General features: G+C 50.1%; 49 protein-coding genes and 4 tRNA genes. 30 read left to right on the top strand and 23 right to left on the bottom strand.

Annotated features, from left to right (window positions below):
- Positions 1 to 47 precede the first annotated feature (47 nt).
- Both bcp and M979_RS11825 read right to left on the bottom strand, forming a co-directional pair.
- A complete protein-coding gene (gene bcp, locus M979_RS11830; RefSeq protein ID WP_064512983.1) occupies positions 48 to 518 on the bottom strand; it encodes a thioredoxin-dependent thiol peroxidase in 471 nt (156 codons plus the stop codon).
- Positions 519 to 532: 14 nt separating this feature from the next.
- Positions 533 to 1,090, bottom strand: coding sequence for a glycine cleavage system transcriptional repressor (locus tag M979_RS11825; RefSeq protein ID WP_064555044.1), 558 nt, complete (start codon positions 1,088 to 1,090; stop codon positions 533 to 535).
- Between the two features lie 145 nt (positions 1,091 to 1,235).
- On the opposite strand from M979_RS11825, the gene dapA reads away from it, so the two are divergent.
- The 6 genes from dapA (at position 1,236) to ypfH (ending at position 7,934) form a co-directional block, all read left to right on the top strand.
- The gene (gene dapA, locus M979_RS11820; protein ID WP_034459109.1) at positions 1,236 to 2,114 is read left to right on the top strand and encodes a 4-hydroxy-tetrahydrodipicolinate synthase; all 879 of its coding nucleotides are present in this window, start codon (positions 1,236 to 1,238) and stop codon (positions 2,112 to 2,114) included.
- A 16-nt stretch (positions 2,115 to 2,130) separates the two neighbouring features.
- The gene (gene bamC, locus M979_RS11815; RefSeq protein WP_034459106.1) at positions 2,131 to 3,165 is read left to right on the top strand and encodes an outer membrane protein assembly factor BamC; all 1,035 of its coding nucleotides are present in this window, start codon (positions 2,131 to 2,133) and stop codon (positions 3,163 to 3,165) included.
- 107 nt (positions 3,166 to 3,272) lie between these two features.
- A complete protein-coding gene (purC, locus tag M979_RS11810; protein ID WP_034459103.1) occupies positions 3,273 to 3,986 on the top strand; it encodes a phosphoribosylaminoimidazolesuccinocarboxamide synthase in 714 nt (237 codons plus the stop codon).
- Positions 3,987 to 4,245: 259 nt separating this feature from the next.
- Positions 4,246 to 5,121, top strand: coding sequence for a KPN_02809 family neutral zinc metallopeptidase (ypfJ, locus tag M979_RS11805; protein WP_034459100.1), 876 nt, complete (start codon positions 4,246 to 4,248; stop codon positions 5,119 to 5,121).
- Positions 5,122 to 5,136: 15 nt separating this feature from the next.
- Positions 5,137 to 7,161, top strand: coding sequence for a tRNA(Met) cytidine acetyltransferase TmcA (locus M979_RS11800; RefSeq protein ID WP_064555043.1), 2,025 nt, complete (start codon positions 5,137 to 5,139; stop codon positions 7,159 to 7,161).
- A 74-nt stretch (positions 7,162 to 7,235) separates the two neighbouring features.
- Positions 7,236 to 7,934: an esterase gene (gene ypfH, locus M979_RS11795; RefSeq protein WP_064555042.1), complete on the top strand. Its 699-nt coding sequence runs from the start codon at positions 7,236 to 7,238 to the stop codon at positions 7,932 to 7,934.
- A 37-nt stretch (positions 7,935 to 7,971) separates the two neighbouring features.
- On the opposite strand, the gene M979_RS11790 is transcribed toward ypfH, so the two are convergent.
- Genes M979_RS11790 through M979_RS11780 form a run of 3 tightly spaced genes read right to left on the bottom strand, consistent with a single transcriptional unit; the run spans position 7,972 to position 9,682 of the window.
- The gene (locus M979_RS11790) at positions 7,972 to 8,163 is read right to left on the bottom strand and encodes a YpfN family protein (protein WP_034459091.1); all 192 of its coding nucleotides are present in this window, start codon (positions 8,161 to 8,163) and stop codon (positions 7,972 to 7,974) included.
- A 30-nt stretch (positions 8,164 to 8,193) separates the two neighbouring features.
- The gene (gene dapE / locus M979_RS11785; protein ID WP_034459089.1) at positions 8,194 to 9,321 is read right to left on the bottom strand and encodes a succinyl-diaminopimelate desuccinylase; all 1,128 of its coding nucleotides are present in this window, start codon (positions 9,319 to 9,321) and stop codon (positions 8,194 to 8,196) included.
- A 4-nt stretch (positions 9,322 to 9,325) separates the two neighbouring features.
- The gene (locus M979_RS11780) at positions 9,326 to 9,682 is read right to left on the bottom strand and encodes an ArsC family reductase (RefSeq protein ID WP_064555041.1); all 357 of its coding nucleotides are present in this window, start codon (positions 9,680 to 9,682) and stop codon (positions 9,326 to 9,328) included.
- A 413-nt stretch (positions 9,683 to 10,095) separates the two neighbouring features.
- Between M979_RS11780 and ypfM the strand changes: the two genes are divergently transcribed.
- On the top strand, positions 10,096 to 10,155 hold the full coding sequence (gene ypfM, locus M979_RS23325; RefSeq protein WP_087867655.1) for a protein YpfM: 60 nt from the start codon (positions 10,096 to 10,098) through the stop codon (positions 10,153 to 10,155).
- A gap of 98 nt (positions 10,156 to 10,253) precedes the next feature.
- On the opposite strand, the gene acrD is transcribed toward ypfM, so the two are convergent.
- From acrD to narQ, 3 genes are all read right to left on the bottom strand, one after another.
- Complete coding sequence (acrD, locus tag M979_RS11775) at positions 10,254 to 13,370, bottom strand: multidrug efflux RND transporter permease AcrD (RefSeq protein ID WP_064555040.1); 3,117 nt, start codon at positions 13,368 to 13,370, stop codon at positions 10,254 to 10,256.
- A 149-nt stretch (positions 13,371 to 13,519) separates the two neighbouring features.
- The gene (gene narP / locus M979_RS11770) at positions 13,520 to 14,164 is read right to left on the bottom strand and encodes a nitrate/nitrite response regulator protein NarP (RefSeq protein ID WP_034459083.1); all 645 of its coding nucleotides are present in this window, start codon (positions 14,162 to 14,164) and stop codon (positions 13,520 to 13,522) included.
- 32 nt (positions 14,165 to 14,196) lie between these two features.
- The gene (narQ, locus tag M979_RS11765) at positions 14,197 to 15,912 is read right to left on the bottom strand and encodes a nitrate/nitrite two-component system sensor histidine kinase NarQ (protein WP_034459080.1); all 1,716 of its coding nucleotides are present in this window, start codon (positions 15,910 to 15,912) and stop codon (positions 14,197 to 14,199) included.
- A 324-nt stretch (positions 15,913 to 16,236) separates the two neighbouring features.
- On the opposite strand from narQ, the gene aegA reads away from it, so the two are divergent.
- The 8 genes from aegA (at position 16,237) to M979_RS11725 (ending at position 24,849) form a co-directional block, all read left to right on the top strand.
- On the top strand, positions 16,237 to 18,234 hold the full coding sequence (aegA, locus tag M979_RS11760) for a formate-dependent uric acid utilization protein AegA (RefSeq protein WP_064555039.1): 1,998 nt from the start codon (positions 16,237 to 16,239) through the stop codon (positions 18,232 to 18,234).
- Positions 18,235 to 18,463: 229 nt separating this feature from the next.
- The gene (gene napF, locus M979_RS11755; RefSeq protein WP_064555038.1) at positions 18,464 to 18,955 is read left to right on the top strand and encodes a ferredoxin-type protein NapF; all 492 of its coding nucleotides are present in this window, start codon (positions 18,464 to 18,466) and stop codon (positions 18,953 to 18,955) included.
- Positions 18,945 to 19,208 carry a chaperone NapD gene (gene napD, locus M979_RS11750; protein ID WP_064555037.1) on the top strand — a complete coding sequence of 88 codons (264 nt, stop codon included), beginning with the start codon at positions 18,945 to 18,947 and terminating at the stop codon, positions 19,206 to 19,208. Before napF ends, napD begins: the two co-directional genes overlap by 11 nt.
- Entirely contained in the window at positions 19,205 to 21,691 is a 2,487-nt protein-coding gene (gene napA, locus M979_RS11745; RefSeq protein WP_064555036.1) for a nitrate reductase catalytic subunit NapA, read from the top strand. Before napD ends, napA begins: the two co-directional genes overlap by 4 nt.
- 12 nt (positions 21,692 to 21,703) lie before the next feature.
- Positions 21,704 to 22,153: a nitrate reductase cytochrome c-type subunit gene (gene napB / locus M979_RS11740; RefSeq protein WP_034459067.1), complete on the top strand. Its 450-nt coding sequence runs from the start codon at positions 21,704 to 21,706 to the stop codon at positions 22,151 to 22,153.
- Between the two features lie 8 nt (positions 22,154 to 22,161).
- Positions 22,162 to 22,764, top strand: coding sequence for a cytochrome c-type protein NapC (napC, locus tag M979_RS11735; RefSeq protein ID WP_034459065.1), 603 nt, complete (start codon positions 22,162 to 22,164; stop codon positions 22,762 to 22,764).
- 193 nt (positions 22,765 to 22,957) lie between these two features.
- Positions 22,958 to 23,533 (top strand): GDP-mannose pyrophosphatase NudK, encoded by a 576-nt coding sequence (gene nudK / locus M979_RS11730; protein WP_034459063.1) that lies wholly within the window; start codon positions 22,958 to 22,960, stop codon positions 23,531 to 23,533.
- A 272-nt stretch (positions 23,534 to 23,805) separates the two neighbouring features.
- Positions 23,806 to 24,849: a DUF1176 domain-containing protein gene (locus tag M979_RS11725; protein ID WP_064555035.1), complete on the top strand. Its 1,044-nt coding sequence runs from the start codon at positions 23,806 to 23,808 to the stop codon at positions 24,847 to 24,849.
- A 54-nt stretch (positions 24,850 to 24,903) separates the two neighbouring features.
- Here M979_RS11725 and tkt read toward each other — a convergent pair whose 3' ends face one another.
- Both tkt and tal read right to left on the bottom strand, forming a co-directional pair.
- A complete protein-coding gene (gene tkt, locus M979_RS11720) occupies positions 24,904 to 26,901 on the bottom strand; it encodes a transketolase (RefSeq protein ID WP_064555034.1) in 1,998 nt (665 codons plus the stop codon).
- A 21-nt stretch (positions 26,902 to 26,922) separates the two neighbouring features.
- Positions 26,923 to 27,873 carry a transaldolase gene (gene tal, locus M979_RS11715; protein ID WP_064555033.1) on the bottom strand — a complete coding sequence of 317 codons (951 nt, stop codon included), beginning with the start codon at positions 27,871 to 27,873 and terminating at the stop codon, positions 26,923 to 26,925.
- 280 nt (positions 27,874 to 28,153) lie between these two features.
- Here tal and maeB point away from each other — a divergent pair, with 280 nt between their 5' ends.
- Positions 28,154 to 30,433 (top strand): NADP-dependent oxaloacetate-decarboxylating malate dehydrogenase, encoded by a 2,280-nt coding sequence (gene maeB, locus M979_RS11710; protein ID WP_034459057.1) that lies wholly within the window; start codon positions 28,154 to 28,156, stop codon positions 30,431 to 30,433.
- A 1-nt stretch (position 30,434) separates the two neighbouring features.
- On the opposite strand, the gene hemF is transcribed toward maeB, so the two are convergent.
- Both hemF and amiA read right to left on the bottom strand, forming a co-directional pair.
- Complete coding sequence (gene hemF / locus M979_RS11705) at positions 30,435 to 31,340, bottom strand: oxygen-dependent coproporphyrinogen oxidase (protein ID WP_064555032.1); 906 nt, start codon at positions 31,338 to 31,340, stop codon at positions 30,435 to 30,437.
- Positions 31,341 to 31,345: 5 nt separating this feature from the next.
- Complete coding sequence (amiA, locus tag M979_RS11700) at positions 31,346 to 32,218, bottom strand: N-acetylmuramoyl-L-alanine amidase AmiA (RefSeq protein ID WP_034459052.1); 873 nt, start codon at positions 32,216 to 32,218, stop codon at positions 31,346 to 31,348.
- A gap of 206 nt (positions 32,219 to 32,424) precedes the next feature.
- Between amiA and M979_RS11695 the strand changes: the two genes are divergently transcribed.
- From M979_RS11695 to cysM, 9 genes are all read left to right on the top strand, one after another.
- A complete protein-coding gene (locus M979_RS11695) occupies positions 32,425 to 32,850 on the top strand; it encodes a GNAT family acetyltransferase (RefSeq protein WP_034459050.1) in 426 nt (141 codons plus the stop codon).
- Complete coding sequence (locus M979_RS11690) at positions 32,850 to 33,296, top strand: DUF2919 domain-containing protein (protein ID WP_034459048.1); 447 nt, start codon at positions 32,850 to 32,852, stop codon at positions 33,294 to 33,296. Before M979_RS11695 ends, M979_RS11690 begins: the two co-directional genes overlap by 1 nt.
- A 63-nt stretch (positions 33,297 to 33,359) precedes the next feature.
- A complete protein-coding gene (locus tag M979_RS11685; protein WP_034459046.1) occupies positions 33,360 to 33,935 on the top strand; it encodes an RpoE-regulated lipoprotein in 576 nt (191 codons plus the stop codon).
- A gap of 103 nt (positions 33,936 to 34,038) precedes the next feature.
- Positions 34,039 to 34,938, top strand: a complete 900-nt coding sequence (locus M979_RS11680) for a Dyp-type peroxidase (RefSeq protein WP_064555031.1) — start codon at positions 34,039 to 34,041, stop codon at positions 34,936 to 34,938.
- Positions 34,939 to 35,183: 245 nt separating this feature from the next.
- Positions 35,184 to 36,200, top strand: a complete 1,017-nt coding sequence (locus tag M979_RS11675) for a sulfate ABC transporter substrate-binding protein (protein WP_064555030.1) — start codon at positions 35,184 to 35,186, stop codon at positions 36,198 to 36,200.
- Positions 36,201 to 37,034, top strand: coding sequence for a sulfate/thiosulfate ABC transporter permease CysT (cysT, locus tag M979_RS11670; RefSeq protein ID WP_064555029.1), 834 nt, complete (start codon positions 36,201 to 36,203; stop codon positions 37,032 to 37,034).
- Positions 37,034 to 37,909, top strand: a complete 876-nt coding sequence (cysW, locus tag M979_RS11665) for a sulfate/thiosulfate ABC transporter permease CysW (protein ID WP_064555028.1) — start codon at positions 37,034 to 37,036, stop codon at positions 37,907 to 37,909. The genes cysT and cysW overlap by 1 nt, the downstream gene beginning before the upstream one ends.
- Complete coding sequence (gene cysA, locus M979_RS11660) at positions 37,899 to 38,999, top strand: sulfate/thiosulfate ABC transporter ATP-binding protein CysA (protein WP_064555027.1); 1,101 nt, start codon at positions 37,899 to 37,901, stop codon at positions 38,997 to 38,999. Before cysW ends, cysA begins: the two co-directional genes overlap by 11 nt.
- A 70-nt stretch (positions 39,000 to 39,069) precedes the next feature.
- The gene (gene cysM / locus M979_RS11655; protein ID WP_034459032.1) at positions 39,070 to 39,981 is read left to right on the top strand and encodes a cysteine synthase CysM; all 912 of its coding nucleotides are present in this window, start codon (positions 39,070 to 39,072) and stop codon (positions 39,979 to 39,981) included.
- 65 nt (positions 39,982 to 40,046) lie between these two features.
- Here the strand turns inward: cysM and crr are convergent, their stop codons facing one another.
- The 5 genes from crr to cysZ all read right to left on the bottom strand — a co-directional run bounded on the left by crr (position 40,047) and on the right by cysZ (position 45,022).
- On the bottom strand, positions 40,047 to 40,556 hold the full coding sequence (crr, locus tag M979_RS11650) for a PTS glucose transporter subunit IIA (RefSeq protein ID WP_034459029.1): 510 nt from the start codon (positions 40,554 to 40,556) through the stop codon (positions 40,047 to 40,049).
- 40 nt (positions 40,557 to 40,596) lie between these two features.
- Positions 40,597 to 42,324, bottom strand: a complete 1,728-nt coding sequence (ptsI, locus tag M979_RS11645) for a phosphoenolpyruvate-protein phosphotransferase PtsI (protein WP_034459027.1) — start codon at positions 42,322 to 42,324, stop codon at positions 40,597 to 40,599.
- Positions 42,325 to 42,368: 44 nt separating this feature from the next.
- Positions 42,369 to 42,626, bottom strand: a complete 258-nt coding sequence (gene ptsH, locus M979_RS11640; protein ID WP_034459025.1) for a phosphocarrier protein Hpr — start codon at positions 42,624 to 42,626, stop codon at positions 42,369 to 42,371.
- A 395-nt stretch (positions 42,627 to 43,021) separates the two neighbouring features.
- Positions 43,022 to 43,993 (bottom strand): cysteine synthase A, encoded by a 972-nt coding sequence (cysK, locus tag M979_RS11635; protein WP_034459022.1) that lies wholly within the window; start codon positions 43,991 to 43,993, stop codon positions 43,022 to 43,024.
- A gap of 267 nt (positions 43,994 to 44,260) precedes the next feature.
- Positions 44,261 to 45,022: a sulfate transporter CysZ gene (gene cysZ / locus M979_RS11630; protein ID WP_064555026.1), complete on the bottom strand. Its 762-nt coding sequence runs from the start codon at positions 45,020 to 45,022 to the stop codon at positions 44,261 to 44,263.
- A 230-nt stretch (positions 45,023 to 45,252) separates the two neighbouring features.
- Here cysZ and zipA point away from each other — a divergent pair, with 230 nt between their 5' ends.
- The 3 genes from zipA to M979_RS11615 all read left to right on the top strand — a co-directional run bounded on the left by zipA (position 45,253) and on the right by M979_RS11615 (position 48,543).
- Positions 45,253 to 46,239 carry a cell division protein ZipA gene (gene zipA / locus M979_RS11625; protein WP_064555025.1) on the top strand — a complete coding sequence of 329 codons (987 nt, stop codon included), beginning with the start codon at positions 45,253 to 45,255 and terminating at the stop codon, positions 46,237 to 46,239.
- Positions 46,240 to 46,307: 68 nt separating this feature from the next.
- The gene (gene ligA / locus M979_RS11620) at positions 46,308 to 48,326 is read left to right on the top strand and encodes an NAD-dependent DNA ligase LigA (protein WP_064555024.1); all 2,019 of its coding nucleotides are present in this window, start codon (positions 46,308 to 46,310) and stop codon (positions 48,324 to 48,326) included.
- Position 48,327: 1 nt separating this feature from the next.
- Positions 48,328 to 48,543 carry a DUF3820 family protein gene (locus M979_RS11615; protein WP_034459012.1) on the top strand — a complete coding sequence of 72 codons (216 nt, stop codon included), beginning with the start codon at positions 48,328 to 48,330 and terminating at the stop codon, positions 48,541 to 48,543.
- Here the strand turns inward: M979_RS11615 and M979_RS11610 are convergent, their stop codons facing one another.
- On the bottom strand, positions 48,544 to 49,533 hold the full coding sequence (locus M979_RS11610) for a bile acid:sodium symporter family protein (RefSeq protein WP_064555023.1): 990 nt from the start codon (positions 49,531 to 49,533) through the stop codon (positions 48,544 to 48,546).
- Between the two features lie 90 nt (positions 49,534 to 49,623).
- Here M979_RS11610 and M979_RS11605 point away from each other — a divergent pair, with 90 nt between their 5' ends.
- Positions 49,624 to 50,553, top strand: a complete 930-nt coding sequence (locus M979_RS11605; protein WP_034459009.1) for a LysR family transcriptional regulator — start codon at positions 49,624 to 49,626, stop codon at positions 50,551 to 50,553.
- Here M979_RS11605 and M979_RS11600 read toward each other — a convergent pair.
- The 5 genes from M979_RS11600 to M979_RS11580 form a co-directional block, all read right to left on the bottom strand.
- Positions 50,550 to 50,894, bottom strand: coding sequence for a FlxA-like family protein (locus tag M979_RS11600; RefSeq protein WP_034459007.1), 345 nt, complete (start codon positions 50,892 to 50,894; stop codon positions 50,550 to 50,552). The genes M979_RS11605 and M979_RS11600 overlap by 4 nt on opposite strands.
- A gap of 278 nt (positions 50,895 to 51,172) precedes the next feature.
- Positions 51,173 to 51,248 (bottom strand) — tRNA-Lys (locus tag M979_RS11595).
- Between the two features lie 3 nt (positions 51,249 to 51,251).
- Positions 51,252 to 51,327: transfer RNA gene (locus tag M979_RS11590), tRNA-Val, on the bottom strand.
- 33 nt (positions 51,328 to 51,360) lie between these two features.
- Positions 51,361 to 51,436, bottom strand: a tRNA-Val gene (locus M979_RS11585).
- Between the two features lie 43 nt (positions 51,437 to 51,479).
- Positions 51,480 to 51,555 (bottom strand) — tRNA-Val (locus M979_RS11580).
- Between the two features lie 259 nt (positions 51,556 to 51,814).
- Here M979_RS11580 and gltX point away from each other — a divergent pair.
- Positions 51,815 to 53,230 carry a glutamate--tRNA ligase gene (gene gltX, locus M979_RS11575; RefSeq protein WP_034459005.1) on the top strand — a complete coding sequence of 472 codons (1,416 nt, stop codon included), beginning with the start codon at positions 51,815 to 51,817 and terminating at the stop codon, positions 53,228 to 53,230.
- Positions 53,231 to 53,281 lie beyond the last annotated feature (51 nt).

Genomic DNA, 53,281 nt, shown 5'->3' with positions numbered 1-53,281 from the left:
CGGCATTGGACATACAGTCGGCTTTTTTAATATTTTTAGCGTAGCTATTAAGCGTTTTCTTTCAGCCAGTTCACCACAATGTCGTGATGGTTGCTGGTTTTGAAATCATCAAACACTTTTTCAACTTTCCCTTCACCATCGAGCAGGAAACTGATGCGATGGATGCCATCGTAGGTTTTACCCATAAATGACTTCTCGCCCCAAACCCCAAATTGCTCGCAGACCTGATGGTCTTCATCAGAAAGCAGGGTGAAGTTTAGTAGCTCTTTTTCAGCAAAACGTGAAAGCTTCTCTGGCTTGTCGGTGCTGATACCCAGTACTTCCACACCACTTTTTTTCAACGCATCCATGTTGTCGCGCAAACCACATGCTTGCACGGTGCAGCCTGGCGTCATCGCTTTAGGATAAAAATAAACCAGAACGCGCTGTCCCTGGAAGTCGGTTAAATTTATCTGCTCGCCGTCTTGATCAGGCAAGCTAAATTTCGGTGCACTGTCACCGGCTTTCAGTGGGCTCATTACAACTCTCCGTCTTAATCATCTTGCTGTGGATAATTCACAACGTTAATACTGCCTTGTGCTTTTAGTTCTGTACAGAGGGCCTTGAATTCATCTTCGATAACGCACGCATTTTTGCCAGCAGGACTATGGGCTGTTATCTGTATATACAGCTGAGGTGGATTGCCATCCTGAGCCGGCTGGGTGCGTGAACTCAATTCCGCAATATTCATGTGATGAACATCAAACAGATGGGTGAAGCGTTCGATTAAATGAGGCGAATCGGTCACTTCAACCTGCACCCAGACTGTTGCTGGCATTGCCGGGCGCTCTTGCGCGGTGGTACGTTTCATAACGATTAATAAATCTAACTCGGCACCTTTCAGCGGTAGCGTAGATTCAATCAAGGTTATGGCATTCCAACTGCCAGATAGCAGCATAATAAACGTGAACTCTTCACCGAGCATAGCGAGGCGACTGTCTTCAATATTACAGCCGCAACTGCTCACATGGCGGGTGATGGTATTAACAATACCAGGTCTATCCGCCCCAAGGGCCGTAATGACCAAATAATGGTGTGGTGAGGGAGTCAAACGTATTCTTCCTGTGAATCGGTGAGATATCATAAGGAAAGCATAAAAAAAAGTTGCGTACAACCGTGTAGCGTCACCTGGTGACTTGCTTTTGATCCTGCACCAAACGTACCATTGAGACACTTGTTAGCACAGAGGATGGCCAATGTTCACTGGAAGTATTGTCGCGCTTGTGACGCCGATGGATGAGAAAGGTAATGTCTGCCGGTCAAGCCTGAAAAAACTGATTGATTACCATGTCGCCAGCGGGACCTCGGCGATTGTCTCGGTAGGTACTACTGGAGAGTCTGCTACGTTGAGCCATGACGAGCACGGTGATGTGGTACTGATGACGCTGGAACTGGCTGATGGCCGTATTCCTGTTATCGCAGGGACTGGCGCTAATGCCACCTCTGAAGCTATCTCGCTGACAAAGCGTTTCGAAAACAGCGGTATTGTTGGCTGCCTGACGGTAACGCCATATTACAACCGCCCAACCCAGGAAGGGCTATATCAGCACTTCAAAGCCATCGCTGGAAGCACCGATCTGCCGCAGATGCTGTACAATGTGCCATCTCGTACTGGTTGCGACATGCTGCCTGAAACAGTGGGTCGTTTGGCGAAGATTAAAAATATTATTGGTATCAAAGAAGCTACCGGGAACTTAACACGAGTAAACCAGATCAAAGAGCTGGTTGAAGATGACTTTATCCTGGTTAGCGGCGATGACGCGAGTGCGCTGGACTTTATGCAATTGGGCGGCCACGGTGTGATTTCTGTGACGGCAAACGTAGCCGCGCGTGAAATGGCAGAAGTGTGTAAACTGGCCGCCAATGGGCAATATGCGCAAGCGCGCGTTATCAACGAACGTTTGATGCCGCTGCACAATAAATTATTTGTTGAACCCAACCCTATCCCAGTCAAATGGGCATGTAGGGAGTTGGGACTTGTGGCAACCGATACCTTACGCCTGCCAATGACACCGCTGACTGAAGCTAGTCGTCCGGTGATTGTTAGCGCGCTCAAGCATGCCGGTTTGCTGTAAAGTTTAGGGAGATTTGATGGCTTACTCAGTACAGAAGTCGACGGTGGCGAAAGTTGCAGTGGTTTCGTTAGCCATGCTGTTAGCAGCATGTAGCACCGACCAGCGTTATAAGCGCCAGGTTAGTGGTGACGAATCCTATCTGGATGCAGCACCCCTCGCGGAAATCCACTCCCCGGCGGGGATGATCCTGCCGGTGCAGAATGGTGAATACAATATTCCGGTCACCAACGGCAGCGGCGCAGTAGGCAAACAGCTGGATATCCGTCCGCCAGCTCAACCTCTGGCATTGGTCAGTGGCGCACGTACTCAGTTTACTGGGGACACCGCAACTCTGATGGTTGAAAGTGCGCGTAGTGCAACGCTGTGGCCACAGGTCGTAAGCGCTGTTCAGGCGAAAAATTACGGCATTGATAAACGTGACGATGCAAGCCAAACGCTGACTACTGACTGGGTCCAATGGAACCGTGCTGATGAAGATCAGCAGTACCGTGGGCGCTATCAAATCAGTGTGAAACCTCAAGGCTATCAACAAGCTGTGGTGGTTAAGCTGCTGAATCTCGAACAGGCCGGCAAGCCAATTGCTGATGCGGCATCTATGCAACGTTATAGTGCAGAAATGCTTAACAGCATCAGTGCGGCACTGGATAAAACCCAGACCGATCTGCAAAACGCCAAAGAAAGCCGTGCAGCAACGCAGCTTGATGTTCAAAGTGCCGCTGATGACACTGGCCTGCCAATGCTGGTGGTGCGTGGCCCATTCAACGTCGTATGGAACCGTTTACCGGCAACGCTTGAGAAAGTGGGCATGAAAGTCACCGACTCTACGCGTTCAACTGGCAGTATGGCTGTAACTTACAAACCATTGTCTGACAGCGCATGGCAAGATTTAGGGGCGAAAGACCCGGGTCTGTCCAGTGGCGACTATAAACTGCAAGTGGGCGACCTCGATAACCGCAGTAGTCTGCAGTTCATCGATCCGAAAGGTCACACGCTGACGCAGTCTCAGAACGATGCTCTGGTAGCTGCATTCCAGGCAGCATTCAGCAAGTAACATTTAAAGGCCAGAGCTCTCTGGCCTTTTTTCTGTTAGGCTACGCAAACGTGTGCGTAGACACAGATAGCGGAATTTTTAGTTAAATCACACCTGGAGTAAGAAAGATGCAAAAGCAAGCTGAGTTGTATCGTGGCAAAGCGAAAACCGTATACAGCACGGAAAATCCGGATCTGTTGGTGCTCGAATTCCGCAATGATACTTCAGCAGGAGACGGTGCTCGTATTGAACAGTTTGATCGTAAAGGCATGGTGAACAATAAGTTCAACCATTTCATTATGACTAAACTGGAAGAGGCGGGCATTCCTACGCAAATGGAAGCTCTGCTCTCCGACAACGAAGTGCTGGTGAAGAAGCTGGATATGGTGCCGGTGGAGTGTGTTATTCGTAACCGTGCGGCGGGCTCATTGGTTAAACGCCTGGGTATTGAAGAAGGCATTGAACTAAATCCTCCGTTGTTTGACCTGTTCCTGAAAAACGATGCGATGCATGACCCGATGGTCAACGAATCTTACTGTGAAACCTTTGGTTGGGTGAACAAAGAGAATTTGGCTCGTATGCGTGAGTTGAGCTACAAAGCTAACGATGTTCTGAGCAAACTGTTTGATGATGCGGGTCTGATCCTGGTCGATTTCAAGCTGGAATTCGGTTTGTTCAACGGCGAGGTTGTACTGGGTGATGAGTTCTCCCCAGACGGTAGCCGCCTGTGGGACAAAGAAACCCTCGACAAGATGGACAAAGACCGTTTCCGCCAGAGCCTGGGTGGCCTGATTGAAGCTTATGAAGAGGTCGCACGTCGTCTTGGCGTTCAATTAGACTAAGTTTACCCGTCATACTTTGAGCCGCAGTGGCGTTGTCTTTCCTCGCTCACCCCAGTCACTTAATCAAACAAGTTCCTGGGGATTCACTGCGCTGCCGCTTTGCTGCAACTCGAACTATTTAGGGTAAAAAGTCTGCGGAATTTTTTTAAAGCCGGATGTGTTTTTACATCCGGCTTTTTCACATCTTGTTTCCTATGGTAATCCTGGAATTAACCACCTACGATCTACTTATTACAAGTTGTGAATAATGAGGTCGACTATGCGCTGGCAAGGTCGTCGCGAAAGCGACAATGTTGAAGATAGACGAAGCAACTCTTCTGGCCCAAGTTTCGGGGGCGGCGGAGGTGGATTCCGCTTACCCGGCGGTAAAGGCGGTATCATCTTATTAATAGTGGTCGTTGTGGCGAGCTATTATGGTGTCGATCTCACCTCAATGCTGGGTGGTCAGCCTGTTCCACAACAGCAATCTACACAGCGTTCCATCAGCCCAAATGATGATGACGCGGCTAAATTTACCTCGGTTATTCTGGCTACAACGGAAGACACCTGGGGAGAGATTTTCCAGAAAATGGGCCGTACTTATCAGCAACCAAAACTGGTGATGTATCGTGGTGCGACCCGCACTGGTTGCGGCACGGGTCAATCAGTCATGGGGCCGTTTTACTGCCCGGCTGACAGCACGGTGTATATCGATCTCTCTTTCTACGATGAAATGAAAAGCAAGCTGGGCGCTGATGGCGATTTTGCGCAAGGGTATGTCATTGCCCATGAAGTTGGCCACCACGTGCAGAAATTGCTGGGGATTGAACCGAAAGTCCGCCAGCTTCAGCAGGGCGCAAGCGAGGCGGAGGGAAATCGTCTTTCTGTCAAAATGGAATTGCAGGCTGATTGCTTCGCGGGTGTTTGGGGCAACAGCATGCAAAAACAAGAAGTATTGGATGCCGGAGATTTACAGGAAGCGTTGAACGCAGCTGAAGCGATTGGCGATGATAAACTGCAGCAACAGGGCCAGGGACGTGTTGTTCCCGATAGCTTCACCCATGGTACTTCAGAACAGCGCTATACCTGGTTCAAACGCGGTTTCGATAGCGGTGACCCGGCGCAGTGCAATACCTTTGGTAATACCGTCAAATAACGAGATGTGACAAGGATGCAAGCCATGGAACTGCTAAGGCAAGCAACTGCCAGTATGGCTGATGCTGGTATTCGCCGTATGATCATCATGGCGGGTGAGAAAACCTGGAGTAGTCAGCAAGTACAGTCGCTTAACCGGCAATTACCCGGTGACTGGCTATGGGTTGGGGCTGCACCGGAACTGCCGCTTCATTGTGCAACGTCGGCAATGCGCACTCTATTGGGGCGTGAATTTCTGCATGCGGTTTTTGATGCAAGAGAGGGGCTCGACGCTGAAGCGCTGGCTGCCCTGGCAGGAACGCTTAAAGCGGGCAGTTGGTTGGTTCTGCTGGCTCCTGACTGGAACTATTGGCCGATGCAGCCGGATTGCGACTCAAGCCGCTGGAGTGAGCAGCCGGAAGCGATTCCAACCCCTCATTTTATCGCTCATCTACAGCACTGTATCCGCATGGATAGCGAATGCGTGCTCTGGCGGCAGCATCAGCCGCTGCAAATTCCTGATTTCTCGCCGCGTCCACAATGGCATGCAGCCAATGGTGCACCTTTTGCAGAGCAGGCCGCTATTATGGATGAGCTTTTGAATATGCCTGCGGGCGTTGCGGTGGTTACCGCACCGAGAGGACGCGGAAAATCTGCGCTGGCAGGGATGTTATTGCAAAGGATTGCAGGCAAAGGGCTGGTAACTGCTCCCGGAAAAGCGGCGACGGATGTACTCGCTGAGCATGCAGGCGATCGTTTCAATTTTGTTGCACCTGACGCGCTGCTTGCCAACGCCGACGCATTTCAGGCTGACTGGCTAATTATTGACGAGGCCGCCGCGCTCCCGGCGCCTCAGTTACGTAGATTAATATCCCATTTCGCACGGGTTTTACTGATAACCACAGTTCAGGGTTACGAAGGGACAGGGCGCGGGTTTGTACTCAAGTTCTGCGCCAGTCTCGACGCACTGACGCGCTACACCCTTTCAACTCCTATCCGTTGGGCTGCAAATGATCCGCTGGAAAAGCTAATCGACGCTGTTTTGCTCTTTGATGAAATCGATATAACGACAGCACCGCAAGGTACGATTTCTTTGCAGGTCATTGAACGCGCAAGCGCCTTGCAACCATCGCCGCAACGACAACAGATGTACCGCTTACTGTCTGGCGCACATTATCGTACTTCACCACTGGACTGGCGTCGGATGCTGGATGCTCCGGGGCAGCACTTTATTGCTGCAACCAGTCATGGGGAAACTATTGGGGCGACCTGGCTTGTGGAGGAGGGGGAGCTAAATGAGGATCTTAGTTGGGCGGTGTGGGGTGGGTTTCGGCGTCCACGTGGCAATTTAGTGGCGCAGTCGCTGGCGGCACATGGCGGCAGTCCATTAGCCGCAACGCTTAAAGGTTTACGTGTCAGTCGTATTGCTGTGCATCCACTGCGCCAGCGTCAGCAAATCGGCCAGCAGATGATTGCCAAAGTGAAATCTCACGTACATTTTGCTGCTGATTATCTTTCGGTGAGTTTTGGTTTTACCAACGAGCTGTGGCGTTTTTGGGAAAGCTGTGGCTTCAGGTTGGTGCGTGTAGGTAGTCACCGGGAGGCCAGCAGTGGCTGCTATACGGCGATGGCGTTATTGCCGCTAACTGAGCGAGGGGAATCCTTGACTGACCACGAACAGCAGCGGCTACAGCGCGATATCAGGTGGCTGCAACCGTGGATTGACCAATCCTTACCTGTTATTCCTTATGAAGAGGCTGCGCTAAACAGTGATGACTGGCTTGAGTTGGCTGGATTCGCCTTTGGGCATCGCCCTATGGAGGCGTGTCTGGGCTCTCTGAATCGTTTGTTGCTCTCCAGCGAATTACCCCTTAAGGCGCTACGTGGCCGGGTACAACAACGTCTCAGTGTGGAAGCCCTTTGCCAGCAATTACGCATTTCCGGACGTAAAGCGTTGTTAATTGTGATGCGGCAGGAAGTGCGAAAGGCGCTGGAAAAACTCGATGAGCAACAGTGCATTGAGCTGAAAAATACGCTTTTGCAATTGCAATTTTTCCACTAACTCGTTCAGTCAAACGGTATGGTCATCATGGAATCCCGGCGTATAGTCATCTCCAGAAACTAAAGGAGAACACCATGAAACACGACCATTATGTAGTTCAAAGCCCAGCCAATCAGGCTAAGCAACTGATTTTGTTATTTCATGGTGTTGGCGATAACCCGGTAGCAATGGGGGAAATTGGTAGCTGGTTTGCGCCACATTTCCCGGAAGCTCTGGTGGTCAGCATTGGTGGCCCGGCACCCAGCGGCCCATATCAAGGCCGTGAATGGTTTTCCGTTATGGGCGTCACGGAGGAAAACCGCCAGGCGCGGGTTGATGCCATCATGCCAACATTTATAGATGTGGTGCATGACTGGCAAAAATACAGCGGTGTGCCTGCCAATGCCACAGCACTGATTGGTTTCTCGCAAGGTGCAATTATGGCGCTTGAGGGCGTGAAAGCACAGTCAGAACTGGCTTCGCGCGTGGTGGCTTTTAATGGCCGTTATGCGCAACTTCCGCTAAGTGCGTCAACATCGACCACCATTCATTTGATTCATGGTGATGTTGATAAGGTGATTGATGTGAAGCATGCCTTTGATGCCCACGAACAGTTAATGCAACTGGGCGGTGATGTGACGCTGGATGTGATTGACGATTTGGGGCATGCGATTGATGACCGCAGCATTCAGATTGCGCTTGATCATCTGCGTTATACTGTGCCAAAGCACTATTTCGATGAAGCGCTCAGCGGCGGCAAGCCAAATGATGATGATATCGTTGAGTTTATTTGAATAAAAAAGCCACTCGCATGAGTGGCTTTTTGCCAGATTAAGGCTTTTTCTTTGGGAAATCGTCTTCGTCATCCCACTTATCGTTAAAGTCACGATGTGGAGGAAGCTCAGGTTTATTCGCCATATATTTTTTCGGATCAATACGCTTCAGATCCTTAATCACATTAAGGAAAATGCCGAGAAGCAGTACCAATACGATAATCCACCAATAGTGCGATAGCCATTCCATGCCAATACCTCACTTAATTTGTTCGGCCTGTCAGGCGACAAGCTGCTCCATAATGCGTTGATACATACGAGCCAACATTTGCAGGTCAGCGGCGTTAACACACTCATTAATTTTATGAATAGTCGCGTTCACTGGCCCCAGTTCCACCACCTGTGCCCCCATGCGTGCGATAAAGCGCCCATCGGATGTGCCGCCGGTGGTCAACAGTTGCGGTCTAATTTCATTATAGTGCTCAACTGCATTCACTACCGCATCGACCAGCTTTCCGCGTGAAGTGAGGAACGGCTGGCCCGAGAGCCACCAGTCGAGGGTATAACGCAATTCATATTTATCGAGCAGGGCAATAACGCGTTGCTTGATGTCTTCATCAGTCAGTTCGGTGCTGAAGCGGAAGTTGAACTGCACATAGAGATCGCCTGGAATCACGTTATTACTGCCGGTGCCGGCTTGAACGTTGGCAATCTGCATGCTGGTGGCAGGGAAGAATTCGTTACCTTTATCCCACTCAATATTGACCAGCTCATTGAGCATAGGCGCTGCACGATGAACAGGGTTATCAGCCAGATGCGGGTAAGCAACGTGTCCCTGCACACCGTGAACGGTCAGGTTACACGTCAACGAGCCACGGCGGCCGTTTTTCACCACATCCCCAACCACTTCAGTGCTTGAAGGTTCACCAACCAGGCAGTAATCGAGCCTTTCATGGCGCGCCATTAATGTTTCGACTACTTTCACAGTGCCATTTTTGGCGCTGGCTTCTTCATCAGACGTGATGAGAAATGCAAGGCGGCCTTTGTGGCGCGGGTTCTGTGCCACAAAACGTTCTGCAGCAACCACCATCGCGGCAAGTGAGCCTTTCATATCTGCAGCACCACGACCAAATAGCATGCCATCACGGATAGTCGGTTCAAACGGAGGGTTAATCCAGCGGTCAGCATCACCAGAAGGCACGACGTCGGTATGGCCAGCAAACGCCAGCGTTTCGCCTTTTCCTCTCCATGCCCAGAAGTTTTGCGTGTCGCCAAAATCCATGTGCTCGATAGTAAAACCAATGGCACGTAGTCGCTCAATCATCAGCGCCTGGCAGCCAGCGTCGTCAGGGCTAAGAGAAGGGCGGCGGATAAGCTGTTGCGTCAGCTCAATAACCGGGCAAGACATAGCTCTATACCTCGTTGATAAACTTCTTATAGTTCGATTCATTGAAACCCAGCAGCATAGGCTGACCGGGCGCGTAGAGCAATGGGCGTTTGATGATTGCTGGCATTTCGAGCATTAGCGCTGCTGCAGTCTGGGCGTCAGTAATACTTGCGCGATGTGTTTCGTCGAGTTTGCGCCAGGTCGTTCCTCGCGTATTCAGCAGTGCTTCCCAACCTAATTCGGTAATAAAAGTATTCAATAATTCGGCATCTAACCCATCTACACGATAGTCATGGAATTGATATTCCACATCTTGAGTATCCAACCAGCGGCGTGCTTTCTTGATGGTGTCGCAGTTTTTAATACCGTAGAGAATTATCACGGGTTAAATCCTTATTTTTGGCAGTGATTATTTATGCAGGAATTTAGAATAAATAAAATGATAAAAAAGTTGCAAGGAAAAATATAACTCAATTGCTAATCTGAAAGTTAGGTAATAAAGTTTCTTTTTTCTGATTTGATTAATTTATCGCCGTTTGGCATCTGGAGAATTCAGCGTCTTGGATTGCTACGAAAAGTCCGATTTTCGTGGCTTTCAGGGCTTCTGAGTAACTGAAACATTTTATTTCAAGTGTTTCATCACATTATTAAATACCTACTGAGCTAATAATTAAGTCCATACGCAGTCGACTCTCAATATTTGATGATAGATAGCCAGTGAAGCAGCAAAAGTAATGGCGCTTCACTCCATGGAAGGGATTACGTATAATTAAAGCAATTATAAGAGAGGCGGTTATGATTGAGCACGAACTAGGGAACTGGAAAGATTTCATTGAAGATATGCTTCGTAAATGATCTAACCGGGTAAAAAAACAATGGGAACATGATGTTCTTATTCTCAATATCCTTTTAGCCATACAAAAAGCGACCTGTTAAGGTCGCTTTTTTGTTAGTTAGCTATCTGAATGTTCCTTGAGTGGGAATCTTCTGCGCACCAGCACAAAGAATAATGGTACGAAGAATATCGCCAACACGGTCGCTGAAATCATCCCGCCCATGACCCCGGTACCAACCGCATGCTGGCTACCGGAACCCGCACCACTGCTGGTTGCCATTGGCAACACGCCGAAGATAAACGCCAGAGATGTCATCAGTATCGGGCGTAAACGTTGGCGGCAGGCGTCAAGCGTTGCGGCAACCAGTTCGCGGCCCTGGGCATTCATATCGTTGGCGAATTCAACAATAAGAATGGCGTTCTTGGCCGCCAGTCCGATAACCGTTAACAACCCCACCTGGAAGTACACGTCATTTTCCAGGCCGCGCATCCATGTTGCTAATAGCGCACCGATCACACCCAATGGGACAACTAGCATGACCGAGAATGGCACTGACCAGCTTTCATAAAGCGCTGCAAGGCATAAGAACACCACTAATAGCGATATGGCGTATAGCGCGGGAGCCTGTGCCCCTGACAGCCGTTCCTGATAAGACATGCCCGTCCATTCCAGGCCAAACCCTGTTGGCAGTTTTTGCACCAGGGTTTCCATCACCTGCATAGCGGTCCCGGTACTTATGCCAGGCGCGGCTTCACCAACGATTTCCAAGGCTGAATAGCCATTATAACGTTCAAGTCGAGGTGATCCTGTTTCCCAGTGTGTGCTGGCAAATGCAGAGAAGGGCACCATTCCACCGTCTTTGTTGCGAACGTACCACTGGTTAATATCTTCTGGCAGCATGCGATATTTAGCACCCGCCTGGACATAGACCTTTTTCACGCGCCCGCGATCCATAAAATCGTTCACGTAGCTCGAGCCCCAGGCTGTTTGCAACGTGTTATTGATATCGTCAATTGACACACCCAGTGCTTGCGCTTTGCGTTGGTCGATATCTATCTGCATTTGCGGGCTATCGTCTAAACCGTTGTGCCGCACGCGGGTCAGCAGTTTGTCGTTGCTCGCCATATCCAGTAACTGATCGCGAGCCTGCATTAGCGCATCGTGCCCGGCACCTGCGTGGTCCTGCAATTCCATATCAAAACCTGCGGCATTACCTAAGCCGCTGATGGCTGATGGGCTGCTGGCAATTACACGTGCTTCTTTAATGTCACGAAAGGCTTTAGTTGCCCGTTCGATAATGGCAAATGAACTGGCTGTATTAGGATCACGTACATCCCAGTCTTTCAGTCGCACAAACATACGAGCCACGTTTTGCCCGTTACCGCCAGGCCCGGAGCCAATGGTTGAGAATACCGACAAGACGTTATCTTTCTCTTTAGTCAGATAATACTGTTCGAGTTTTTCCACGACTTTGGTTGTTTGTTGCTGTGTCGAACCACTTGGTAATTGTATCGATGTGGTAAATACGCCCTGATCTTCCAGCGGCAAGAAAGAGGTTGGCAGGCGTAGGAACAGGAACACCATGCCGCCAATCAGCAGCACATAAATCAGAATCCAGCGCAGGCTGTGCTCCAGAATTTTCCCCACTCCTGATTCGTAGCGCTCCGCATTGCGATTAAACATACGGTTAAACCAGCCAAAGAAACCTTTCTGGCCATGATGTTCACCTTTATGCAGTGGTTTCAGTATCGTGGCACACAAAGCGGGAGTCAGAATCATCGCTACCAGGACCGACAACACCATCGCGGAGACGATGGTTATTGAGAACTGGCGGTAAATGGCCCCGGTTGTGCCGCCAAAGAATGCCATTGGCACAAACACCGCAGACAGCACCATCGCAATCCCGACCAATGCGCCTTGAATCTGGCCCATAGATTTACGGGTTGCCTCTTTAGGTGATAACCCTTCCTCACTCATTATGCGTTCGACGTTTTCGACGACCACAATGGCGTCATCTACCAACAAACCGATAGCCAGAACCATGGCAAACATCGTCAGGGTATTAATACTGTAGCCAAAGGCATAGAGCACCGAGAAAGTGCCTAAAAGCACAACCGGCACGGCGATAGTCGGAATTAGCGTCGCTCTGAAATTCTGTAAGAACAGGTACATGACGAGGAATACCAGCAGTATGGCTTCCAACAGGGTTTTCACAACATCAGTAATCGAGGCTTTCACAAAAGGCGTGGTTTCGTAAGCAATCTTCGCTTCCAGACCGTGAGGGAAGAATTGTGATAGCTCGTCAATTTTTGCGCGCGTGAGTTTATCGGTTTCCATCTCGTTCGCGCCTGACGCGAGCTTGATCCCCAGCCCCGATGCAGGTTGTCCGTTATAACGGCTCAGGAAGTCGTATTTTTCGGCACCCAGTTCAACATCTGCAACATCGCCCAGTGAAACCAAAGAACCATCCTGATTTACACGCAGCGTAATATCTTTGAACTGTTGTGGCGTTTGCAGCAATGACTGCGAGTTAACGGTGGCGTTCAGCGCCTGCATATCCACGGACGGTGTTCCACCCAACTGGCCTACCGCAATTTGCGCATTCTGCGATTTGATTGCATCCACCACATCTTGGGTGGTCATCTGGAAACTGGTGAGTTTGGTAGGATCGAGCCAAATGCGCATCGAATATTGCGAACCATAAGCATCGACATCACCAACGCCGTTAATTCGGCTGATCGGGTCCTGAATATTACTGGCAACGTAGTCCGCGATATCTTGCTTATCCATGCTGCCATCGGTCGAAACAAACGCCACCATCAAGATATTGGTGTCACCTGTTTTTCTGACCGTTACGCCCTGGGTTTGTACTGCTTGTGGCAGTTTACGTAATGCTGACTGCAACTGGTTTTGTACCTGCTGCACTGCTTCATCAGGATCGGTTCCGGCTTTAAAGCTCAGCGTGATCGTCGCCTGGCCTGCGCTGCTACTTTGGGACGACATATACATCATGTTGTCCAGCCCGGTCATATTCTGCTCGATAACCTGAGTGACCGTATTTTCCAGCGTTTGCGCTGATGCACCTGGGTAGTTTGCCGTGATACGCACATTTGGCGGTGCGAGGTCGGGGTATTGCTCTACGGGAAGTGAAAAAATAGCCAGCGCACCGGTAAGGCACAAAATAATGGCTAGCACCCAGGCAAAAATGGGGCGATTAATAAAGAAATTCGCCATTCAGTCAGGACCTCGTCAGTACTTCACATTGTGATTATTGATATCAGTCGTCACTGTAGCCTTAACCGCAAGTCCAAACGTGGAGGAAATAAGGAGATATTGTAAATTATTTTCGCGCTATGTAGCGGTTTTACTTGTTGAAACAGGGCTTAAAAGCCCCGGCTCTCAAGGAACAGCACGGTTGCAGCGACTCGTGAACGCACCTGGAGTTTACGCAGTAAATTGCGGATATGCACTTTCACAGTCTCTTCAGAGATATGTAGGTCAGAGGCAATTTGCTTGTTTGACAATCCCTTAGCGACTTCTTGCAACACATCCAGTTCACGTTCGGTTAGCACCGCGAAAGGATCATCACTACGTTTATCTGTACTGCGGGTTCGTAAATATTCAGCGACTTGTTCACTGTAAGCTTCTCCTTCGGTTGCACCCCGGTGGATATCCTCCAGCAGTACATCGGGGTCGCTATCTTTAAGCAAATAACCGTCGGCTCCGGCATCTATCAGGGTGAAAATATCGCTGCGTGAATCAGAAACTGTCAGCACGATGATACGGGCACTAACGCCATCACGGCGCAGGGCATTTAATGTATCCAATCCGCTCAACCCTTTCATATTCAGATCGAGCAAAATCAGATCAGGGGTCAAGCGATTCGCAAGGCTAATGGCTTCTGCGCCGCTGCTTGCTTCACCTACAACACTAAAACTGTCATCCATTTCCAGCAACTGACGGATGCCACGACGCATTAACGGATGATCATCGACGATTAATACCTGGCAGACATTTTTCTCACTCATCACAACTCCCAATATTGTTCACATTATTATCGTTATAGGTTCAGCGGCGTTTCGTTCGTTGCCTGGTTTGATGGCGGCGAACGAAAAGTCATCGTAATCAATGTTCCGCCCTCTGCCGGGCGGGAAATAGCCAACTCGCCACCTAAGCGAGCTGCGCGTTCGTGCATGATATTTAATCCGTAATGCCCTTCAGGCTCTGTCAGGCTGGCAATTCCAGTGCCATCATCAAGAATACTCACAGTATGAATCCCTTTAGAGGATGTTTTACAGCTTACGGATATTTTTTGTGCTTGCGCATGTTTAATAGCATTCAGCACACCCTCACGAATAATCTGCAACAAATGCACCTGTTGCGAGGCATCCAGCGCCTGAGTGGGGATGTCGCATTCCATGATAATAACGGCTTTAGTCTGGTTGCGCAGCGGGGCAATCATTTCCTGCAATGCAGAGGGTAAATCTGCCTGCTGAAGTGTCAGGCGGAAGGTCGTCAATAGCTCACGTAACTGGCGATACGCATCGTTAAGAGCTTGGGAAAAATCGCCAATAATGCGCTGCGCAGCCTGGTTTTCTGCCGGTACTGCACGTTTGAGTAACGTGAGTTGGATACGTAAATAAGAGAGCACTTGTGCCAGCGAGTCGTGTAATTCGCGGGCAATCGTCGCGCGCTCTTCCATCAGCAACAATTGTTGATAGTGTTTTTGCGCCTGGTTGAAGTAGAGACCACGGCCCAACATATTTGCCAGACTTTGCATTAATGGTTCTGGAGGAACACCTTCCGGAGCCTGCCAACGGAGCAAACCTAATTCTTTATTCTCAAGCACAATCGGCAATGTTTGCCATGCTTCCTCATCGTGTTGAACGCCTTCCTCTATTTTCCAGTTTTCACCCGTTTTCATCTCTAGATAATTGACCGGTGTTTTCTGACGCACCTGCTGCAACACTCGTTCAAAACAGTGCTTGTCTATGGTGCTGACGGTCAGTGCTTGTGAGCAGGCATATAGCACTTCCAACGTCTGATTGGCCTCCTGCAGGTCCAGCGTTTTTTCCTGCACACTCTCTTCAAGTGAACGATAAAGTTTGTGTAACTCGCCTGACATGCGCGTGAAGGTATGTGACAACAAGCCCAGTTCATTTGGTAGCTGTGAGTTTAGTGGCGGGTAATCAAACTCACCGCGTTCAATAGTGCGACTTGCTTCCATTAGTTTGTTCAGAGGCGCTACAACCTGGTGGCGAAAGCGGCGTAAGGTGAAAAAAACCAGTGTGAAAATGGCAATAAAACCCAACACTGAAGCTATCACCACCTGCATCATTTTGCGTTCGGCATAGTGTTGAAGGGCCAGGACAAACAGATCAATTTGTGCCACATAGCCGGTAATGTTGGTCTTGTACCATTGCAAATCGCCCTGGCGAATATGGTTTTCCATATCAGACCAGGCATGGTTAATCACCGCAAAACGGTTACGTACTTCCGCGGGAACCCAGAATTTTTCAATTTTAAGCAAGGCTGGAGAGCGCAGCGACTGGCTGTACTGCTCGAGATGTTTCTCCAGATTGAGGCGGTCGCCTTGCAAATCATATCCCAGGCGATAGCTCTGCATTCGTAACGAACCTGCGACGTTAATCGCCTCGGCATCACGCAAACTGCTGGCAAGGGTTAACATCGCGATGCCTGTGGAAAGCAGCGATAGCAGAATAATGTAAAAGAAAGCTCGGGCAAGGCTTGTGGAGAGCGAGCGTTTTACTATCACTTATAATAACCCATCGAAATAGTTGAGAGCGAAACGTATCAGAAACGTAAGATGTCAGAAATTCTTGTTGGCTATATTTCGGCATATCTTCCAAAACAAACTTACAGAATTAACCAGCACACATCAGAAGCATAACCGTTGCATAACAAGTTGGTGCAAAACGATGTTTCATTAAACACGAAAATAAATTGATCCTTACCAGGTTATTAGCAGATTTCGCAGCAAACTGGGCAAATGACCATTGCCAGCGAAGACTTTGCCAGGTCATAACATACCCCCATAAAAAATAGCCTCCTGTTTGTGATAACGGGCAAAGGGGTAAAAATGAATCGTTTTGTTCTTGCCAACGCACAGCTTTGTATCGGTTGTCATGCATGTGAAGTCGCCTGCGTAATGGCTCACAATGATGAAAAGCATGTTCTGACCACCCGACAATTTCAGCCACGGATCTCTGTTATTAAACATCAGGGAAGGCGCAATGCGGTAACTTGTCGTCATTGCGAAGATGCTCCGTGTGCAAGCAGTTGCCCCAACGAAGCTATTTCACGTGTAAATGACAGTGTTCAAGTTAATCAACACAAGTGTATTGGCTGTAAATCCTGCGTGGTAGCGTGTCCGTTTGGCGCGATGCAGGTTCTCACCACTCCGATTAATGATGGGCGCTCCGTTAAAGCAAACGCCCATAAATGCGATTTATGCCATGACCGTAAAAATGGCCCAGCTTGTGTGGAAAATTGCCCCAGTAAGGCGCTGAAATTAATTAATAGCGAGACGCTTGCCGCCCTGGCAAAAAACCGGCGTTTACGCTCGGCGTCTCAGGAATCTCTGCCGTGGCATACCACGGCCCAGCAAACAGCACAGCAGCTGTCTGTGAATGCTGATTCAAGTAAAGTGGAAAAAATGCGTGCCACTCCTGCGCGGCAGGATCCTGATAAAATTGACCTGGTTTTGCGCAAAACAGGCTTTGATGAAATCTATCTCACCTTTGATAAAAATCAGGCTAAAAGCCAGGCTGATCGTTGCATGAAATGTGGCGAGCATAGTATTTGCGAGTGGACTTGCCCGCTACATAACCATATCCCGCATTGGATTGAATTGGTCAAAGAAGGGCGCATTCTGGAAGCTGTGGAACTTTCGCACCAGACAAACTGCCTGCCAGAAGTGACTGGCCGTGTGTGCCCACAAGACCGTTTATGTGAGAGTGCCTGTACCCTCAAAGATGAATATGGTGCGGTCACCATCGGCAATATAGAGCGTTATATTTCCGATAAAGCCTTTGCCAGCGGTTGGACGCCGGATCTTTCTTATGTCAAACCAACTAGCCGCCGCGTCGCCGTGATTGGTGCTGGGCCTGCCGGCCTCGCCTGCGCGGATATTCTGGCGCGTAATGGGATTAAAGCTACTGTATTTGACCGCCATCCCGAAATAGGTGGACTCCTGACGTTTGGTATTCCCGCATTCAAGCTGGATAAATCGCTGTTAAGTCGCCGCCGTGAAATCTTCAGTTCGATGGGGATTGAATTCAAACTCAATACTGAGATTGGTCGCGACATTTCTCTACAACATGTGCTGGATGATTTTGACGCGGTGTTTGTTGGTGTTGGGACTTATCGTTCAATGAAAGCAGGGCTGCCGAACGAAGATGCGCCAGGTGTATACGATGCGTTGCCGTTCCTGATTGCGAATACTAAACAGGTAATGGGATTACCGGAGTTACCTGACGAGCCGTATATCAACATGGCAGGAAAGCAGGTGGTGGTGCTCGGCGGCGGTGATACGGCAATGGATTGCGTTCGAACTTCACTACGCCATGGTGCACAGCAAGTCACTTGTGCCTATCGTCGCGATGAAGCCAATATGCCCGGTTCCAAAAAAGAGGTCAAAAACGCGCGGGAAGAAGGGGCGTTGTTTGAGTTCAATGTGCAGCCGCTGAATATTGAACTGGATGACCGCGGGCAAGTGATGGGCATTCGTATGCTGCGCACCCAAATGGGTGAGCCAGATGAGCAAGGTCGCCGTCGTCCGGAACCGATTGTAGGCTCTGAATTTATCATGCCAGCCGATGCTGTAATTATGGCGTTTGGTTTCCACCCTCATGGCATGCCATGGCTTGAAGAGCACAGTGTGAAGCTTGATAGCTGGGGGAGAATCCTTGCCAGTGTCGAAGATAAATTACGCTACCAGACCAGTAACCCGAAAATCTTTGCTGGTGGTGATGCGGTCCGGGGTGCTGACCTGGTGGTCACGGCGATGGCGGAAGGGCGCCACGCTGCTGCGGGCATTATGGAATATCTTGAAGTACCGCCCCAACGTCTTAACTAGTCGTTAATTTCACCCCGTCTCATTGACGGGGTGAGTGTTTGTTTTACAAACCGAATTCCTTTTTGATCCTACCCCTGCATTTACCCCTAAAGGGTGATGCCTCTACTCCCCCTTTGTCACATAACGTATCACCCTATAAAAACCCGTAGAAAACTACGGAGATAACACAGATGTGTTTGCTGGCTTCAACACTGTGAAGGCTGGCATTTGTGATGCAAGGATGTGCCTTATGGCTGATTTTTCCCGACGTGGATTATTGACCGGGAGCTTTCGACGCTCCGCAACCGCTTTCCGCCCACCCTGGAGCGGAGATGAAAACCATTTCCTGGTGGATTGCACTCGCTGCGATACCTGCTTGTCGGCCTGCGAAACCCGCGTCCTGAAACGCGGCCAGGGCGGCTATCCCGAAGTTAACTTTGATCACGGTGAATGCACTTTTTGCTACGCCTGTGCGCAAGCTTGCCCGGAGCAACTTTTTCTGGCTCGTGAGGCTTCCCCGTGGGAACACACGCTGTCGATTGGTGATAACTGCCTGGCTAAAAATAGCATCGAATGCCGTAGTTGCCAGGACATCTGCGACACGCAGGCTATTTCATTTCGCCCTTCTCTGCAGGGGATTGCACAACCTCTACTCAATCACACCGATTGCACCGCTTGCGGGGCATGTATATCGGGTTGTCCGGTTTCAGCCATCAAAATGAGGCACGCAAATGCAAGCTAACTGGCACGTCGCAGGCCTGGTGGTTCAGGCGCAACCACTCAATATTCTCGCAGTCAGTAACGCATTGAACGAACTGCCGGGTAGTGAAGTCGCGGCAAGTGATGCTGAACACGGAAAATTGGTTGTAGTTATGGAAGCAGAGCGTAGTGACGTGCTGCTGAATCAAATTGAGTCGGCACGCAACATTGCGGGCGTGTTGGCGGTGTCGCTGGTTTATCACCAGCAGGATGAGCAAGGTGAGGAAACACCATGAAACTCAGTCGTCGTAGCTTTATGAAAGCGAACGCTATTGCAGCCGCGGCGGCCGCTGCTGGCCTTAGCGTACCGAGCGTTGCCCGTGCGGTTGTCGGGAAACAAGATGCCATTAAATGGGATAAAGCCCCGTGCCGTTTTTGTGGCACCGGTTGTGGGGTATTAGTCGGTACCCAGGACGGACGTGTTGTTGCAAGCCAGGGCGACCCGGATGCACCAGTTAACCGTGGCCTGAACTGCATCAAAGGCTACTTCCTGCCAAAAATTATGTACGGAAAAGACCGTCTTACACAGCCGCTGTTGCGCATGAAAGACGGACAGTACGATAAAGAAGGTGAGTTTGCTCCCATCACCTGGGTTCAGGCCTTCGACATCATGGAACAAAAATTTAAGACCAGCCTGAAAGAGAAAGGGCCGGAAGCGATCGGTATGTTTGGTTCCGGGCAGTGGACGGTGTGGGAAGGGTATGCCGCGTCTAAATTATTCAAAGCCGGTTTCCGTTCCAACAACCTTGACCCGAACGCACGCCACTGCATGGCCTCAGCCGTTGTAGGATTCATGCGCACTTTCGGCATGGATGAGCCGATGGGCTGCTACGACGATATCGAGCAGGCCGACGCGTTCGTGTTGTGGGGCTCGAATATGGCCGAGATGCACCCGGTTTTATGGTCGCGCATCACTAACCGCCGTCTATCGAATGAAAACGTTGAAGTCGCGGTTCTTTCTACCTTCCAGCATCGTAGTTTCGAGCTGGCAGACAACGGCATGGTGTTCACGCCGCAAACCGACCTGGCGATTCTGAACTACATCGCCAACTACATCATTCAGAACAATGCCATCAACGAGTCGTTCTTTAAGCAGCATGTGAATTTGCGTAAGGGCACGACGGATATTGGCTATGGTTTGCGTCCGACGCATCCACTGGAAAAAGCGGCGAAAAATCCAGGTTCAGATGCCTCTGAGCCAATGAGCTTTGACGATTACAAAGCCTTTGTTGCCGAGTACACGCTGGAAAAAACCGCTGAAATGAGTGGTGTGCCGCAAGACCAGCTTGAAGCGCTGGCGAAGGTGTATGCCGACCCGAACAAGAAAGTCATTTCTTATTGGACGATGGGTTTCAACCAGCATTCACGTGGTGTTTGGGCGAATAACCTCGTTTACAACATTCACTTATTGACCGGAAAAATCTCCCAACCAGGCTGTGGGCCATTCTCATTAACCGGTCAGCCATCGGCGTGCGGAACCGCGCGTGAAGTCGGCACCTTCTCCCACCGCCTGCCAGCAGACATGGTAGTGACAAACGAGAAACACCGCCAAATCACCGAAAACATGTGGCAACTGCCAGCAGGCACCATCCCGGCGAAAGTGGGTTTACATGCCGTGGCGCAAGATCGTGCACTCAAAGACGGCAAGCTCAACGTTTACTGGGTGATGTGTAATAACAACATGCAGGCCGGGCCGAACATTACCGAAGAGCGCATGCCGGGCTGGCGCGATCCGCGCAACTTCGTGATTGTCTCCGATCCTTATCCAACGATCAGCGCATTGAGCGCGGATCTGATCCTGCCAACCGCAATGTGGGTGGAAAAAGAGGGTGCATACGGCAACGCCGAACGTCGCACTCAGTTCTGGCGTCAGCAGGTTAAAGCGCCGGGCGAGGCAAAATCGGATCTCTGGCAGCTCGTCCAATTTGCGAAGCGCTTCAAAGTGGAAGAGGTGTGGCCTGCACAATTGCTCGATCAGAAACCCGAATACCGTGGCAAAACGTTATTTGACGTGCTGTTCGCTAATTCTAACGTCAGCAAATTCCCGGTCACTGAACTGGCAGAAGATCAGCTTAACGACGAATCCCGCGAGCTGGGCTTCTATCTGCAAAAAGGGTTGTTCGAAGAGTACGCTGCATTCGGTCGCGGCCACGGGCACGATCTCGCACCGTTTGATGATTACCATAAAGCGCGCGGCCTGCGCTGGCCAGTGGTCGATGGTAAAGAGACGCTCTGGCGTTACAGCGAAGGCCACGATCCGTATGTAAAAGCGGGTGAGGGCTTTAAGTTCTATGGCAAACCAGACGGCAAAGCGGTGATCTTCGCGCTGCCATTTGAGCCAGCGGCAGAATCCCCGGACCAGGAGTATGACCTGTGGCTGTCCACGGGACGCGTGCTGGAACACTGGCATACCGGCAGCATGACGCGCCGCGTTCCGGAATTGCATCGTGCCTTCCCGGAAGCTGTGCTGTTTATCCATCCGCTTGACGCTAAAGCGCGTGATTTGCGTCGTGGAGACAAAGTGAAAGTTATCTCACGTCGTGGCGAAGTGATATCGATTGTCGAAACTCGCGGTCGCAACAAACCGCCGCAGGGGCTGGTGTACATGCCGTTTTTCGACGCAGCGCAACTGGTGAATAACCTGACGCTGGATGCAACCGACCCACTTTCGAAAGAGACGGATTATAAGAAATGCGCTGTAAAACTGGCGAAGGTGTAAGGGGATTTAATCATGAAAAAAACCATCCTGACTAAGATGTTCTTGCAATGGCTGGCGGTATTTACGCTGCTGGTTAGTGGGGCTTTGTGGGCCGCAAATGGTGTCGACCTTACCCAGTCTCCGGAGGTTTCTGGTACTCCGGAAGGTTCAATCCATATGCCAAAACAGCAGGGGAGAATGGCGCTCAATTACGTGAACCAGCCGCCAATGATTCCGCATAGTGTTGACGGCTACCAGGTTTCCAAAAACACTAATCGTTGCCTGCAATGCCACGGCGTTGAACATTACCGGACGACAGGTGCGCCGCGCGTTAGCCCAACGCACTTTATGGATAGCGATGGCAACGTACTTTCTAATGTGGCACCGCGCCGTTACTTCTGCCTGCAATGCCATGTACCTCAAACTGATGCGGCACCGATTGTCGAAAACACATTCACGCCGTCTAAAGGTTTTGGGAACTAGAGGTCATTATGGATAAATCAACCCGTAAACCCGGCATCATCAAGCGCATATGGCAGTGGTGGCGTCGCCCGAGCCGCCTGGCTCTGGGCACATTACTGCTGATTGGTTTCGCTGGTGGAATTATTTTCTGGGGCGGCTTTAATACCGGTATGGAGATGACCAACCGTGAAGAGTTTTGTATCGGTTGCCATGAAATGCGTGCCAACGTCTACGAAGAATATATGCAGACAGTGCACTACAACAACCGCAGCGGTGTGCGGGCAACCTGCCCGGACTGCCACGTTCCCCACGAATGGGGGCCTAAAATTTTACGTAAAATTCAGGCCAGTAAAGAGTTGTATGCCAAAGCATTTGGCTTAATCGACACGCCACAGAAGTTTGATGACCACCGCCTGGCGATGGCGCAAAACGAGTGGCGCAGGATGAAAAATAACAATTCGCAAGAGTGCCGAAACTGCCATAATTTTGATTTTATGGATTTCACCGCTCAGAAAACTGTTGCGGCGAAAATGCATGATAAAGCAGTCAAAGATGGGCAAACCTGTGTGGATTGCCACAAGGGGATTGCGCATAAATTGCCGGATATGAGCGAAGTGAAGAACGGCTTCTGATTACCCGTCATACGTCGAGTTGCAGGTGTGTTGGCTGTATCCGAGCGCCCCAGTCACATAGTTATCTATGCTGCTGGGGTCTTACGGCCTTGCCGCCTGCCTGCACCTCGAATTATTTAGGGAATTCCCCGTTGCAGATATGCCAGATCAAAGCCTATGATGATCGGCTCCCCTAACTCATTGTGGAGACGGTATGTCGATCAAAATCGAAGTCATCAAAGATAAAGTCCTCTCAGATAATTACTTCATTCTGCGCAATATCACCTACGATCTATACCGTAACGAAGCCGAAGCTATTCGCCACAAACGTGAAGTCTATGACCGGGGTAACGGCGCAACCATGCTGCTGTATAACCGCGATAAAAACACCGTTGTTCTCACACGTCAGTTCCGCGTCGCAACGTGGGTTAACGGCAATCCCGATGGCATGCTGATTGAAGCATGCGCTGGTCTGTTGGATGCCGATGAGCCGGAAGTTTGCGCGCGCAAAGAAGCCATCGAAGAAACGGGTTATGAAGTTGGGGAAGTCGAAAAAGTCTTTGAGTTGTATATGTCTCCTGGCGGTGTAACGGAGCTTATTCACTTCTACATGGCTGAATACAGCGATTCCCAGCGAGAGAATGCTGGTGGAGGCATTGATGACGAAGATATCGATGTCCTTGAAATACCCTTCAGACAAGCGCTGGAGATGGTAGCAAGTGGTGAAATTCGTGACGGAAAAACAGTAATTCTGTTACAACAGCTGCAATTACGCGGAATCATGAATTAAAAACTTTGTTATTCAAGGGATTACGGATAGGTGATTTTAAGTAAATCTATCCGATAAATCCGATTGAGTACAAACGTTAACCAGACGAAGATATCGCCACTTTTTGTATGCCCGTCATACTTCAGGTTGCCTCTGTGTTGGTTACGTGGTCTCACTCTGATCTCTTACTTATGTAAGCTCCCTGGGACTCGTTCCGTTGCTGCCGTGATGCAACTCGAATTATTTTGGGTATACGTGAAACTCTCTTCGTCTTCTCAGGATATGTGTCGCCAATGTTTCTGCGCAAACAATCGCTGTTTCTCTTTTTATTCTTGATAGCGAGCTCTGTTTTCGCGGCACCAGCACAAAAATCTTTCTCCGACTGGCAAGTGACCTGCAACAACCAAAATTTTTGCACGGCCCGTAACACTGGACTGCATCAAGGCCTGGTCATGACGCTTACCCGCAGCGCCGGGGCGCATACCGATGCGACGCTGAGAATAGATCTTGGCAATATGAGCACCACAGAAGCTAAAGCTCCGCCGATTGCTCCACATCTGCTGGTGGAAGGCGAGCCGCTAATTCTGGACTTAGCGAAATGGCAGGAAACGCCGCACCATCTCAAAACTGGTGATACCGATGCGATTAACAGCTTCCTCGAAAAAGTAGTTAACGCGGATGCGATTACGCTCTCGCAAGGGCAGGGGAATATCTCTTTAGTTGGGCTCAAAGCGTCGCTGTTGTTTATTGATAGCCAGCAGCAACGCGTAGGCAGTGAAACGGCCTGGATTAAAAAAGGTGACGATCCGCCGCTGAGCGTGCCGCCTGCACCCGCGCTCAAAGAAGTCACACTGACAAACCCAACTCCAACGCCTTTAACGCAGGTGGAGCTGAGTGATCTGCTGGATTACGGAACATGGCGCATGAACAACAGCCAATGTTCGCTGGATCCTGCCCGTCGTGAAGTTCGGGTGTTTGCGCTCAGTGATGATAAAGCATTGTTGATGACCGGTTGCGAAGCGGGCGCTTACAACGTGGTCGATCTCGCCTGGGTGGTGTCACGGCAGAAACCTTTTGCTGCTCGACAAATTCGCTTAAAACTGCCGTTTACGCCTGGGAGTGGAAACACTGAGCTGGAGCTGATGAACGCCGGGTATGATGAAACGAACAAAGAGCTGACTACGCTGGCGAAAGGACGCGGCATCGGGGATTGTGGTGTTGCGACGCGCTGGCGTTTTGACGGCCAGCGTTTCCGCCTTGTACGTTATGCCGAAGAACCTGCGTGCGATGAATGGAACAGCAATGCATCGTGGCCGACACTTTGGGTCACCAAATAATCCCATCGTCCTGCAACTTGAAAGACGATGGGGATTCACAATATTTATTTTCGACTAAACGCCCAAAACCTTCTTCGCCTTCGCTACTACATTCTCTGTGGTAAAGCCAAAGAACGGGAACAGCTTATCGGCAGGTGCTGATTCACCGTAAGTTGTCATGCCGACAATCGCGCCTTTCAGGCCGACATATTTGTACCAGTAATCAGCAATACCCGCTTCGACTGCCACTCGCGCAGCAATATCTGAAGGCAGCACCGACTCGCGATACGCTTCGTCCTGGGCTTCAAAAATGTCGGTCGAAGGCAGTGAAACCACGCGAACTTTGTGGCCTTCGGCTGTGAGCTTATCAGCTGCCAGCACAGTAATTTCCATCTCCGACCCTGTGGCTATCAGAATCACATCCGGTGTACCGCCGCTGTCTTTCAGAATATAGCCGCCACGGCTGATGGCACTGACTTGTTCAGCGGTACGATCCATTTGCGCAAGGTTCTGACGTGAAAGAATCAGTGCCGTCGGGCCGTTGTGCCGCTCGATTGCCGCTTTCCAGGCTACAGCCGCTTCAACCTGATCGCACGGACGCCAGGTGCTGAAGTTAGGCGTCATGCGCAGACTGGCGAGTTGTTCCACGGCCTGGTGTGTAGGGCCATCTTCGCCAAGGCCGATAGAGTCGTGGGTGTAGACCATGATTTGACGGGCTTTCATCAATGCCGCCATACGCGCCGCGTTACGGGCATACTCCACAAACATCAGGAAGGTCGCCGTATAAGGTACAAACCCGCCGTGATGGGCGATCCCGTTAGCAATGGCGGTCATACCGAATTCGCGCACGCCGTAGTGAATGTAATTCCCGGCGACATCCTCTTTGATGGATTTGGACTCTTTCCAGATGGTCAGGTTACTTGGCGCTAAGTCAGCCGAGCCGCCTAGCAATTCAGGCAGGCTAGGGCCATAGGCATTTAACGTGTTTTGTGAGGCCTTACGGGTGGCGATTTTCTCTGGGTTGGCCTGCAATTTTTCAATGTACTGCTGCGTGAGATCCTGCCAATCCTCCGGCATTTCACCGTGCATACGGCGGTTAAATTCAGCGGCTAGTTCCGGGTGAGCTTTGGCGTAAGCGGAAAACTTATCGTTCCACACCGTTTCTGCCTGCTCGCCTTTTTCTCTGGCATCCCAGGCCTGGTAAATCTCTCTTGGGATCTCAAATGCAGGGTATTTCCAGCCCAATTGTTTACGGGCAAGCGCCACTTCCTGCTCGCCGAGTGCCGCGCCATGCGCCTCTTCTTTGCCCGCTTTGTTTGGCGAACCAAAGCCAATGATTGTGCGGCAGATAATCAGCGACGGTTTATCTTTTACGCTTTGCGCTTCCTGAATTGCTTTCTTCACTGCTTCTGGATCGTGGCCGTCAATTTCATTTACCACATGCCAGTGATAAGCCTCGAAGCGTTTCGCCGTATCGTCGGTAAACCAGCCTTTAGTTTCACCATCAATTGAGATGCCGTTGTGGTCATAGAAGCCGATAAGCTTGCCAAGACCGAGGGTGCCGGCAAGTGAACAAACTTCATGGGAGATGCCTTCCATCAGGCAGCCATCCCCCATAAATACGTAGGTAAAATGATCGACAATATCATGGTCGGGGCGATTAAATTGCGCCCCTAACGTCCGTTCAGCAATCGCCATGCCGACCGCATTTGCTAACCCCTGACCAAGCGGCCCAGTGGTGGTTTCAACGCCGGGGGTATAGCCAATTTCCGGGTGGCCGGGGGTTTTGGAGTGAAGCTGACGGAAGTTTTTTAACTCTTCCATCGGCAAGTCATACCCGCTCAGATGCAACAGGCTGTAGAGCAGCATCGAGGCGTGGCCGTTAGAGAGAATAAAGCGGTCACGGTCAGCCCATGTGGGGTTCGTCGGGTTATGGTGCAGGAATTCGTTCCATAACACTTCGGCAATATCTGCCATCCCCATCGGTGCGCCAGGGTGGCCCGAATTCGCTTTTTGTACCGCGTCCATACTCAGGGCACGAATGGCATTAGCAAGCTCTTTACGAGATGACATGTTTCACTCCGTGGTTGTTGTTCAAAGTTTGGCGGCGAGTAAATCTTCCAGTTTTCGTTGATCAATGGCGAACAGGCGGATGCCCTCTGCCAATTTTTCTACAGCCATTGGATCCTGATTATGCTCCCAACGGAAATCTGCTTCGCTGATAGGTTCCGGACGACGGAAGCCCTGTGACATCGGCACCAGTTTGCGCACCACTGGCTCTTCGCTCTCCTGCAACTGTTGAAGCAGGTTAGGGGCGATAGTCAGGCGATCGCAGCCCACCAGCGCAAGAATCTGCTCGGTGCGGCGGAAGCTCGCGCCCATCACGATGGTGTTGTAGTTGTACTGCTTAAAGTAATCATAGATATTGCGCACCGATTTGACGCCCGGATCTTCTTCAACCACATAGGGGTCCATCGGTTTGCGGGCCTGATACCAATCGTAGATACGCCCGACGAACGGTGAAATCAGGAACACGCCGGCTTCCGCACAGGCTCGTGCCTGAGCAAAAGAGAACAGCAGCGTCAGGTTGCAATCGATACCCTCTTTTTGCAGCTCTTCAGCGGCACGAATACCTTCCCAGGTTGAAGCAAGCTTGATAAGAACTCTCGACTTATCAATGCCAAGCTCTTCGTAAAGTGCAATCAAATGGCGGGCTTTCGCGATGCTTTTTTCTTTATCAAACGAGAGACGGGCGTCCACTTCTGTTGAGACGCGTCCAGGAATGCTTTTCAGAATTTCCGCACCGAAATTGACCGCAAGTTTGTCACAGGCTTGAGCGACCTGGGCTTCTCGCGTGCCACCACGCTGTTTACCGTAAGCAATGGCATCATCAATCAGCGTTTGATAGTGCGCCAGACCTGCGGCCTTCAGTAATAGCGAGGGGTTGGTCGTCGCATCGATAGGCTGGTAATTGCGGATAGATTCAATGTCACCGCTGTCGGCAACAACCGTGGTGAATTTCTTGATGCTGTCTAACTGATTCATGACTATCTCCTTGAAATGCAAAGTCTAATTTGAGTGTTCCATGTCACTCGCGATGAAAATTCATCGTTGGCATAACTAAAAAGCATAGCAGATAGGCATGGCATTGTTGTTAATGACAGGTAACATAATGGCTCTGATTTTCTAACATTTTTGCAAGACGTTGCTGATATTATGGTGATGTTCAAAGTTTAGAACGCGCGCAAGCGTGATACTACGTGGCCCTAAAGCGATCTTAACGTGACCTTACGACCCTTGAGAATGATAAAAAAGGAACGAAGAAATGGACGAACAACTAAGACAAAGTGCCCTCGATTTTCATGAATTCCCTGTACCTGGGAAAATTCAGGTTTCGCCAACCAAACCGCTGGCGACCCAGCGTGACTTAGCATTGGCCTACTCTCCTGGCGTTGCTGCACCTTGTCTTGAGATTGAAAAAGACCCCCTTGCGGCTTACAAATACACCGCACGTGGCAACCTGGTCGGCGTGATTTCCAACGGCACTGCGGTGCTAGGGCTGGGTAATATTGGCGCGCTGGCGGGCAAGCCGGTGATGGAAGGTAAGGGTGTTCTGTTTAAGAAATTCGCCGGTATTGACGTGTTCGATATCGAAGTCGATGAAATGGACCCGGACAAACTGATTGAGGTGATTGCTGCACTTGAGCCAACGTTCGGCGGCATTAACCTGGAAGATATTAAAGCGCCAGAGTGCTTCTACATCGAGAAAAAACTGCGCGAGCGCATGAACATTCCAGTGTTCCATGACGATCAGCATGGGACGGCCATCATCTGTACTGCGGCGGTGCTTAACGGCCTGCGTGTAGTTGAGAAGAATATCTCTGATGTCCGTTTAGTGGTTTCTGGCGCGGGCGCATCGGCTATCGCCTGTATGAACCTGCTGGTGCAGCTAGGTATCCAGAAACACAACATCGTTGTCTGTGATTCCAAAGGCGTTATCTACAAGGGCCGTGAAGAGAACATGGCTGAGACCAAAGCGGCCTACGCGGTGGAAGATAACGGCAAGCGCACACTCGACGAAGTGATTGAAGGTGCGGATATTTTCCTCGGCTGTTCAGGCCCGAAAGCCATGAGCCAGGAGATGGTCAAGAAGATGGCGCGTGCACCACTGATTCTGGCGTTGGCAAATCCGGAGCCGGAAATTCTGCCGCCGCTGGCAAAAGAAGTGCGCCCTGATGCGATTATCTGCACCGGTCGTTCTGATTTCCCTAACCAGGTTAACAACGTGCTGTGCTTCCCGTTCATCTTCCGTGGTGCGCTGGATGTTGGCGCAACAGCGATTAACGAAGAGATGAAACTGGCTGCGGTTCATGCGATTGCCGAACTGGCTCACGCTGAGCAGAGCGATGTCGTGGCTTCCGCCTACGGTGAAGAAGAGCTGACTTTCGGCCCTGATTATCTGATTCCAAAACCATTTGACCCGCGCCTTATCGTGCAAATTGCGCCAGCGGTGGCGAAAGCAGCGATGGAGACCGGTGTGGCAACGCGCCCGATTCAGGATTTCGATGCTTATCGTGAAAAACTGACCGAGTTCGTCTACAAAACCAACCTGTTTATGAAGCCTATTTTCTCCCAGGCCCGCAAAGATCCAAAACGTGTGGTGCTGACTGAAGGTGAAGAGGCGCGTGTACTACATGCGACTCAGGAGCTGATTACGCTTGGTTTGGCAAAACCGATTCTGATTGGTCGTCCGGCGGTTATCGAAATGCGCCTGAAAAAACTTGGCCTGCAAATGCAAGCCGGGCGTGATTTTGAGATCGTGAATAACGAATCCGATCCGCGTTTCAAAGAGTACTGGAATGAGTACTACAACATCATGAAACGCCGCGGTATTACGCAAGAGCAGGCGCAGCGCGCGGTGATTAGTAACACCACCGTTATCGGTGCAATTATGGTGCACCGTGGTGAAGCGGATGCCATGATTTGCGGGACCATCGGTGAGTATCATGAGCACTTCTCCGTGGTGGAAAAGCTGTTCGGCTATCGTGAAGGCGTCAAAGCTGCGGGGGCGATGAACGCGCTGCTGCTGCCAAGTGGCAACACCTTTATTGCTGATACCTATGTTAATGACGATCCGTCGCCAGAAGAGCTGACAGAAATTACCTTGTTAGCCGCAGAAACGGTACGTCGCTTTGGTATCGAGCCAAAAGTCGCGTTGTTGTCGCATTCCAACTATGGTTCCTCCGATTCGAAAGCGGCATGCAAGATGCGCAAAACGCTGGAGATGGTACGCGAACGTGCGCCAGAGCTGGAAATTGACGGTGAAATGCATGGTGATGCGGCGCTGGTGGAAAGCATTCGTAACGAACGTATGCCTGACAGTCCGCTGAAAGGTTCGGCAAATATCTTGATCATGCCAAACGTCGAAGCGGCACGTATTAGCTACAACTTGTTGCGTGTTTCCAGTTCCGAAGGGGTGACAGTCGGGCCAGTATTGATGGGCGTGGCAAAACCGGTGCACGTGTTAACACCGATTGCGTCTGTTCGTCGTATTGTGAATATGGTGGCGCTGGCAGTTGTTGAGGCGCAGACCGTTCCGCTGTGATTTAAACCCAATCCTTAACCGGCAAGAAATCACGATACAAGGCAGCCTCCGGGCTGCCTTCTTCTGGCTGATAGTCATATTCAAAGCGAACCAACGGCGGCATCGACATTAAAATCGACTCTGTACGCCCACCCGTCTGCAAACCAAACAACGTTCCGCGATCCCACACCAGGTTAAATTCTACATAACGGCCACGGCGATAAAGCTGGAAGTCGCGCTCGCGCTCGCCCCACGGCAAGGCTTTACGGCGTTCGACAATCGGCAGATAAGCGTCCAGGTAACCCTTACCCACAGCTTGCATAAAGCTGAAGCAATGTTCGAAATTCGGGGTGTTCAGATCGTCAAAGAACAGGCCACCAATACCGCGTTGCTCATTGCGATGCTTAATAAAGAAATAATCGTCGCACCACTTTTTGTAACGCGGGAATACGTCATCGCCAAAAGGCTTGCACAAGTCTTGCGCAGTTTTGTGCCAGTGAATGGCATCTTCTTCAAAACCGTAAAATGGCGTTAAGTCAAAACCGCCGCCAAACCACCACACCGGGTCACAACCTGGCTTTTGTGCAATGAAAAAGCGCACGTTGGCGTGGCTGGTGGGAATGTACGGGTTGAGCGGATGCACCACCAGGGAGACGCCCATCGCTTCAAAGCTGCGCCCGGCAAGTTCCGGGCGATGCGCTGTCGCAGACGCAGGCATCGCGTCGCCATGAACGTGGGAGAAGTTAACGCCCGCTTGCTCAAAGATATTCCCACCACGTAACACCCGGCTGCGTCCGCCGCCACCGCCCTCACGTTGCCAGCTATCTTCTTCAAACGCAGCGCCATCAATATTGCTCAGTTGCTGGCAGATGGTGTCCTGCAATTGCAGCAGGAATTGTTTTACGGACTCAATATCTGGCAAGTTCATAGGTATCAACGTTTCTTACTGTGAGCTTTTTGGTTATCAAACCAATTGAAGTAGCTAATGATGCCCGAGGCAATCGCATTAGCAATTTTCTGGCGGAACGCGGCGGTGCCTAGTAGCTTTTCTTCACCCGGATTGGTGATGAATGACGTTTCAACCAGTACGGAAGGTATCGACGGCGATTTCAATACCACAAACGCCGCTTGTTCCGTGTTGCGGCTATGCAGTTTATGCACTGGCTTTATCTGCTTAAGAATGTGCGAACCGAGCGTCAGGCTGTTTTTAATGGTGTCAGTTTGCACCAGGTCGAACAGCACCTGTTGTAGATACTGGTCTTTATGTTTGACCTTGCTGCCTGCGACATCATCGGCGGCGTTTTCTTTATCAGAAAGATATTTTGCCATGGCGCTACTGGCACCTCGATTGGAAAGGGCAAACACCGACGCACCGGCAGCTGATGGGTTGGTGAAACCATCAGCATGAATCGACATAAAGAGATCGGCCCCGTGTTTGTGGGCTATTTCTACGCGATCGTACAGCGGAATAAATTCATCACTGGTACGTGTGAGTTTGGCCTCTATCCCATTGCTTTTTAGTATGTTTCGTACATTTTTAGCAATGGCCAGTACGACATGTTTCTCTTTAGAACCATTATGGCCAATCGCGCCGGTATCAATACCTCCGTGGCCTGGGTCGAGCATCACTACTCGACGTCCACCCGATTTTTTGCTGGGCTTGCTGTGATGAGTGGTGGTTTTGAGAGGTTTAGTCTCCGAGCTGGCCAAAGCCTTATTTACGCCCGTTAACGTTAAAGCAGCCAATCCAGTAAGCAGTAACTGGCGGCGGGTAGTCAGATGCGTCAGTGATTTAATTTTGCTCATGCGGCTAATATTTTTATCTTAAAAATTGCAGATAGGCATTTATAGCGTATCGGCAAAGGGTAAACGACAAGCATTTATGGGATTTTCATTACCAAAAATGAATGAGCGGCTAGTATGTCATTTTTTGCTTCGTTTTGCGGCAGATATTGGCTAAACAGAAACTTAACGCCATAATCACTCTTTTAGACTTTCGGGTGGCTAATACCATGGAAATACGAGTTTTTCGCCAGGATGATTTCGAAGAAGTCATTACGCTTTGGGAACGTTGCGACTTACTGCGTCCATGGAACGATCCTGAAATGGACATTGAACGTAAACTCAATCATGACGCGGATCTGTTTTTAGTGGCAGAAGTAGGCGGTGAAGTGGTTGGTTCGCTGATGGGTGGCTATGACGGTCACCGGGGTTCAGCATATTATCTTGGAGTTCATCCCGAATATCGTGGTCGCGGTATCGCTAATGCGCTATTAAGCCGTCTTGAGAAAAAGCTCATCGCGCGCGGCTGCCCAAAAATTCAAATCATGGTGCGTGAAGAAAATGACCTGGTGATTGGTATGTATGAGCGGCTCGAGTATGAGCAACAAGATGTGATGCTACTCGGCAAGCGATTGATTGAAGACCAGGAATATTAATGCCTGTGCTGTACCCACCTTCGGATTACGATACCCACGGTAATCTGAAAACACCTTTGTTGTTCTGGTGTACCCTTCTTTTGCAGGCGCGAACCTGGTTTGTTCTGGTACTGGCGGCGGCATCCCGTCAACAGGGCGATGCCATCCTTGGGGTTTTCTATCCTGACCGCGACAATTTCTGGTTTGGGCTATTGCCTGGCGTTCCTGCGGCATTGGCCTTTATGATCAGTGGTCGCCGACATTTGTATCCCCGTGTTTGGGCAGCGGTGCGCTGGGTGTTAATTGCAGCACAATTGGTGCTACTGACCTGGCAGTTATTGCTGCTGTGGCAAGGTGAGGATCTGACAGGAGTAACCTTGCTCCTGCTGCTTGCCGATTTATTTGCCTTGTGGTGGTTAGCCACCAGTCGTCGTTTACGGGATTACTTCATCATCAATCGTGAATAACCGGGCACTTTTGGGAAAGTTTGCACTCCAAAGCGCGTATCCATGCTTAATAAGGAATTTCTGATGAAAAAACTGCGCCTGATGTTATTGGGGCTGCCGCTGGTGTTAGCAGGCTGTTCGACGCTGTCATCCGTCAACTGGTCTGCGGCAAATCCGTGGAACTGGTTTGGTTCGTCGATTGAAGTTAGTGAAAAGGGCGTAGGGGAGTTAAATGCCAGCACGCCAATGGATGAAAAAGCGGTCAGCAGCGCGTTGAATGATAACTACCGTTTACGCAGCGGCATGAAAACCGATAAAGGTGAGATTGTTCGCTTCTATGAAGCGATGGATGACAAAACCGTGATGGTTGTTGTCAATGGCGAAAAAGGCACAGTAAGCCGCGTTGACGTTATGGATAGCAACATCGAAACCGATAGTGGCGTGAAGATTGGTACCACTTTTAGCTCTCTGTATGACAAAGCATTTGGTGCGTGTGTCAAAGGGACTGAAGATGATAGCGCAGGTGTTGAGTGCAAGGCCAAAGATAGCCAGCATATCAGCTACATTTTTAGCGGCGAATGGCATGGCGGGCAGGAGTTGATGCCGTCTGACGATACGCTCAAAAACTGGAAGATCAGTAAAATTATCTGGCGTCGATAAAAATAACCGCTGGCTTGCGCCTTCTCAATAAGGTGCTGCCGGAATTGGGTATCATAAGGGAATAAACGCCACGTAGAGTGGCGTGTGTTTTTTAGGAGGATTCATGTCTCGTGTTCAAACTGGCATTCTGCCAGAACATTGTCGCGCCGCCATTTGGCTGGAAGCGAGTATTCAGGGTGATTTCGATGCTATTCGCCAGGGCTGTAAAACCTTTAATCAATCACTGATTACGTTTCAGGATAAATTCCCTGATGCGAATTTAGGTGCGGTGGTGGCATTTGGTCACGACTTGTGGCGCGATCTCAGTGGCGGAGTGGGTGCGACTGAGTTGAAAAACTTTGCTCCATTGGGCAAGGGCCTTGCGCCAGCGACCCAGCACGATGTGATGATCCATATTCTTTCTCTGCGCCATGACGTGAATTTCTCTGTGGCGCAGGCGGCACTTGCCGCGTTTGGCGACGCACTGAAAATTGAAGAAGAAATCCATGGTTTCCGTTGGGTTGAAGATCGCGATTTAAGCGGTTTTGTTGATGGCACCGAAAACCCACAGGGCGAAGAGACTCGCCGTGAAGTGGCGGTCATTAATGACGGTGTGGATGCGGGCGGCAGCTATGTATTCGTCCAGCGCTGGGAACATAATCTCAAGCAGCTTAATCGCATGAGTGTGAGCGATCAGGAGATGATCATTGGCCGTACGAAAGAAGCCAATGAAGAGATTGATGGTGACGAGCGCCCGGATACATCTCACCTGACCCGTGTTGATTTGAAAGAAAACGGCAAAGGCCTGAAGATTGTTCGTCAGAGTCTGCCGTACGGCACTGCCAGTGGCGTGCACGGCCTGTACTTCATCGCGTATTGCGCACGTTTGCACAACATCGAGCAGCAATTGCTGAGTATGTTTGGCGAAACTGACGGCAAGCGTGACGGCATGTTGCGTTTTACCCGACCGGTGACCGGTGGTTATTATTTCGCGCCATCGCTGGATAAGTTGTTAAGCCTGTAGTCTTTGATGGCGGGTGACGCTTGCGCTTACCCGCCCTACAAAACACGTCAGATCAGGTGATGCAGGTCGGATAAGCGTCAGCGCCATCCGGCAGTTTTCCACCGTCAACGACTTCCCCGCGTCTTATACCCCTTTCTTATTGCAAATCACCAAACGATATATAAAACCGTTACAGCTTTGACACTCGTTATAAATACACTGGTAACCATGAAGTTCGGTGGTTATCACATTTATAAGGGTGCCCAATGGCCAAAACGTCAGTCAAAAAACTCTGGAGTGCGCTTGTTGTTTCTGCGTTATTGGCGGGTTCAGCCCATGCCACAGAACTGCTGAACAGCTCTTATGATGTGTCTCGCGAACTATTTGCTGCGCTCAATCCTGCGTTCCAGAAACAGTGGGCCGAGGAAAATAACGGCGACAAGTTGGTGATTAAACAATCTCATGCCGGGTCATCAAAACAGGCACTGGCGATTTTGCAGGGTTTAAAAGCAGACGTTGTAACTTATAACCAGGTGTCCGATGTGCAGATTCTGCATGACAAAGGCAACCTGATCCCTGCCGACTGGCAGACGCGTTTGCCGAACAACAGCTCGCCGTTTTATTCCACCATGGCGTTTCTGGTGCGCAAAGGTAACCCGAAGAATATTCACGACTGGAGCGATTTGGTTCGCCCAGGCGTAAAACTGATTTTCCCTAATCCAAAAACCTCCGGTAACGCGCGTTACACCTATTTAGGCGCGTGGGGCGCAGCAAATAAAGCTGACGGCGGCGATAAAGCCAAAACCGAACAGTTTATGACGCAGTTCCTGAAAAACGTTGAAGTGTTTGATACGGGTGGCCGTGGTGCGACAACTACCTTCGTTGAGCGTGGTTTGGGCGACGTGCTGATTAGCTTTGAATCTGAAGTGAACAACATCAGCAAACAGTACGAGAAAGATGGCTACGAAGTGGTGGTGCCTAAGGTCAATATTTTGGCTGAATTCCCGGTCGCCTGGGTTGATAAAAATGTGAAGGCCAACGGTACTGAAAAAGCGGCAAAAGAGTATCTGAACTTCCTGTATACCCCGGCGGCGCAAACCATCATTACCGATTATTACTACCGCGTGAATAACCCGCAGGTGATGGAAAAGCTGAAGGATAAATTCCCGCAGACGGAACTGTTCCGCGTGGAAGATGAATTTGGCGGCTGGCCTGAGGTGATGAAAACTCATTTCGCCAGCGGCGGTGAGTTCGACAAGCTTGTAGCGGCGGGGCATAAGTAAATGTTAGCGGTTTCTTCCAAACGCGTGCTGCCAGGCTTTACCTTAAGCCTCGGCACCAGTTTGCTGTTTGTTTGCCTGATTTTGCTGCTGCCGTTAAGCGCGCTGGTAATGCAACTCTCCGAGATGACGCTGGCGCAGTATTGGGAAGTGATCACCAACCCGCAGGTAGTGGCGGCATATAAAGTCACACTGCTCTCTGCGGGCGTGGCGTCTATCTTCAACGGTTTCTTTGGCATGTTGATGGCGTGGATTTTAACGCGCTACCAATTTCCAGGCCGTAGCCTGCTTGATGCATTAATGGATCTACCGTTTGCGCTGCCAACGGCGGTGGCGGGCTTAACGCTTGCCGGGCTATTTTCAGTTAACGGCTGGTACGGCGAATGGCTGGCGCAGTTCGGCATTAAAGTCACTTATACCTGGTTGGGTATTGCAGTCGCTATGGCGTTTACCAGCATCCCGTTTGTGGTGCGAACTATTCAGCCGGTGCTTGAAGAACTTGGCCCGGAATATGAAGAGGCAGCAGAAACGCTGGGGGCAACGCGTTGGCAGAGTTTCCGCCGCGTGATTTTGCCTGAGCTTTCTCCGGCATTGATGGCGGGTGTTGCGCTCTCGTTCACCCGCAGCCTCGGTGAGTTTGGCGCGGTGATTTTTATCGCCGGGAACATCGCCTGGAAAACCGAAGTGACATCGCTGATGATTTTCGTGCGTTTGCAGGAGTTCGATTACCCGGCAGCCAGCGCGATTGCCTCGGTGATTCTCGCGGCTTCACTGCTGTTGTTGTTTACCATTAACACGTTGCAAAGTCGCTTTGGTCGACGCGTGGTAGGTCACTGATGACGGATGTAACTGAATTGAAAAGCTATCGCCGCACGGGATTTAACTGGGGCAAATGGACATTGATTGGCCTCGGCGTACTAATTTCGTTTTTGCTGCTGGTGGTACCGGTGGCCTCTATTTTCGCTCAGGCCTTTTCGAAAGGGCTGATGCCTGCGCTGCAGAATATTGTTGACCCGGATATGCTGCACGCGATCTGGTTAACCGTGATGATTGCGCTGATTACTGTGCCGGTAAACCTGGTGTTCGGTATTTTGCTTGCCTGGCTGGTAACACGTTTTGATTTCCCTGGTCGCCAGTTGTTATTAACACTGCTTGATATTCCATTCGCGGTTTCGCCAGTGGTGGCGGGTCTGGTTTATTTGCTGTTTTACGGTTCGAACGGCCCGCTCGCAGGCTTTATGGATGCCCATAACATCCAGATTATGTTCGCCTGGCCGGGTATGGTATTGGTCACTATTTTCGTGACCTGCCCGTTTGTCGTGCGTGAGCTGGTGCCAGTGATGCTGAGCCAGGGCAGCCAGGAAGACGAAGCGGCGATTTTACTCGGTGCATCCGGTTGGCAGATGTTCCGTCGTGTCACTTTACCGAATATTCGCTGGGCGCTGCTTTACGGCGTGGTATTAACCAATGCACGTGCGATTGGTGAATTTGGTGCCGTGTCGGTGGTTTCCGGTTCTATTCGCGGCGAGACATTCTCGCTGCCGTTACAGATTGAATTGCTGCAGCAGGACTACAACACAGTCGGCTCGTTTACCGCCGCAGCGTTATTAACCCTGATGGCAATCGTTACGTTGTTCTTAAAGAGTGCGGTGCAGTGGCGTTTGAATAGCCAGGAAAAACGCCTGCAACAGGAGGGAAATCATGAGCATTGATATTACCAATATTAAGAAGTCTTTTGGTCGCACCCAGGTGCTGAATGATATCTCTCTGGATATCCCTTCTGGCCAAATGGTGGCATTGCTGGGGCCGTCAGGTTCAGGCAAAACCACGCTGCTGCGTATTATCGCGGGCCTTGAGCACCAGAACAGCGGGCGCATTAGTTTCCATGGCACCGATGTTAGCCGCATCCATGCGCGTGACCGTAAAGTCGGTTTCGTATTCCAGCATTATGCACTCTTCCGCCATATGACGGTGTTCGACAATATCGCCTTCGGCCTGACGGTGTTGCCACGCCGCGAGCGCCCGTCTTCTGCTGTTATCAAACAGAAAGTGACGCGTTTGCTGGAGATGGTGCAGCTATCCCATCTGGCAGAACGATTCCCGGCGCAGCTTTCTGGTGGGCAGAAGCAACGTGTCGCTTTAGCACGTGCGTTGGCGGTTGAGCCACAAATCCTGCTGCTTGATGAGCCGTTTGGTGCACTGGATGCGCAGGTGCGTAAAGAACTTCGCCGCTGGTTACGCCAACTGCATGAAGAGCTGAAATTCACCAGTGTGTTCGTTACTCACGACCAGGAAGAAGCGATGGAAGTTGCGGATAGGGTTGTGGTGATGAGCCAGGGGAATATCGAGCAGGTTGATACACCGGAAGCGGTATGGCGCGAACCAGCGACGCGCTTCGTGTTGGAATTTCTCGGTGAAGTTAATCGCATGAAAGGCACTATTCGCGGTAGCCAATTCCACGTTGGGGCACACCGTTGGCCGTTGGGCTTCACACCAGCTCACCAGGGGGCGGTGGATTTGTTCCTGCGTCCGTGGGAAGTGGATGTCAGCCGCCGTACCAATCTGGATTCCCCATTGCCTGTGCAAGTGCTGGAGATCAGTCCTCGAGGGCATTACATGCAATTAGTTGTGCAGCCGCTTGGCTGGTACGACGAACCGTTAACGGTGGTTCTGCGTGAAGATCATGTTCCTGTGCGCGGTGAACGATTGTTCGTGGGCCTGCAACATGCACGTTTGTATGATGGGAAGAATCGAATTCAGCCTACTTATAATGGCCAACTAGACCTGGCGCAGACTGCCTGATAAGTTTATTGAACAACACGACACGCAAAAGCGGCCCACGTGGCCGCTTTTCTTATATCTGGATAGGCAAGTGAACACCTTAGAAAGCACGATTGGCAATACGCCTCTGGTTAAGTTACAGCGCACCGGGCTCGAAAACGGCAGTGAAATCTGGGTAAAGCTGGAAGGGAATAATCCGGCAGGCTCGGTAAAAGACAGGGCGGCACTATCTATGATCGTGCGTGCGCAAGCTCGCGGTGAAATCTCCCCAGGCGATACGCTCATTGAAGCGACCAGCGGTAATACCGGCATTGCGCTGGCGATGATTGCGGCGCTAAAAGGTTATCGCATGAAGCTTTTAATGCCCGATAACATGAGCATGGAACGCAAAGCGGCAATGCAAGCCTATGGCGCAGAATTGATTCTGGTGACCAAAGAGCAGGGCATGGAAGGTGCCCGTGAACTCGCTCGTTTGATGGAGGAACGTGGCGAGGGCAAAGTTCTCGACCAGTTTAATAATCCCGATAACCCCTATGCACACTACAGCACCACCGGGCCAGAGATCTGGCAGCAAACTCAGGGGCGCATCACGCATTTTGTCTCCAGTATGGGCACCACCGGAACGGTAACAGGCGTGAGTCAGTTTATGCGTGAGCAAGATAAAAAAGTGACCATCGTTGGTTTACAGCCGGAAGATGGCAGCAGTATTCCTGGGATTCGCCGCTGGCCTGAAGAATGGCTACCGAAGATCTTCAACCCTGACCTGGTTGATGAAGTGATTGATATGTCACAAGTTGAAGCCGAGAGAACCATGCGTCGTATGGCGCGTGAAGAGGGGATTTTCTGTGGAGTGAGTTCGGGTGGTGCGGTTGCTGGCGCGTTGCGCGTTGCGCAGGCAAACCCTGGATCTGTAGTGGTGGCGATTATCTGCGATCGTGGCGATCGTTATTTATCGACTGGAGTGTTTGGCGAAGAGAGTTATTCGCAAGGCTCAGGAATCTGATTCTAAAGCATGCAAAAAAAAACGGCACCTCAGGCAGAGGTGCCGTTTTCAATTGTGTGGACAGCTTACTTCTTGATGCGGATTACCGGGGTTTCACCCACAGTCACGCTACCAGTCAGTTTGATCAGCTCTTTGATTTCATCCATGTTGGAGATAACAACCGGAGTCAGGGTAGACTTCGCTTTCTCTTCCAGCAGGGCCAAATCGAACTCGATAACTACGTCGCCTTTCTTAACGCGCTGGCCTTCTTCTGCGATGCGTTTGAAGCCTTCGCCTTTCAGTTCAACAGTGTCGATACCGAAGTGGACGAACAACTCAATGCCGCTATCGGATTCGATAGAGAAAGCATGGTTAGTTTCGAAGATTTTACCGATGGTGCCGTCAACCGGAGCAACCATTTTGTTGCCAGTCGGTTTAATTGCAATGCCATCACCAACAATCTTCTCGGCGAAAACCACATCTGGAACATCTTCAATGTTTACGATTTCGCCAGAAAGTGGGGCAACAATCTCAATGGTTCCGGTGTCTTTTTTATCATCAGAAACCAGAGATTTCAGTTTATCAAACAAACCCATGATCTTCTCCTAAGCAGTAAATTGGGCCGCATCCGGTGGATTAGCAGATTGTTTTTTCTTCAATGAACTTGTTAACCAGCGTCATTAACTCGTCCGTTGTCGGTTGAGCAAGAGCTTGCTCTGCTAACACCTTCGCATCTTCGAAGTTCGTGTTACGAATAATCTTCTTAATGCGCGGGATAGAAATGGAACTCATACTAAATTCGTCCAGACCCATTCCCAGCAACAGAAGTGTAGCACGTTCGTCGCCTGCAAGCTCACCACACATACCGGTCCATTTACCTTCTGCATGAGAAGCATCAATAACTTGCTTAATCAGAGTCAGTACAGACGGTGACATTGGCTGGTAAAGATGTGAAATCATATCATTACCACGGTCAACTGCCAGGGTGTACTGTGTCAGATCATTCGTACCGATACTGAAGAAGTCGACTTCTTTAGCCAAATGGCGAGCAATTGTAGCCGCAGCCGGAGTCTCAACCATCACGCCAACTTCGATAGTTTCGTCAAACGCTTTGCCTTCTTCACGCAACTGCGCCTTCATGATTTCGATCTCAGCTTTCAGTGCACGCACTTCTTCAACAGAGATGATCATTGGGAACATGATACGTAATTTACCGAATACAGAAGCACGCAGGATAGCGCGAACCTGAGCGTACAGGATCTCTTTACGATCCATAGCAATACGTACTGCACGCCAGCCCAGGAACGGGTTCTCTTCTTTCGGGAAGTTCATGTACGGCAGCTCTTTGTCGCCACCGATATCCATGGTACGTACGATAACTGCTTGTGAGCCACAGGCTTCAGCAACAGCTTTGTACGCCGCGAACTGCTCATCTTCAGTCGGCAGTGAATCGCGGTCCATGAACAGGAATTCTGTACGATACAGACCTACACCTTCTGCACCATTACGCTCAGCACCGTCGACATCACGAACAGTACCGATGTTTGCGCATACTTCTACCTGATGACCATCGAGAGTAATTGCTGGCAGATCTTTCAGTTTCGCCAGTTCAGCTTTCTCAGAAGCTTCTTGCTGCTGTACAGCACGCAGAGCTTCGATCTCTTCGTTGGTTGGGTTAACGTAAACTTTATTGTTAACGGCATCGAGGATCAGGTAATCGCCGTTCTTCACCTGGTTGGTCACGCTACCAGTACCAACAATCGCAGGCAGCTCAAGAGAACGCGCCATGATGGAGGTGTGGGAGGTACGGCCACCGATATCGGTGATGAAACCCAGAACCTTTTGCAGGTTAAGCTGTGCGGTTTCAGATGGCGTCAAATCTTTTGCGACCAGGATAACTTCATCCTGAATGGCGCTAAGGTCAATAATTGCCAGACCAAGGATATTGCGCAGCAGACGCTTACCGATATCACGTACGTCAGCCGCACGTTCTTTCAGGTATTCATCGTCTAATTCTTCCAGCGCGACCGCCTGGCCTTCGATAATTTCGTGAGCTGCTGCATCAGCAGTCACTAACTTATCTGTGATAAGGGCTATGATTTCCTGCTCAAGCTCTTCGTCTTCCAGCAACATAATGTGGCCTTCGAAGATAGCTTCCTTTTCTTCACCGAAGGTCTCGCCAGCTTTAATTTTGATCGCTTCTAATTGTGCTGACGCTTTAGCGCGTCCACTTAAGAAACGTTCAACTTCCTGCGCAACTTTGTCGGCAGAAATTTTCTTCCGGTCGATGACAATTTCATCTTCCTTCAGCAAAAGTGCCTTGCCGAAAGCGATACCCGGGGATGCTAAAATGCCTGAAATCATAACCCTACCTTACTTGTGACTGATATTTACGAAGAACCCAGAACTTACTCGAGTTCAGCCATCAGTTTTACCAAATGCTCAACTGCTTTCTGATCATCTTCACCTTCAGCGGAGATGGTCACAACAGTACCTTGGGTCAGACCCAGAGTTTGCAGTTTGAACAGGCTTTTCGCGCTTGCGCTTTTGCCGTTGGAGGTCACAGTGATCTCAGAAGTGAAGCCTTTAGCTTCTTTAACAAACTGAGCAGCAGGGCGGGTATGCAGACCGTTTGGAGCGGTAATGGTAACTTCTTGCTGGAACATTGTATTTCCCCAACTTATAGGTTTTGTGTTGTGGAACTAAAGTCTAGCCTGGTGGCAAAACTTTAGCCTGTATAGTTAGCGCCGTGTTAATTGTAACTCTACGCGACACAGGATGCTTTCGGAAACCACGAAATGTGTTTTGGTATCGACCATGCGCTTCGTGGCTCGCTCGTCATTAATCATTATGCCGTGAAATGTGATTTTGCACCAAATCGTTAAATCGATTCAGCAGATGTACGTCACGTTTTTCGATTAATTTCGCGCATCAAAATAATTTGCTGGATAGATACCAGACCTGGCCAAGTGACGCAATGGTAGGGAGGCCAAAAGTTTGACGTATGCCACAAAAAAGCACCCATTTGGGTGCTTTTTTACACTGATTCACCTGATTGGTATCACTGCTGGAGTTCTTTTTCAGTGAAAAGATCGGCAAACAGAGCGGTACTCAGATAACGTTCCCCAGAAGAAGGGAGTATAACCACAATGTTTTTATTGGTAAATGCTTCATCTTCCTGAAGTTTTAGCGCAGCGGCAACCGCAGCGCCGGAAGAGATACCCGCCAGAATACCTTCTTCTTCCATCAACTGCCGTGCCGTTGAAATCGCTTCTTCATTGGTGATAGCAATCACTTTGTCGATAAGCTTCAAGTCGAGGTTACCAGGGATGAAACCGGCACCGATACCCTGAATTTTATGAGGGCCTGGCTTAAGTTCTTCACCGGCCAGTGCCTGAGCAATAACCGGCGAATCAGTAGGCTCTACGGCGACAGTAATCAGATCCGTTTTACCTTTGGTGTTTTTAATGTAACGGCTCACGCCCGTTAGCGTGCCGCCAGTACCTACACCCGAAATAAATACGTCTACTTCACCGTCGGTATCTTCCCAGATTTCTGGGCCAGTGGTTTTTTCGTGGATTTCTGGGTTGGCTGGGTTGCTAAACTGCTGGAGCAAAAGGAATTTTTCTGGGTTGCTGGCAACAATTTCTTCTGCTTTCTGAATGGCACCTTTCATGCCCTTCGCGCCTTCAGTTAATACCAGGTTGGCACCCAGTGCTTTCAGCAGTTTGCGGCGTTCGATACTCATGGTTTCAGGCATGGTCAGCGTGAGCTTATAACCACGTGCGGCGGCAACATATGCCAATGCAATACCGGTATTACCACTTGTTGGTTCGACTAACTCCACACCAGGCTTCAGCACACCGCGTTTTTCGGCATCCCAAATCATATTGGCCCCGATACGGCATTTTACGCTAAAGCTCGGGTTACGGGACTCTACCTTGGCCAGGATGCGTCCATTACCGATGCGGTTCAGTCGAACCAGCGGCGTATGACCGATAGTCAGAGAGTTGTCTTCATAGATCTTGCTCATAACCCGTCCTTAACTGTATGAAATTTGGGAAACCTCTTCAGCATACCTGCTTAGAAGTTATGCGGAAGTAAAGAAATCGCATATCTATATGTAGAAGGGAAATAAGCAGGAGCCAGAAGGAATAAGGAGTGGCATATACCCCTCATCTTTCAAGCTGCAGGTAAGCTTGGCTGCACTCCTTCGCTCCAGTCACTTACTTTAGTAAGGCCCTGAGGATTCTCTCACTTACCATCTACCTGCAACTTGAATGATTTTAGGTATAAAAAGTCACTTCCACATAGCATGTTTTGGACGATAGCAGTCGACCCACATGGCGGTAGCACCACAGACCGCGACTGGCATGATAACCAGATTCAGGAATGGGATGAGCGTAAACAGACTGACTAGTGAGCCAAACTGCATGTTAATGATTTTCTTCTCACGCAATGAGATGCGCATTTCTTTAAATGGCACTTTATGGTTATCAAATGGGTAGTCGCAGTACTGAATAGCCAGCATCCAGGCGCTAAATAAGAACCATAAAACGGGTGCGACGGTTTGGCCGATACCTGGGATGAAGTAGAGAATCAGTAATACTAGCGCTCGTGGCAGATACCAGGAGAGCTTTTGCCATTCGCGTTTCATAATACGTGGAATATCTTTCATTATACCGAACACACCGGTATCCGGCGGTGTTGCGCCAGTCAGACGAGCTTCGAGCTGCTCAGCCAGTAATCCGTTAAAGGGAGCAGCAATCCAGTTGGCGATGGTTGAGAAGAAATAACCAAACACCAGCAAGATAGACACGACTGCCAGTGGCCAAATGAGATAGCTCAACCACTGTAACCAATCAGGAACGTAAGAAAGAAGGGTAGGAACCCAAACATCCAGGCGAGTAAACAACCACCAAAATGCTCCACCCATCAATAAAATATTGACTAACAATGGCAAAAGCACGAAGCGCCTGATTCCTGGCTGATGTACCAGCTTCCAGCCTTGCGAAAAGTAATAAACGCCACTACGTGGCCCGGCTCCTGAATTTGAAACCATATCTGAACGAACTCCTTTTTGGTCATTACAATGACGTGCAGAGTTATCATAACTGAGTGCCAGGAGAAAAACTTACTAAGAAATGGTCGAAAAAACAGCGAAAAATCGATTTTGGTACATCTTTATGCTGAGAAAACAGTGTGCGGACTTGCACTTGAGCAGATGGGCAAATACTCTTAGTGAGTAAATGTTTGCCGCGGTGGCAAGGTGTTAGAACAACAGAGAATATAATGATGCAGGATTTGCGTCTGATATTAATCATTGTTGGCGCGATCGCCATAATAGCCTTACTGGTTCACGGCCTGTGGACGAGTCGTAAGGAGCGTTCTTCCATTTTTCGTGATCGTCCAATGAAGCGCATGAAGTCTAAGCGTGACGAATACGAATCGGATGACGATGAGGCTGACGATGAGCAAGATGATGGAGTAGGTGAGGTGCGTGTGCGTCGGGTTAATCCTGCGCCAGAAACAACGACTCGCGAGCCAGAAATGCCTCGTCAGCCGCATGTTCCTCAACATCAGTATGAGCCACCTTACGCCTCTGCGGAGCCGCGTCAGAGTGCGCCTGTGCGTCAGCCTGAACCGGTTGTTCCGCGTCAGGAAGTTCCTGTTGCGCCTGTACATCAGCCAGCGCCTCAGCAACCTGCTGTCCATCAACCGGTACAACAGCCTGTTCAAACGCCTCAGCCAGTTGCACCGCAAGTGTCGGTCCAACCGGTGCAGCATACTGAACCTGCGCCGGAGCCAGTTGTTGCACAACCTGCTCCGACACCGGAACCACCGGTACGTCGTAAAGAGACGGTGATTGTGCTGAACGTTTCGGCTCATGCTGGCAGCATGATTAACGGCGATGTGCTGTTAAACAGTATTCAGCAAGCGGGCTTTATCTTTGGCGAAATGAACATTTTCCACCGTCATCTTAGTCCAGATGGCAGCGGCCCAGTTCTATTTAGTCTTGCTAATATGGTTAAGCCTGGATCGTTTGACCCAGAAAGCATGACGAATTTTGCCACACCTGGCGTGACAATTTTCATGCAGGTGCCGTCATACGGCGACCCAACGCAAAACTTTAAGTTGATGCTGCAGTCCGCTCAGCACATTGCCGATGAAGTCGGTGGTGTAGTGCTCGACGACCAACGTCGTATGATGACGCCGCAAAAAATGCGTGAGTACCAGGACCGTATCCGCGAAGTGGTTGAAGCAAACGCAAGCCACTGATACAAATCCTGAACATGTTTCTCCCTAAACCCCCGCATGTCGGGGGTTTTTTATATTGATGGTGCGATATGGACACAATCGAACAACAAATTACTCAACTGCGAACCACGCTTCGCCATCATGAATACCTTTATCATGTACTTGATACTCCAGAAATCCCGGACGCGGAATATGACCGCCTGATGGCGAAATTGCGTTCTCTGGAAGACGCGCATCCTGAACTCGTCACCCCGGATTCACCGACACAGCGCGTGGGTGCTGCACCCTTAAGCGAATTTACCCAGGTTCGCCATGAAGTGCCGATGCTGTCGCTCGATAACGCCTTTGATGAAGCTAGCTACCTGGCATTTAACAAACGAGTCCAGGACCGCTTAAAAAGCGCAGAAGCCATTACTTTTTGCTGTGAGCTGAAACTTGATGGCCTCGCGGTAAGCCTGCTTTACGAAGATGGAGTTTTGGTTCGTGCCGCCACTCGTGGCGATGGTACGACTGGCGAAAATATTACTGCCAACGTGCGCACTATTCGTTCTATCCCTCTAAAACTGCGTGGCGAGAATATCCCCCGTCGTCTGGAAGTTCGTGGTGAAGTGTTCTTGCCGCAGGCTGGTTTCGAAAAGATTAACGAGGAAGCACGTCGCACAGGCGGTAAAATCTTTGCTAACCCTCGTAATGCAGCAGCCGGATCTCTGCGACAACTCGATCCACGTATTACAGCGAAGCGCCCGTTAACTTTCTTCTGCTATGGCGTTGGTTTACTTGAAGGCGGCGAATTACCCGCTAGCCATCATGCACGTTTACAGCAGTTTAAAGAGTGGGGACTGCCGGTGAGCGACCGCATTCGCCTTTGTAATACACCGGAAGAAGTACTGGCGTTTTATCACCAGGTCGAAGCTGAACGTCCAAAATTAGGTTTTGATATCGACGGTGTGGTTATCAAAGTAGATTCACTTGCGCTGCAAGAAACGCTCGGCTTTGTTGCTCGCGCACCGCGTTGGGCCGTGGCGTTTAAATTCCCAGCTCAGGAACAGATGACTTTTGTTCGTGACGTTGAGTTTCAGGTCGGGCGAACGGGTGCAATTACCCCTGTTGCTCGTCTGGAGCCGGTTCAGGTTGCAGGTGTGCTGGTCAGCAATGCCACATTACATAATGCAGATGAAATCGAGCGCCTGGGGTTAAGAATTGGCGATCGCGTAGTTATTCGCCGCGCGGGCGATGTAATCCCGCAAGTCGTAGGTGTAGTTGAGTCCGAACGTCCGGAGAATACCTCCGAGATTGTCTTCCCAACTCATTGTCCGGTTTGCGGTTCTGACGTTGAACGTGTTGAAGGCGAAGCGGTTGCGCGTTGCACCGGCGGCCTGATTTGTGGCGCACAGCGCAAAGAAGCGCTTAAGCATTTTGTCTCTCGTCGCGCGCTGGATGTAGACGGCATGGGCGATAAGATAATCGACCAACTGGTTGAGAAAGAATACGTTCATACGCCTGCGGATCTTTTCCGACTGACTGCCGGTAAACTTACCGGGCTTGACCGTATGGGACCTAAGTCTGCACAAAACGTAGTTGATGCGCTTGAGAAAGCTAAAGAGACCACGTTTGCGCGCTTCCTCTATGCACTTGGCATTCGCGAAGTGGGCGAAGCGACAGCCGCTGGTTTAGCCGCGCACTTTGGCTCGCTGGATGCGCTGATTGCGGCAAGCATCGAAGATCTGCAAAAAGTGCCTGACGTGGGTATTGTGGTCGCCACTCATACGTTCAACTTCTTCGCAGAAGAGAGCAATCGGGAAGTTATTCGTCAGTTGACGGCAGAAGCGGGTGTTCACTGGCCTGTACCGGTGATTATCAAAGCGGAAGAGATCGACAGCCCATTTGCAGGAAAAACAGTCGTGCTGACTGGATCGCTGAGTATTATGTCACGCGATGATGCGAAGGCTCGTTTGGTGGCCTTGGGTGCAAAAGTTGCAGGTAGTGTGTCGAAGAAAACCGATTTGGTCATTGCCGGTGAAGCCGCAGGCTCAAAGCTTGTAAAAGCACAAGAGCTAGGTATTGATGTGATTGATGAGGCTGAAATGATTCGCTTATTAGGTGAATGAAATGGATAAAGAGCAGCTTATTGAGATTGCTAATACCGTGATGCCATTCGGTAAATATAAAGGCCGCGTGCTGATTGACGTCCCGGAAGAGTACTTGCTGTGGTTTGCGCGTAAAGATGAATTTCCTCAAGGACATCTTGGTGAGCTGATGAGGCTCACTTTGCTTATTAAGACTGAAGGGTTGGAGGGGCTGGTGAAGCCCCTCAAAAGGCATTAACTAAGTGTTATCAGTGGCGGCTTTGGCTGCCACCTGCGTCTCTTTCTGATAACGGCGGGCTAGCACCGCGCATATCATCAACTGCAACTGGTGGAAGATCATTAGCGGCAGCACCATCATCCCGACTGTTGCGACCGGGAATAAGATATTTGCCATCGGAATACCATTCGCCAAACTCTTCTTCGAACCACAGAATACAATGGTAATTTCATCAACCTTGTTAAAGCCCAGCCGCCTTGCCACAAATATGTTGATGCTGATGACAATAGCCAGCAATACCAGACTTACCACCACAATAAACAGCAGTGAACCCAGGCCAACTTTGTGCCAGATCCCGTGTCTTACCGCCTCGCTAAACGCCGTGTAGATGACGAGCAGAATAGAAGTCTGGTCGGTTTTACCGATCCATTTTTTATGGCGTGCAACCCAATCACCAATCCATGGACGTGAAAGATGGCCTGCTACAAACGGCACCAGTAACTGCAACATGATGCTGCCGACCTGCTGTAAGCTTCCGCTTGCTCCATGAACATGCATCACCATGCCTACTAAAAGCGGCGACAGGAATATGCCGAGCAGGCTTGAAGCTGATGCTGCGCATACGGCTGCAGCTACGTTGCCCCCGGCAAGCGAGGTGAATGCAATGGCTGATTGCACTGTGGCAGGCAAAATACACAAATACAGAAAGCCAGTATAAATCTCCGGGCTCACATTGACTGGTGCCCACCAGGCGAACAATACGCCCAGAACCGGGAACAAAACGAACGTGCTGCACATGACCCACAGGTGTAAACGCCAGTGGCTGCTGCCAGCAATAATCGCTTCGCGCGAAAGTTTTGCGCCGTGCATAAAGAACAGCAGTGCGATAGCTGCGGTCGTTAGCCCTTCAAAAAAGCCAACAAAGCCGCCTTGAGCGGGGAAGAAAGACGCCAGTAATACGGTCACGATTAGCGTCAGCGTGAAGGGATCGAGTACGCGAAAGAGTTTCATCATTATTCCTCAAACTGTTGTAGAACTATTGTGCTTTTAATGTTTTTAGAAATAAAATTGATTTATTGAATGCATTAATGAATTAAATAGATGAATTATTCGCTGCGTCAGTTAAAAGTGTTTGTCGCTGTGGCTCATGCCGGGAGTTTTAGCCGGGCAGGGGAGCAGATTGGTCTGAGTCAATCTGCGGTTAGTCACAGTGTAAAAGAGTTAGAGACTGAGCTAGGTGTAAAGCTACTGGACCGCACAACACGAGAAGTCGTGCTGACGGAAGCAGGCCAACAATTGGCTTCCAGGCTTGAACGGCTGCTGGAAGAGTTGACCAGCACACTTTTGGATACACGCAGCGTTGGCCATCAGCTAAGCGGGATTGTGCGTGTCGCGGCGAGCCAGACTATCTCAGCCCACTTAATGCCGCAATCTATCGCTGCTGCGGCTATTGAGTTTCCTTCGATCCGTTTTGTGCTCCATGACCGCCCGCAGCAGTGGGTGTTGCAAAGTATTCGCCAGGGAGAAGTGGATTTTGGCATGGTTATCGATCCTATTCAGGCCAACGACCTGGATTGCGAAGTCGTGCTTTCCGAGCCGTTTTTGTTACTTTGCCGAAATGACCACCCGCTTGCCGCTCAATTACAAGTGCCATGGCAAGCATTACAAGGTGCAAACCTTGTACTACAGGATTACGCATCAGGCAGCCGCCCGTTGATCGATGATGCATTAATGCATCAGGGTATCGAGGCTAATATAGTTCAGCAGATTGGCCACCCGGCGACACTGTTTCCAATGGTCGAGGCGGGAATTGGTATTAGCGTTCTTCCGGCATTGGCATTGCCATTACCCAAAGAGCGCCCTCTTGTTGTCAGGCCCCTGGTTCCAGTTGTCGATCGGCAATTGATGTTGGTACGGCGGAAAAATCGCTCGCTTTCTCGTGCTGCTGAGGCTATCTGGCAAGTTGTTCGTCAACAGGCGCAGCAGTTAACCACTGCTCGCCTGAACGACCCACTTTTTAATAAATATTAGACATAGATATCAATCTGATGATCTACAGACGGTTTATTTACACCTTCCATTCGGGATTGTTGCTGTTCCTGTTTTTTCTCTGCGGCTTCTACTTGTTGGCGTTGTAGTTGTGCAAGTTGCGCCTGCAGCATTTTAATCTGTGTCTGAATCAGTTCCTGCTGTTTTTGCTTTTCTTCTGTTGTTCCGCTGCCATTGGCAATATCTTTCGCTTGCTGAGTTAGTTTCGTGATTTGCTGGGTGATACGGCTGATTTGTGATGCCAGGCTGTTGCCTGAGCTTGCTAAAGAACCGCTTGTGCTGGCTTGTGGTGAAGGTGTAGAGGTATTGATAGTGTTGCTCATAATAATTCCTCGAGGGATTAGATTAAGCAGTTATCGGCTAAACGCGGAAAAATCTTGAGAGAAGAAGGTAATACCCATTGATTTTGGCAGGGTTAACGGGAGATGGATTAGAAATATGCATAGCCAAAACGCGCTTTTATGCATAGGTGGGGGCTTTGAGACTCGCCCTTTGGTTCGTCTCCCAAAACGGCAACGTTGCGGTAGGTTCAAACCCCTACATGATGTGGTTCTGTGCTTCATAAACGAAAAAAGCGCCAAAAGGCGCTTTTTTCTGAATTTGGTGGGGCGTGCAGGATTCGAACCTGCGACCAATTGATTAAAAGTCAACTGCTCTACCAACTGAGCTAACGCCCCGAATGGTGGGTGATGACGGGCTCGAACCGCCGACCCCCTCCGTGTAAAGGAGGTGCTCTACCAACTGAGCTAATCACCCAAACTTCGGTACTGCTATTACAAGAGTAGATAATGGTGGGTGATGACGGGCTCGAACCGCCGACCCCCTCCGTGTAAAGGAGGTGCTCTACCAACTGAGCTAATCACCCAAATCTTATCTCTTGCTACACTGCGGAATCACTCACTAATGAATGGTGGGTGATGACGGGCTCGAACCGCCGACCCCCTCCGTGTAAAGGAGGTGCTCTACCAACTGAGCTAATCACCCCGCTGTGTGGAGTCGCATTATAGGGAGAGTTGAAAATGAGTCAACGCCTTTTCTAAAGATTTTGTTTGTTCGTCGTAAAATTAAACAATGCGATCACGAATTATCCATTGATGGTTGATTTGCCACCAGAATATGTGGATTGCAGACAAGAAAGGGTATCTACATTGAGGAATCAGTTCACAGTGGTAGAATGTTCTCCACTCTATATTCCCTGGCATTTGCCGGTTTCCCGGTACTTTTGCGTAATTAAGGCCGTTTAATGAAAATCAAAACTCGCTTCGCGCCAAGCCCAACTGGTTATTTGCATGTTGGTGGTGCTCGTACTGCTCTCTATTCATGGCTTTTTGCTCGTAACCATGCGGGCGAATTCGTATTGCGTATAGAAGACACTGACCTTGAGCGCTCAACTCCAGAAGCTATTGAAGCTATCATGGATGGCATGAACTGGCTGAGCCTTGAGTGGGACGAAGGTCCGTATTACCAGACCAAACGCTTTGATCGTTATAACGCGGTTATCGACGATATGCTTGAAGCTGGTACAGCGTATAGATGTTACTGCTCTAAAGAACGTCTTGAAGCATTGCGTGAAGAGCAAATGGCGAATGGCGACAAACCTCGTTATGACGGTCGTTGCCGCCATGGCCATGAGCACCATACTGCTGATGAACCATGTGTTGTGCGTTTTGCCAACCCGCAAGAAGGCTCTGTTATTTTCGATGACCAGATCCGTGGCCCTATCGAATTCAGTAACCAGGAGTTGGACGATCTGATCATTCGCCGTACCGATGGATCCCCAACCTATAACTTCTGCGTTGTAGTAGATGACTGGGATATGGAAATCACCCATGTTGTTCGTGGTGAAGACCATATCAACAACACTCCGCGTCAGATCAACATCCTGAAAGCATTAAATGCGCCAGTGCCTGTTTACGCGCACGTTTCCATGATTAATGGCGATGACGGTAAAAAGCTTTCCAAACGTCATGGTGCAGTAAGTGTCATGCAGTATCGTGACGATGGTTATCTACCAGAAGCACTATTGAACTACCTGGTGCGTTTGGGTTGGTCTCATGGCGATCAGGAAATCTTCACTCGTGAAGAGATGATCAAACTGTTCACCCTGGATTCAGTTAGCAAATCGGCCAGCGCATTCAATACCGAAAAATTGCAGTGGCTGAACCACCACTACATTAATCACCTTGCTCCTGAATATGTTGCGACCCATCTGCAATGGCATATCGAGCAGCAAAATATTGATACTCGCAACGGTCCACAACTGGCTGAGCTGGTGAAATTGCTGGGTGACCGCTGCAAAACTCTGAAAGAGATGGCTGAAACTTGCCGCTACTTCTATGAAGACTTCAGTGAGTTTGACGCAGATGCTGCGAAGAAACACCTTCGCCCGGTTGCTCGTCAGCCGCTGGAAGTGGTGCGCGACAAACTGGCTGCATTAACCGACTGGACTGCAGAGAATGTGCATAATGCAATCCAGGCAACCGCTGATGAGTTGGAAGTGGGGATGGGGAAAGTAGGCATGCCGCTACGTGTTGCTGTTACAGGAGCAGGGCAGTCACCTGGTCTTGATGTCACCGTTCACGCGATTGGTAAACAACGTTCTATTGCTCGTATTAATCAGGCTCTGGAATTTATCGCTGCACGTGAAGCACAACAGTAACGCGAAATTCAGTAATTGAAGAGTAGTTGCTAAAAAGCCGGCTTATGCCGC

Source organism: Buttiauxella noackiae ATCC 51607 (assembly GCF_001654865.1).
Lineage (GTDB): Bacteria > Pseudomonadota > Gammaproteobacteria > Enterobacterales > Enterobacteriaceae > Buttiauxella > Buttiauxella noackiae.
Note: the sequence above shows the minus strand (reverse complement) of the source record. Positions and strands in the feature narration are given on the sequence as shown.

Excerpts from the sequence above, each read along its gene's own strand:
- bcp (WP_064512983.1), bottom strand. The coding sequence starts at position 518 with ATGAGCCCACTGAAAGCCGGTGACAGTGCACCGAAATTTAGCTTGCCT.
- dapA (WP_034459109.1), top strand. The coding sequence starts at position 1,236 with ATGTTCACTGGAAGTATTGTCGCGCTTGTGACGCCGATGGATGAGAAA.
- bamC (WP_034459106.1), top strand. The coding sequence starts at position 2,131 with ATGGCTTACTCAGTACAGAAGTCGACGGTGGCGAAAGTTGCAGTGGTT.
- purC (WP_034459103.1), top strand. The coding sequence starts at position 3,273 with ATGCAAAAGCAAGCTGAGTTGTATCGTGGCAAAGCGAAAACCGTATAC.
- ypfJ (WP_034459100.1), top strand. The coding sequence starts at position 4,246 with ATGCGCTGGCAAGGTCGTCGCGAAAGCGACAATGTTGAAGATAGACGA.
- M979_RS11800 (WP_064555043.1), top strand. The coding sequence starts at position 5,137 with ATGCAAGCCATGGAACTGCTAAGGCAAGCAACTGCCAGTATGGCTGAT.
- ypfH (WP_064555042.1), top strand. The coding sequence starts at position 7,236 with ATGAAACACGACCATTATGTAGTTCAAAGCCCAGCCAATCAGGCTAAG.
- M979_RS11790 (WP_034459091.1), bottom strand. The coding sequence starts at position 8,163 with ATGGAATGGCTATCGCACTATTGGTGGATTATCGTATTGGTACTGCTT.
- dapE (WP_034459089.1), bottom strand. The coding sequence starts at position 9,321 with ATGTCTTGCCCGGTTATTGAGCTGACGCAACAGCTTATCCGCCGCCCT.
- acrD (WP_064555040.1), bottom strand. The coding sequence starts at position 13,370 with ATGGCGAATTTCTTTATTAATCGCCCCATTTTTGCCTGGGTGCTAGCC.
- narP (WP_034459083.1), bottom strand. The coding sequence starts at position 14,164 with ATGAGTGAGAAAAATGTCTGCCAGGTATTAATCGTCGATGATCATCCG.
- aegA (WP_064555039.1), top strand. The coding sequence starts at position 16,237 with ATGAATCGTTTTGTTCTTGCCAACGCACAGCTTTGTATCGGTTGTCAT.
- napF (WP_064555038.1), top strand. The coding sequence starts at position 18,464 with ATGGCTGATTTTTCCCGACGTGGATTATTGACCGGGAGCTTTCGACGC.
- napD (WP_064555037.1), top strand. The coding sequence starts at position 18,945 with ATGCAAGCTAACTGGCACGTCGCAGGCCTGGTGGTTCAGGCGCAACCA.
- napA (WP_064555036.1), top strand. The coding sequence starts at position 19,205 with ATGAAACTCAGTCGTCGTAGCTTTATGAAAGCGAACGCTATTGCAGCC.
- napB (WP_034459067.1), top strand. The coding sequence starts at position 21,704 with ATGAAAAAAACCATCCTGACTAAGATGTTCTTGCAATGGCTGGCGGTA.
- napC (WP_034459065.1), top strand. The coding sequence starts at position 22,162 with ATGGATAAATCAACCCGTAAACCCGGCATCATCAAGCGCATATGGCAG.
- nudK (WP_034459063.1), top strand. The coding sequence starts at position 22,958 with ATGTCGATCAAAATCGAAGTCATCAAAGATAAAGTCCTCTCAGATAAT.
- M979_RS11725 (WP_064555035.1), top strand. The coding sequence starts at position 23,806 with ATGTTTCTGCGCAAACAATCGCTGTTTCTCTTTTTATTCTTGATAGCG.
- tkt (WP_064555034.1), bottom strand. The coding sequence starts at position 26,901 with ATGTCATCTCGTAAAGAGCTTGCTAATGCCATTCGTGCCCTGAGTATG.
- tal (WP_064555033.1), bottom strand. The coding sequence starts at position 27,873 with ATGAATCAGTTAGACAGCATCAAGAAATTCACCACGGTTGTTGCCGAC.
- maeB (WP_034459057.1), top strand. The coding sequence starts at position 28,154 with ATGGACGAACAACTAAGACAAAGTGCCCTCGATTTTCATGAATTCCCT.
- hemF (WP_064555032.1), bottom strand. The coding sequence starts at position 31,340 with ATGAACTTGCCAGATATTGAGTCCGTAAAACAATTCCTGCTGCAATTG.
- amiA (WP_034459052.1), bottom strand. The coding sequence starts at position 32,218 with ATGAGCAAAATTAAATCACTGACGCATCTGACTACCCGCCGCCAGTTA.
- M979_RS11695 (WP_034459050.1), top strand. The coding sequence starts at position 32,425 with ATGGAAATACGAGTTTTTCGCCAGGATGATTTCGAAGAAGTCATTACG.
- M979_RS11690 (WP_034459048.1), top strand. The coding sequence starts at position 32,850 with ATGCCTGTGCTGTACCCACCTTCGGATTACGATACCCACGGTAATCTG.
- M979_RS11685 (WP_034459046.1), top strand. The coding sequence starts at position 33,360 with ATGAAAAAACTGCGCCTGATGTTATTGGGGCTGCCGCTGGTGTTAGCA.
- M979_RS11680 (WP_064555031.1), top strand. The coding sequence starts at position 34,039 with ATGTCTCGTGTTCAAACTGGCATTCTGCCAGAACATTGTCGCGCCGCC.
- M979_RS11675 (WP_064555030.1), top strand. The coding sequence starts at position 35,184 with ATGGCCAAAACGTCAGTCAAAAAACTCTGGAGTGCGCTTGTTGTTTCT.
- cysT (WP_064555029.1), top strand. The coding sequence starts at position 36,201 with ATGTTAGCGGTTTCTTCCAAACGCGTGCTGCCAGGCTTTACCTTAAGC.
- cysW (WP_064555028.1), top strand. The coding sequence starts at position 37,034 with ATGACGGATGTAACTGAATTGAAAAGCTATCGCCGCACGGGATTTAAC.
- cysA (WP_064555027.1), top strand. The coding sequence starts at position 37,899 with ATGAGCATTGATATTACCAATATTAAGAAGTCTTTTGGTCGCACCCAG.
- crr (WP_034459029.1), bottom strand. The coding sequence starts at position 40,556 with ATGGGTTTGTTTGATAAACTGAAATCTCTGGTTTCTGATGATAAAAAA.
- ptsI (WP_034459027.1), bottom strand. The coding sequence starts at position 42,324 with ATGATTTCAGGCATTTTAGCATCCCCGGGTATCGCTTTCGGCAAGGCA.
- ptsH (WP_034459025.1), bottom strand. The coding sequence starts at position 42,626 with ATGTTCCAGCAAGAAGTTACCATTACCGCTCCAAACGGTCTGCATACC.
- cysK (WP_034459022.1), bottom strand. The coding sequence starts at position 43,993 with ATGAGCAAGATCTATGAAGACAACTCTCTGACTATCGGTCATACGCCG.
- cysZ (WP_064555026.1), bottom strand. The coding sequence starts at position 45,022 with ATGGTTTCAAATTCAGGAGCCGGGCCACGTAGTGGCGTTTATTACTTT.
- zipA (WP_064555025.1), top strand. The coding sequence starts at position 45,253 with ATGATGCAGGATTTGCGTCTGATATTAATCATTGTTGGCGCGATCGCC.
- ligA (WP_064555024.1), top strand. The coding sequence starts at position 46,308 with ATGGACACAATCGAACAACAAATTACTCAACTGCGAACCACGCTTCGC.
- M979_RS11615 (WP_034459012.1), top strand. The coding sequence starts at position 48,328 with ATGGATAAAGAGCAGCTTATTGAGATTGCTAATACCGTGATGCCATTC.
- M979_RS11610 (WP_064555023.1), bottom strand. The coding sequence starts at position 49,533 with ATGAAACTCTTTCGCGTACTCGATCCCTTCACGCTGACGCTAATCGTG.
- M979_RS11605 (WP_034459009.1), top strand. The coding sequence starts at position 49,624 with ATGAATTATTCGCTGCGTCAGTTAAAAGTGTTTGTCGCTGTGGCTCAT.
- M979_RS11600 (WP_034459007.1), bottom strand. The coding sequence starts at position 50,894 with ATGAGCAACACTATCAATACCTCTACACCTTCACCACAAGCCAGCACA.
- gltX (WP_034459005.1), top strand. The coding sequence starts at position 51,815 with ATGAAAATCAAAACTCGCTTCGCGCCAAGCCCAACTGGTTATTTGCAT.